Genomic DNA, 57,671 nt, shown 5'->3' on the forward strand with positions numbered 1-57,671 from the left:
AATCAAAAATAATCTCAATCATACACTAATTTTAACAGAAAAAAGTGAAACCATTTTTAAGCCATTTTTGAATACAATAAGCGTATTTTATTTTTAAGGTTAGAATAATGAGTTTGATTATTACGCGCTTCGCCCCGTCGCCCACTGGCTATCTCCACATAGGAGGCTTAAGGACAGCCATTTTCAATTATCTTTTTGCACGAGCCAATCAAGGAAAATTTTTTTTACGCATTGAAGACACGGATTTGAGCCGTAACTCTATAGAAGCGGCTAACGCCATTATAGAAGCTTTCAAATGGGTGGGGCTAGAATACGATGGCGAAATTCTCTACCAATCCAAACGCTTTGAGATTTATAAAGAATACATTCAAAAACTCTTAGACGAAGACAAAGCCTATTATTGCTACATGAGTAAAGATGAGTTGGACGCTTTGAGAGAAGAACAAAAGGCCAGGAAAGAAACCCCACGCTATGACAATCGTTATCGTGATTTTAAAGGCACGCCCCCCAAAGGCATAGAGCCTGTGGTAAGGATTAAAGTCCCCCAAAATGAAATCATTAGTTTTAATGATGGGGTTAAAGGCGAAGTGAAAGTGAACACCAACGAATTAGACGATTTTATTATCGCCAGGAGCGATGGAGTCCCCACTTATAATTTTGTGGTTACCATTGATGACGCTTTAATGGGGATCACTGATGTGATTAGAGGCGATGATCACCTTTCTAACACCCCTAAACAAATCGTTCTCTATAAGGCTTTGAATTTTAAAATCCCTAATTTTTTCCATGTGCCGATGATTTTGAACGAAGAAGGACAAAAATTAAGCAAACGCCATGGGGCCACTAATGTGATGGACTATCAAGAAAGGGGCTATCTTAAGGAAGCTTTAGTGAATTTTTTAGCGCGTTTGGGGTGGAGCTATCAAGATAAAGAGGTTTTTAGCATGCAAGAATTATTGGAATGTTTTGATCCTAAAGATTTAAATTCTTCGCCCAGTTGCTTCAGCTGGCACAAACTTAATTGGCTCAACGCTCATTATTTAAAAAACCAAAGCACACAAGAATTGTTAAAGCTTTTAAAACCTTTTAGTTTTAGCGATCTCTCGCATTTAAACCCCACTCAATTGGATCGCTTGTTGGACGCTCTCAAAGAAAGATCTCAAACCCTAAAAGAATTAGCCCTTAAAATAGATGAGGTTTTAATCGCCCCTATAGAGTATGAAGAAAAGGTTTTGAAAAAACTCAATCAAGCGCTCGTTATGCCCTTGTTAGAAAAGTTTAAATTGGAATTAAATACAACCAATTTCAACGATGAAAACGCGCTAGAAAACGCCATGCACCAAATCATTGAAGAAGAAAAGATTAAAGCGGGTAATTTTATGCAGCCTTTAAGATTGGCCCTTTTGGGTAAGGGGGGCGGGATAGGCCTTAAAGAAGTGCTTTTTATTTTAGGCAAAACAGAGAGCCTCAAAAGAATAGAGAATTTTTTGAAAAACTAAAAGATTGGCTCTCTAAAATGGGGGCATAAAGTTTGCATTTTTTGAAAAATAAGAGGGTTTTAAGAGAAAAATGAAAAAAATATTTCTAAAATTTTTTGTTTTGATTGAAATCAAGCTTAAAAGTTGGGTTCAGACAATCTTTGGGCAAACTAATCGTTTGAGGAATAACCTCATAATGGCAATAATTTTCATCTTCAAAGAGAGGTTTTATCAATAAGCGGTTTGAAAAAAGCCGATTTTCTTGATTATGTTCAATAACGCCATTGTTTAAAAAGAGGAAAGTTTGCGCGAGTTTGGTTATTTCATTGTGGTTATGGCTTACCAATAACACGCTTAAATTTTCACGCTTGATAAAATCAAGCAAACCTTGTTGCACTTCGTTTTTTAAGGCGTTATCTAGGGCGTTTAAAGGCTCATCTAAAAGCAATAGTTTCTTGGCTGCGATTAAAGCTCTTGCTAAAGCGACTCGTTGGGCTTGCCCGCCAGAGAGTTGAGAAGTTTTTTGCTGGCTTAGATTTTCTAAACGCATTAAGCGTAACACTTCGTGGATTTTATTTTTATCTTTAGGGTGGGCAAAGGCGATGTTTTGATACACGTTTAAATGAGGGAATAGGGCGTAATCTTGAAACACAAAGCCGATTTTTCGTTGTTGTGGTTTTAAAAAAATCTTTTTTTGAGTGTCTAGCCACACTGAACGATTGACTTCAATATAGCCACTATCCACCGCTTCAAGCCCCGCTAAAATGCGTAAAATCGTGCTTTTACCCGCTCCCGATTCTCCTAATAAAGCGGCAACTTCTGCTTCTTTAATTTCTAAGTCTATATTCAAATCAAACGCGCCCCTAGATCCTAAAAGGCGTTTTTTAAACCGCGCTTTTATCATAAAAACGAGCTTTGTTTTTTATTCAAAAATAGGGTAACAAATAAGAGGCTAAAACTGATAATCGTGAGCGTTAAGGCGTATTGGTGGGCTTTAGAATAATTGAGCGCTTCAGCTTCGTTAAAAATCGCAATGCTAGCCACTCTTGTTTCCCCTAATATATCACCCCCAAGCATCATCACCACGCCAAATTCGCCTATAGTGTGCGTAAAAGTTGTGATGATAGCCATCAATAAACTGGGTTTGATGTTAGGGAGTAGGACAAAAAAAAGGGTGTAATATTCCCCCTTTCCCAAGCTATAACTGGCTTCTTTGAAAGAAGCGGGCAAGGAAATTAACGCGCTTTTAATAGGGCTTACCATAAAGGGTAAGGAAAAAATCACACTCCCTAAAATAAGCCCTTGGAAACTAAAAACAAGTTTCACATTGAAAACATCTTGTAAAAACGCTCCCAAAAAAGAAGAAGGCGAAAAGATTAAAAGGAGGTAAAATCCTAGCACGCTTGGGGGTAAAACTAAAGGCATATACACAAGCGTTTCTGTTAAACTCGTTAAAAGATTGCGTTTAAGGCTTAAAAAATAGCCCAAAAAAATCCCTATAGGGAGTAAAATAAGGGTGGTAATCAAAGCTAAAGAAAAGCTCAAACGCATGGTAATCAAAAACTCATGATCCATTATTCGCCTTTTTTATGCGTTTCAATCCACAATATAGCCGTATTCTTTAAAGACAGCTCTAGCTTTAGGGCTGAATAAAAAATCTTTAAAAACTTTGGCTAAAGGGTTATTAGCCCCGTTTTTAGTGATAATCAAGGCTTGTTCAATAGGGTTATAAAGGGCTTTATCAATGATCAAATAAGAGAGGTTTTTATCTTTTTTATCCATCAAGGATAACGCTCCAAAGCCTATTTGAGCGTTTTTAGTGGCGATGAATTGATGGGCTTGAGAAATAGAAGCGCCATAAATGATTTTAGATTTAAGACTAGAAGTGAGTTTTAAATTCTCTAAGACTTCCATACTGGCTTTTCCATAGGGGGCTAGTTTAGGATTAGCCATAGCGATATGTTTAATTTTAGGGTCTTTAAGAATTTCTAAAGAATCCATTTTTAGATTTTCGCTCCATAAAACCAACACGCCTTTAGCATAGACTTCTTCTTTAAAAGGGGTTATTTTTTCATCATGAAGCTTTTTAGGTCTAATCATATCTGCTGAAATGAATAAATCAAAAGGGGCGTTTTGAGCGATTTGAGCGTAGAGTTTGCCTGAAGAATTAAAACTAATTTTAATAGCGTCTTTGGAGTGTTCTTTTTGAAATTCTTTAACAAGGGCTTTTAAAGCGCGTGTGAGATTAGCAGCAGCAGCGATTTTTAAATCCTGTGCCAACAGAGCGCTTGAAAAAAATACGATTAAAAAGGCAAACGCTTTGAAAGTATTTTTCATAGAACTCCCTTTGATTAAATGATTGGAATTGGTGATTATACCTATTTGTATCTTAAAAATTTGTATTTTAAAAGTTTGAGGCGGTTTGTTTTGTGGGTGTATCCCACTTATCAGTATTTAACCAAGATTTCCGCTCTAAAACCCTCATCTTTGATAAAAAATTAAATCTTTTAGAAAAATAACCGATTTTAAGGTGTAACTTTAATTCAACAAGAAGGATTTATTATGATTAAAAGAATTGCTTGTATTTTAAGCTTGAGCGCGAGTTTAGCGCTGGCTGGCGAAGTGAATGGGTTTTTCATGGGTGCGGGTTATCAGCAAGGTCGTTATGGCCCTTATAACAGCAATTACTCTGATTGGCGCCATGGCAATGATCTTTATGGTTTGAATTTCAAATTAGGTTTTGTAGGCTTTGCCAATAAATGGTTTGGGGCTAGGGTGTATGGCTTTTTAGATTGGTTTAACACTTCAGGGACTGAACACACCAAAACCAATTTGCTCACCTATGGTGGCGGTGGCGATTTGATTGTCAATCTCATTCCTTTGGATAAATTCGCTCTAGGTCTCATTGGTGGCGTTCAATTAGCCGGAAACACTTGGATGTTCCCTTATGATGTCAATCAAACGAGATTCCAGTTCTTATGGAATTTAGGCGGAAGAATGCGTGTTGGGGATCGCAGTGCGTTTGAAGCAGGCGTGAAATTCCCTATGGTTAATCAAGGCAGCAAAGATGTAGGGCTTATCCGCTACTATTCTTGGTATGTGGATTATGTCTTCACTTTTTAATCCGTTCTTTCATTCGCTCTTCTTCATCAAATCAAACCCTAGCCAACTCTTAAAAGGTTGGGGTTCAAAAATCTTTTTCATAAATAGAAAGTTTGTTTTAGTGCAGTATAATCCTAGCGTTTCAATTTTTATTTTACTCAATAGGGTGTTTGGTGTTGGCGTTTGAATATGGGTTTAGTAAGATTTAAATAATAAATTACTTATATATATTTGATAGATATTATTTTATTTAATAGTGTTATTTGATGGCTCAATTTAATAGGATAGTTTCGCTTTTATTTCTTTAAAACAAATCGATTCTACCGGGGAAAGGTTTTTATGGAAAACAGCACACTTTATATTGTTATTGCTGGCTTATGGCTTGCTGTAGGCTTTGGAATCTTTTTAAAGAAATTAGACATGCCGGTTATCATTGGCTACATTTGCACAGGAACGGTCTTAGCGGCTTTTTTTAAAATTAATGATTTTAATTTGTTGTCTGATATTGGTGAATTTGGCATCGTCTTTTTAATGTTTATGATAGGCATTGAGTTTAATTTTGATAAGCTCAAATCCATCAAACAAGAAGTGCTGGTTTTTGGGCTTTTACAAGTCATTTTATGCGCTTTAATCGCTTTTTTAGTGGGGTATTTTGTTTTGGGTCTTTCACCCATTTTTTCCCTTGTTTTAGGCATGGGGCTTTCGCTCTCTTCAACCGCTATTGTGCTGAAATTCTTTGAAGATTCCAAACAGCTTAGCACGCCCATGGGAAAGAGCGCGGTGGGGATTTTGATTTTCCAAGATATTGCCGCCATTCCCATGCTTTTAATTTTGACAATTCTAGGCAGTAAGGATTCTAATGTCAATTTACTCATTCTTAAAACCCTTATTTCCGCAGGGATTATTTTAGTTCTTTTGTTATTGCCTGGAAAAAAAGGGGCTAATCTCATCTTAGAGCAAGCAAAAGACACGCGCCTGCCTGAAATTTTTATAGGCACGATTTTAGTGATTGTTTGCAGCGCAGCAGGGTTGAGCCATTTTTTTGGGTTTTCTATGTCTTTAGGAGCGTTCATTGTGGGCATGGCGATTTCTAAATCGCGCTATAAAATCAATGTCCAAGAAGAATTTGCGCAATTAAAAAACCTCTTCTTAGCCCTTTTTTTCATTACAATAGGGATGCAAATTAATGTGAATTTCTTTATAGAGAAGTTCTTTGTTGTCATCTTTTTACTCATTTTAGTGATGGGTTTTAAGACGGCTATCATTTATGCACTTTTGCGTTTTTTTAGAGACGCTAAAACTGCCATAAAAACCGCTCTTTCTTTAGCGCAAATCGGGGAGTTTTCTTTTGTTATCTTTTTAAATTCAGGCTCGCACCAGCTCTTTAATTTGCAAGAAAAAAAAGGGATTCTTGGTTTTTTGCACCAAAAAAATATCTTAAATATCGCTCAAAATGACATCCACCAACTCCTTATTCTGATGGTGGTCTTTTCTATGTTAGCAACCCCTTTTATTTTAAAATACCTAGAATCTATCGCTCAATTTATTTTGCACCAAAAGAGCCAAGAAAATGAGCCGGCTAAAAAATAATGGCGCAAAAACCAAATGATAAGTTTGCTTGTGTTGTCAGTGTTATGTTAAAATACAAGCGTATTTTAACTCCAAATTAATATAAAAAGGGGATTTCATGAAAGAGCAAGAATGGGATTTAAGCGCTTTATTTGAAAATAAAGAAAGCGCAGAAGAATTTTTAAAAACCTTACAAACAGAAGCACAAGAATTTGAGAGTGCTTATCAAAATAACCTTAAGAATTTAGACGCTACAAAATTTGCCGACGCTCTTAAACATTACGAAAATTTGTTAGAAAAAATCTCTAGAGCGATGACTTACGCTCAATTGCTTTTTGCTAAGAACACCAAAGAAGCGAAGTTTTATTCGCAATGCGAAATGGCTTGCACGAATATCCAACAGCACCTTTTATTCTTTGAAATTGAATTTAAGAATTTAGACGCCAAAAAACAACTCGCTTTCATTAAAAAATGCAAAAACCATGCTTTTTATTTGAACAATCTCATAGAAAAGAAAAAGCACACCCTAAATTTAGATGAAGAAAAGATCGCTCTAGCCCTTTCACCTGTGGGAGTGGGTGCATTTAGCCGTCTTTTTGATGAGCATTTTTCTTCTTTGAAAATCCCTTTTGAAGAGCAAAATTTAAGCGAAGAAGAAATTTTAGCCCTCTTGCACAACCCCAAACGCAAGATCCGTAAAAAATCTCAAAAAGCTTTCAGTAAAGCGTTAGAAAAATCCCGCCCTTTGCTCACTTACATTTTAAACATGGTGCGTAAGGATTTGCTCATTGAAACTAGGCTGAGAAAATACGATAAAAAAGAGAGTTTCCGCCACATTGACAACCAGATCTCCCAAGAGAGCGTGGATAGCATGATAGAGATTGTGAACGCTAATTTTTCTTTAGTGCATCGTTACTACCATCAAAAAGCGCAAATTTTAGGGCATAAACTCAAAGATTACGACCGCTACGCTCCTTTAAACGATGAGAGTATCACCATGACTTACTCTCAAGCTTTAGAAGAAGTGCTTAAAACCCTTAAAGCCTTTAGCCCAGAATTTCACAAAATCGCTTCTAAAGCGATCAAAGAGGGTTGGGTGGATTCACACCCTAAAGACTTTAAGCAAGGCGGGGCTTTTAGCCATGGCGGGGTGCCTAGTGCTCACCCTTATGTGTTGTTAAACTACACAGGGAATCGCCGAGACGCTTTCACTATCGCTCATGAATTCGGGCATATGATTCACCAAGAATTGTCCAAAAAACAAGGCGTATTGAACATGGATACGCCCTTAACCACCGCAGAAACCGCTTCTGTCTTTTCTGAAATGCTGTTTTTTGAGCATTTGAAAAAGGGTTTAAAATCTGATGAGCTTCTTTTCATGCTGGCAGGCAAGTTAGAGGATATTTTTTCTACGCTTTTTAGGCAAGTGGTGATGACTAATTTTGAAAGAAGAATCCACGAAATGGATGAAGAATTAGACACCAAAGATTTTGATCAAATCTGGTTTGAAGAAAACCAAAGAATGTTTGAAAAGAGCGTGAAACTCACTAAAAACTACCATTTGTGGTGGAGCTATATCCCCCATTTTATCCATTCGCCTTTTTATTGCTACGCTTATAGTTACGGGCAGCTTTTGACTTTAGCGCTTTATGGGCTTTATAAAAAAAGCGACGCTAAAGAATTTGTTAAAACTTACACGGAATTTTTGAGCTTAGGAGGGTCAAAAAGCCCTAAAGAATTAGTGTCTATGTTTGGCTTTGACATTGATAGCAAAGAATTTTGGGAAATTGGCATGCAAGAGGTGCGTCATTTGTTAGAAGAATTTGAAAGGTTGCTCGCATGCAAAGAGAATTAAGGCTTTTAAACAACAAGCATTGCGTTGAATACTTGCAATTTCTGTCCAAAAACCATTTGAGTTTCAACCTTTTGTGCGAAAGAGATGCGATTGATTTTTCCCCCAAGCTCCCTAAAGAAATTCATGAAAAATTCGGCGCGTTAGTGCTGTTTGTTTTAGCCGGATACACCTTAGAAAGCTTGATGATTGATGCACAAAGCGTGCAGTTTGAAGCCGGGTTTGGCCCTAATAACATTGGCAGCGTGGTTCAAGTAAAACTTCCTGGCATCATTCAAATCCTTATCAAAGAAAAAAATGAAAATGCCGTTTTATTCAATCGTTGCGATTCGCTTGAATTGTTTCACAAAGAAGAGCCAATCACACAAGAACCAAAAAAAGACGAGCGAGAGTCTAAAGAATGGTTGGATTCTAAAGAGGCCCTTTTTTCCAATTCCAAAAACCGCACGATTTTAGAAAATCTGCACAAAAGCTAAAGGAATCATTGATGAGCGTTTTGAAATTGCATGTAAAAGTCTTTCGTTTTGAAACCAACAAAGATTACAACCCGGCTTATGAGTCTTATTTTTTAGAATACCAAGAAGATCAATACCTTTTGGATCTTTTAAAACAACTCAAAGGCGTGAGCTATAGTGAAAATATCGCGCTTAAAATCAATCAAATTGCGGTGTTTGAAGACGCTAAAGTGAGCGATTTGGTGGCGTTTTTTTCTAAAGAGTGGGTGCTAGATCCCCTATCCAAACGATACGCTTTAAAAGACTTGATGATTGATGAAAAGGCGGTTTTAAAAAACTATGAAGATTTTTTCAAACAAGTCCCCTACATCACTAAAGGCGAAAAAGAAGAATTAGAAAAGTTTATTCAAATCAATTTTATCAACCCCCAAACCAACCCTAAATATCTGGGCGATGGCTTTTTCTTGTATGTTAAATGGCTGATGAAGCGCTACCCCACAGAGCGCAACCGGTTATTAGAGATGATTTCTCAGCCTGAAAGCGGCGTGATGAATTTTTTAAGCGTGGCGCATTATCTCTATAAAAACGATGACAATATTGACCATGAAATCTATGAATTGCAAGAAATCCTAACCAATTCCAAAATCAAGCCATGGAAAGATTTTTCTAAAAACCTTTTAAGCCTTTTTCAATACAACTCTAACCCCCCTAAAACGCCCAACCCCCCTAAAACTTGCGCGCTATTTAACGCTTATGCGAAGCATTTAAACGCGCAATCGCTTCTCAAAAGCACTAAGCTCTATTTAGAAAAAATGGGGCAAAAAATCATTGATCTGCCTTTTTGTTATGATGGGGGCTATTATGGGAAGATTATCAGCACGCATGATTTCCTCACCGCTTCTGCGTATAATCTGGCTCTAGCCAAAGCCAATGGCGTTTCGCTCATTTTTTGCGAAGAAGATGCGTATTTGAATATCTTGCATGCTAAAGAAGTTTTAGACAACAACCCTGAAATCATCAACTCCGTCAATGAAAAATTAAAAAAATACCAGCTTGTTTATGAAAAAGATATTGAGATAGCCTATCTTAATGAGTGGGTTAATGAGTTTTTGGCATGGGAATTGAAAAGCCCTTTTGACGCATTTTTAGGGGCTGAATTTTCTCGCGTTAAACGAAGCGATCATTTTTTCAATAAAATCCATTTAAAAGCCCCCCATTTTTTAGAATCCTTTCAAAATTACGCCCCCCTTTTAGAAGTCAATGAAACAAGCGGCTTACTCCAGTGTGCGCATTTACGCTATTTAGGGATTGATTTGGGGGCGGATTTTTTAATTACGCATTCTTTAGGGCTTTTTCACGCTTTTGAAAATTTAAGCTTAAAAGCTTCAAAAGTTTATAAAAGAGATAATGACAACACCCCCACTTTATTTTTACCTCAAATCGTGCTAATGGCTATGGGGGAAAAAGACAAAAAAGCTCTAGGGCTTGATATGCATTATCATAAGGTTACTTTCATTTAAGATGAACGCTTTTTTAAAACTCGCACTCGCTTCTTTGATGGGAGGGCTTTGGTATGCTTTCAATGGCGAAGGCTCTGAAATTGTCGCTATAGGGATTTTTGTGTTGATTTTGTTTGTTTTTTTCATCCGCCCTGTGAGTTTCCAAGACCCAGAAAAACGAGAAGAATACATAGAACGGCTTAAAAAAAACCATGAGAGGAAAATGATCTTACAAGACAAGCAAAAAGAAGAGCAAATGCGTCTTTATCAAGCCAAAAAAGAGCGAGAGAGCAGGCAAAAACAAGATCTTAAAGAACAAATGAAAAAATACTCATAAAGGAAAAAAATGGAAATCATTTTATTAATTGTTGCGGCGGTTGTGTTGTTTTATTTTTACAATACCCTCAAAGAATATTTGAAAAACCCCCTAAACCCTAAAACCAAAACCGAAGAATACGACTTGAAACATGACCCTTATTTGTTAGCGCAATCTAGCCCCCTAGACAAATTCAAGCAAACCCAAACGGGCGCGTATATGCGTCTTTTAAGATTTTTAGACATTCAAAAAAACGCTTTGGATAACGCCTTAAGGACGCTTTTTATCCATGAATTAGAGCAGCCCTTAAACAGCGAACAGCAAAATTTAGCTAAAGAGCTTCTCAATGAGCCTGTGGATAAAAAAGAAAATTTTGAATCCTTATGCCAAGAAATCGCTGATCACACGCATGGGGAATACGCCAAACGCCTGAAATTAGTGGAATTTCTTATGTTATTGGCCTATGCTGATGGGATACTAGATATCAAGGAAAAAGAATTGTTTTTAGATGTGGGGGCGTTTTTGCAGATAGACAATCAGGATTTTAACGAGCTTTATGATAATTTTGAACGCTTCAATGCAATAGAAATCCCTATGTCTTTAGAAGAAGCAAAAAGTCTTTTTGAAATCCAAACCCATACCACCAAGCAAGATTTAGAAAAAAAAGCCCTGGATTTAAGCGCCCCCTACTACCATAAAATGAATGACAACAAACGCTACAGCGAACAAGATTTTATCTCGTTGAAAAAAATCGCCCTCGCTTCCCAACTTTTAGAAAATGATTTAAAAGACTCATAAGGGTGTGATGAAAAAGGCTATTGAATGCCCTTTTTAAAAGCCCTAGCATCTTTTGATGCGCCCTTTTTAGAAAAAGAAATTTCAAAGCGTTTTAGGGACAATTTAGTTTTTTTCAAATCCTATCACCTCAATCTGTTTAACGCTCTCAATACGCCTTTTAAAAATTACCAATTGCTTTTTGAAACAAACCATTTCAATCTCTTACACATGCCCACGAACGCTTTAAGCTACCCTAAAAATCAAATGATAGAAACCGCTTTTAACATGGCTTCTAACCCCTTGAATAATCCCAGATGGTCATTAGACAATAACCGCCTCTCTTTACATTATTTAAAAACTCAAAACAACCCCAAACTCCCCATAACCCTTAAAGCCACTCATGCGATCTTAAATTTTTTAAATAACCATCAAACGCCTTGCTCTTTAGAGAAGTTTTTACCCCCTACCATGATTTATGGCGTTTTAGACGGCTTGTTTTTGGCTATTTTACAGGCTCAAAATTACCGCTTCCATTCGCTTTATTTGTTTGAAGAAAATTTAGATTTGTTTAAAATCAGTTGTTATTTTGCGCGTTATGAAGATTTGATTACAAAAGGGGCTAAACTCTTTATTCAAGGGTTTTTTAACCCTAATGAATTGAAAATGGATTTTTTGAAACGCCCTGTTACGCATTCTTTTTTAAAGCTAGAAATCATGCCCTATAAAAGCGCTTTTAATTTGCGCATGCGAGAAAACATTCAAAGCTATTACAAACAAGCTTTAAGGGGTTGGGGGAGTTTTGAAGACGAATTGCTAGGGTTAAAAAACACGCTCAAAAATTTACCCTTATACCAAACCCTAAAAACCAAACCTAAAAAAATTAACGCCCCCATTTGCGTGGTGGGTAATGGGCCAAGCTTGGATTTATTGCTAGATTTTTTAAAAGAAAATGAAGAAAATTGCATCATTTTTTCATGCGGAACCGCTTTAAAGCCTTTAAAAACGCACGGCGTTAAAGTGGATTTTCAAATAGAAGTGGAGCGCATAGACTATCTTAAGGAGGTTTTAGAAAACGCCCCCCTAGAAGACACCCCCTTAATGGGGGCCAACATGCTCAATCCTAACGCTTTTAATTTAGCCAAAGAAGCGTTGATGTTTATGCGTGGAGGGAGCGCTTGCGCGTATATAAGCCCTTTAAGTATAGAATACGCAGCGCCTTTTGTGGGCAATGCCGGGGTGGCTTTAGCGGGTTTGATGAGCGATGAAATCTATTTGTGCGCTTTAGATTGCGCTTATATTAAAGGGTTTAAAAAGCACGCTAAAAATTCCTATTATGGAGATGAAAAAGAAATTGACACCTCATCTTTAATCAGCATAGAGGGTAATTTTAAAGGTTATGAAACCTTTAGCGACTCGCTTTTTTTGCTCTCTAAAGAAAGGATTGAAGAAGCCCTTCATTATTACCAGCCTAAAAAAGTCTATAATTTAAGCTATGGGGCGAAAATCAAGCACGCTGTTAGCCTCAATTACTCTCAAGTGAAATTGAAACAAACCAACAAACAAGACGCTACCGCTCGCATTAAAAGCATGTTTAGCCCTAGAAGCAATCATGCTGATGATTTAAAAAATCTACAAAAAAATCTGATGAGTTTTAAAGAGGATTTTTTAAAATATTTAAACACGCCTTGTAAAACCAAGCAAGAAATATTTGAATGGGTGGATAATTTGAACGGGTTTTGCCAAACAGCCAGCGCTAAAACCCCCACTATAGGCATTTTATTTGAAGGGAGTGTCGCTCATATTTTACAAAGCGTTTTAATCGTTTCATTGCACCTTAAAGAAAATGAGCTGACAAATTTTATCAACCACTCTCAAAACACCTTAAAACAATTCCTTAAAAAAGCTTGTTTGTTATTGCAAAGGCAGCTCAAACAACCATGATTTTTGTTTTTACACTATAATAACAACCTTAAATCAAAGGGGTGTGCATGCCATACAATGAAATCACAAGGGTTCAAGTCCCTGCCTTAATGCATTTAGCCAAGTTGGGCTATAACTTTATTTCTCAAAAAGATAAACCTAACCTAGACACCGCCACCAATATTTTAACCGATAGTTTCACTCAAGCCTTTGAGCGATTAAACCCCAATAAAAACGCAAAAGATGTTCTTGCTGAAATGAAAAAACGCTTGAATTACGATGATTTAGGCAAAAGCTTTTATGAATACTTGCTCAAAAGCGAGCATCAAATCATAGACTTTGATAACCCTAACAACAATCTTTATGAAATGATGGCTGAACTACCCTACAAATCCCTAAGAACGGATATAACCCTTTTTATCAACGGCTTGCCTTTGGTGAATATAGAGGTTAAGCAGCCTTACGCCGAAAAAGGCATTAAAGAAGAAAAAGTTCGCCACATCCAACGCTACAAAAACCCCGAAAACAAAGTTTTTTATAACCTCGCACAAATCTGGCTTTTTAGCGATAACTTGCCCTATGATGAAAAAAACCCCGATCAAGGCGTGTTTTATAGCGCTTCTTATTCGCCCATTTTCCAACGCTTTGTTGAAGCCAATAAGCTAGATATTACCCCCCCCCCCGAAAATGAACAAAACCATCAAAACCATCAAAACCACAGATCGCTTGAAGAAATTCAAAAACGCGTCTTAAACGAATTTAACCTTAAAGACACCGACACCCTAGAAAGCTCTAAAGACGCCACCACAAACCCCTTTTTAACTTCGTTTTGCTCTCACAAAAGGCTTTGCTTTATCCTAAAATACGGTATCAGCTTCTTAAAAGAAAAATCAGAGTTTAAAAAACACGTTTGGCGTTACGCGCAGATGTTTGCGAGCTTGAACGTTTTAAAAGAACTACAAAAGCATTATGAAACGAACCCAAAAGACCCCCTAAAAGGCATCATTTGGCACACGCAAGGCAGCGGTAAAACCGCCTTAACCTACCATTTAACCAAACTCATCAGAGACTTTTTTGACCGCTCCAATTTGAATAAAAAGACTAAATTTTATTTTATTGTGGACAGGTTGGATTTATTAGAACAAGCCAAAAACGAATTTTCAAAAAGAGGCCTTTGTGTGCATGAGGCAGAAAATAAAGAGGATTTGAGCCAAAAATTAAAAAACTCTAGCGTTTTTGAAGGCTCTCAAGGGAATGATGAAATCATCGTTGTGAATATCCAAAAATTCAAAGCCCCCAATGAAGAAAAAGCCCCCAATGAAGACCCTTCTAGCGCTCCTAAAGAAATCGTTTCTAAAACAGAATTACAAGAAGCGACAAAAGATAGCCACGATTTACAAAGGGTGTTTATCATAGATGAAGCCCACAGGAGCTATGACCCTAAAGGTTGCTTTTACGCTAATTTGATAGAATGCGACAAAACAGCAATCAAAATCGCCCTCACAGGCACGCCCCTATTAGAAGACAACGCGCAAGACAAAGCCACTAAAAAAACTTTTGGCAACTACTTGCACACCTATTCTCATGCAGAATCCATTAAAGACAGACACACCCTAAAACTCCAATTAGAAATCATTGAAAAGAGTTATAAAGAAAAACTACAAGCAATCTATCGCCTTTTACAAGAAAGCATCACTATTGAAAATACAGAGGTTAAAAAAGAAACGATTTTTAATCATGAAAGATACATTAAAGAAATGCTCTATTATATCATCAGAGATTTATTGTTTTTCAGGCTTGGGAATAATGATGAAAATTTAAAGGCTATGGTGGTTTGTTTTTCAAGCGCACAAGCCAAGTTAGCTAATTTATTTTTTAATGAAGTCCAAGAAAAAGTCTTACAAGAAAACCCTAACCTAAGAATTTTAAAAAAACTCCAATCCAGCCTGATTTTGCATGACGAACAAGAAGTCAAAGAAAAGATCTATTCTTTCAAACATAAAGATACGGATATAGTCTTTGTATTTAACATGCTTTTAACCGGCTTTGATTTACCCAATCTCAAACGCCTTTATATCCACAGAGAATTAAAAGATCACAATTTGCTCCAAGCCCTAGCCAGAGTGAATCGCTCCTATAACAACATGTCTTTTGGCTACCTTATAGATTTTGTAGGGATTAAAGAAAATTACGACAAAACGACTGATGATTATTTGAAAGAATTAAACCAATTCAATCAAAGCGATTCTAATATTAAAGATAATCTCAAAGACATGTTTGCGGATCGTGAGGTTTTAGAAAAAGACATTAAAAACGCCTATGATGATCTTTTTAATTACCCCATTGATGATGTAGAGGACATGACTAGCGCCATTGTTAGTATCAGCGCAATGAACGAGCTTTTAAAAGTTTCGCGCGCCATTAACACGCTCAAAGAGCGCTACAATTTAATCCGCACTTCTAGTGATGAAAAAATCCTTTCACTAAAAGAAAAAATGGATATTGAAAAGATCAATAAAATCTCTTCAATGCTTCATAAAAAAGCCAAACAACTCCATGCGTTAAAAAATATCAATGAGCCTAAAAACCCCAACGATTTAATCGTTTTAGAAGACCTCATCGCTCTTTTAGACTTTAAAATAGAGTTTAAAGAAAGCAAAGAATTGCGCTTTAAAGAAAAAGAAGAGATTAGCGCTAAATACAAGCAAGCTAAAGAGATGTTAGAAAAAATCCCGGACAAACAAGATAAAGAAATCCAAAAGATTTACAAAGAGCTTTCAAAATTGCTCCAAGAACCCCTAACCAATCATAATTTTGATGGAATTTCTCATTCTTATAGCGTAATCATTTCACAACTCAAACAACACAAAGAGCAAACCACCAACCTATTAAGCAAATACGATAATGATTTGTCTTATGTGATCACGCATAAACGCCTTTATGATCGCCTCATGGAAGAAAACATTTCTAAGGGAATTTTCACGCTTTTAAGCGCGCTCAAAAAAGCTCTTGATGAGCGTATTTCTAAGCGTCAAGAAATCTTAAACGAAGAAACCACCCTAAAAAATGCCATAAAAGTAGAATTAAGGGACGCTTTCAAAGAAAACCCCTCCTTAAAAGATTTACAAAAAGAAAGAGAATTTATCGCTCAAACCCTTTTTAACGAACTCACACAAAACCACCATCAAGGAAATCCACATGCCTAATAACGCTTTATTACAAATCAAACAAGACACTCTCAAACTCATTGATGATTTAAAAGCCATTTGCACGAGTTTTGGTTTAGGGAATGATGGCAACGAATATAAGATCATCACGCAATGCTTTTTGTATAAATTCTTATGCGATAAATTTGAATTCTTTTTTGAACAAGAATACCCCAACCAAACGATACGAGATTACAAAGACTTTAAAAAGGAAGAAAAAGAAGATTTTTTCCTTACCTTAAGCGATAAAAAACTCCCCAAACTCTCTTATGATGAGCTTTTAAACTATCTTTTTGAAAAGCATTTTTACGATAACGATTTACACCTTAAGCTAGATGCTATTTTTAATCGTATTTCTAGCAATAACGCTGTGCTTTTTAACACCAAAAGCACGGATAAAACCACTATCGCTTTATTTGAAAGCATCTCACAATACATTAATGAAGAGTCTAAAAGGGCTAATTTTACAAGATCTTTACTAGACAAACTCAAAAAATTTAATTTCAAACAAGCTTTTTTAAACTTGCAAAACCAACAAGGCTATGATTTCTTCGCCCCCATTTTTGAATACTTACTCAAAGACTACAATAACGCCGGCGGAGGGACATACGCCGAATACTACACCCCTTTAGGCATCGCTAGCATCATCGCTAAGCTTTTAGTGAGTTACCCCACTCAAAGCGTCAAAATCTATGACCCAAGCGCTGGCACAGGAACGCTTTTAATGGCGCTAGCCCACCAAATAGGCACGGATTCTTGCACCCTTTATGCCCAAGACATTTCGCAAAAATCCTTAAGAATGCTCAAACTCAACCTGATTTTAAACGACTTGACCCACTCTTTAAGAAACGCCATTGAGGGAAACACTTTAACCAACCCCTACCATTCTAAAGATTATCATGGGAAAATGGATTACATCGTGAGTAACCCCCCTTTCAAGCTGGATTTTTCCAACGAGCATGCCGAGATTTCGCAAAACAAAAACGATTTTTTCTTAGGCGTGCCTAATATCCCTAAAAACGATAAAAGCAAAATGCCCATTTACACGCTCTTTTTCCAGCATTGCTTGAGCATGCTTAGTCCAAATGGTAAGGGGGCTATCGTCGTGCCAACCGGATTCATTAGCGCTAAAAGCGGGGTAGAAAATAAGATTATCCGGCATTTAGTGGATGAAAAGCTCGTTTATGGGGTGATTTGCATGCCCAGTCAAGTTTTTGCCAACACCGGCACTAATGTGAGCGTCATCTTTTTTCAAAAAACGCCAAGCGAAAAGGAAGTGGTTTTGATTGACGCTTCCAAACTCGGCGAAGAATACACCGAAAACAAAAACAAAAAAACGCGCTTAAGAGGAAGCGATATTCATTTGATTTTAGAAACTTTTAAAAATAAAACCAAAAAAGCGGATTTTTGCGCTCTGGTTTCTTTTGATGAGATTATAGAAAAAAACTATTCTTTAAACCCCGGGCAGTATTTCACCATAGAAGACTCAAGCGAAACAATCAGCCAAGCGGAGTTTGAAAACTTGATGCAACAATACTCAAGCGAACTCACAAGCCTTTTTGATGAAAGCCAGAGCTTGCAACAAGAAATTTTAGAAACTTTAAAAGGGGTTAGGTTTGAGTAAAACTCTACAAGACTACGCAACTTTAATCAACGATACCATACAATCAAATGAAATCAATCACTATATTACTACGGATAACATGTGCCAAAATTTAGGCAGTATTGATACATTTAAAAATATCAATATCCCACAAGGAAAGGTCAGATCATTTCAAAAAGATGATATTTTGTTATCAAATATAAGACTTTATTTTAGAAAAGTTTATAGAGCCAAACAAAAAGGCGGTTGCAGTTCTGATGTCCTAGTGTTTAGGGCTAAACACATTGATAGTGCCACACTTTTTGCGATTTTATCTAGTCAAATTTTTACTGATTATGCGTGTTCGGGTAGTCAAGGTTCTAAAATGCCAAGAGGCAATAAAACACACATGATGAATTTCAAAATCCCTACAATCAATTTTACAATCGCTAAAATTTTTAATAGCATTCAAAATAAAATAGAGAACAACCACAAAATCAATGAGCTTTTACACAAAATCCTAGAGCTTCTTTATGAGCAATACTTCGTGCGTTTTGATTTTTTAGACGAAAACAACAAACCCTACCAAACTAGCGGCGGGAAAATGAAATTTTCTAAAGAATTAAACCGCCTTATCCCCAACGATTTTGAAGTCAAAACGCTAGGAGATAATCCCCTATGCAACACAATCAAAACGGGAGTAATCCCATTTAAACAAAAAGTGTATTATGAAACAAAACATATACAAGAAACTTTATCTTTTAATCAAGGACTTAAAGTTAGCTATAACAAACGCCCTAATAGAGCCAACATGCAACCCGCTATCTATTCAGTATGGTTTGCCAAAATGAAAGACACTAAAAAACACTTATTTTTAAACCAACGCATGCAATCATGGGTAAAAGAAAGTATATTATCAACAGGTTTTTGTGGCTTACAATGTCAAAAACATACTTTTGAATACATAGCTTCCACGATCAAATACTCCCCTTTTGAAACAAGAAAAAATAATCTAGCGACCGGTGCTACACAAAAAGCTATCAACATTGAGGCACTAGACTATATTTTCATTCTTATACCAAATAAAGAGCTACTAGATAATTATTCCAAAATAACTAAACCACTCTATGAAAAAATCTCTAATAATATCATTGAAACCCAAACCCTAACCACGCTCAGGGACTTCTTACTCCCCCTACTCTTAAAACAGCAAGTCAAACCTGAGTAAAAACCAAAAACAAAACCAAAAATAAGCAATACCTAAGCAAACTTATATTAAAATCTTTCTCTTTGATTGCGGAGTATGGCGCAGCCTGATTAGCGCGCACCCTTGGGGTGGGTGAGGTCGTGGGTTTGAATCCCGCTACTCCGACCATGACTTTAAAAAAGCTTCAATGATTATCATTTCATTATATAATCACACCAAACAAACTGATTTTTAAACATGATGATTTAAAGGATTTTTATTGAATCGTTTCTTTAACCGAGAGCTTTCATGGTTAGCTTTTAACACAAGGGTTTTAAACGAAGCCAAAGATGAGAGCTTGCCTTTATTAGAACGCTTGAAATTTTTAGCCATTTATGATACGAATTTAGACGAATTTTACATGATAAGAGTGGCAGGGCTTAAACAACTCTATGAGCATAAAATCGCCTCTAAAGGCATTGATGGTGCAAGCCCTGAAGAACAATTAGAAAAAATCAAGCATTATTTAGCGCATGAAATTGAAGAAAGGGAGTTGGAATTTCAAAAAATCCAAGCCCTACTCTTTAAAAAAGGGCTTTGTATCACCCCTTATAACAAGCTGAATTTAGAGCAAAAAGCCAAAGCTAAAACTTATTTTAAAGAGCAACTTTATGCGTTAGTCTTGCCTTTTAAGTTGGATTCTTCGCACACTTTCCCGCCTTTAGCGAATTTGACTTTCGCGCTTTTTGCCCGCATTAAAGACAAAGAAACCCAAACCATCTCCCATGCGCTCATCAAACTCCCCTCTTTTATCTTCCGTTTTGTAGAGCTAGAAAAAGGCTTGTTTGTGTTGGCTGAAGAAATCGTAGAAGCGCATTTAGAAGAATTGTTTTTAGAGCATGAGATTTTAGATTGCATGGCGTTTAGGGTAACTTGCGATGCGGATATTGCCATCACTGAAGATGAAGCGCATGATTATGCGGATTTGATGAGTAAGAGTTTAAGGAAACGAAATCAAGGCGAAATCGTGCGCTTGCAAACCCAAAAAGGGAGTCAAGAGCTTTTAAAAACCCTTTTAGCGTCTTTAAGGAGTTTTCAAACCCACTCTTACAAAAAACACAAACTCACCGGCATGCATATCTATAAAAGCGCGATCATGCTCAATTTAGGGGATTTGTGGGAATTGGTCAATCATAGCGATTTTAAAGCGCTCAAATCGCCCAATTTCACGCCCAAAATCCACCCTTATTTCAATGAAAACGATCTTTTCAAATCCATAGAAAAACAGGATCTGTTGCTGTTTCATCCGTATGAAAGTTTTGAGCCTGTGATCGATTTAATAGAGCAAGCCGCTAGCGATCCGACCACCCTTTCTATCAAAATGACGCTTTATCGTGTGGGCAAGCATTCCCCCATTGTCAAAGCCTTAATTGAAGCGGCGAGCAAGATTCAAGTGAGCGTTTTAGTGGAATTAAAAGCGCGCTTTGATGAAGAGAGCAATCTGCACTGGGCAAAAGCTTTAGAAAGGGCGGGCGCGTTAGTCGTTTATGGCGTTTTCAAACTCAAAGTGCATGCTAAAATGCTGGTGATCACCAAAAAAACAGACAACCAATTACGCCATTTCACCCATTTAAGCACGGGCAATTACAACCCTTTGAGCGCTAAAATCTATACCGATGTGAGTTTTTTTAGCGCTAAAAATGAAATCGCTAACGACATTATCAAGCTTTTCCATTCCTTGCTGACTAGCAGCGCGACTAATAGTGCATTAGAAACGCTTTTTATGGCGCCCAAACAGATCAAGCCTAAAATCATTGCACTCATTCAAAATGAAATGAACCACAAACAAGAAGGCTATATCATTTTAAAAGCCAACGCCCTAGTGGATAGCGAAATCATTGAATGGCTCTATCAAGCCTCTCAAAAAGGGGTTAAAATTGATCTCATTATTAGAGGGATTTGCTGTTTAAAGCCCCAAGTCAAGGGATTGAGCGAAAATATCAGGGTGTATTCTATTGTGGGGAAATATTTAGAACATGCACGCATTTATTATTTTAAACATGAGAATATCTATTTTTCTAGCGCGGATTTAATGCCTAGAAATTTAGAAAGGCGCGTGGAATTGCTCATCCCGGCCACAAACCCAAAGATCGCTAATAAATTGTTGCATGTTTTAGAAATCCAACTCAAAGACACCTTAAAACGCTATGAGTTAAATTCTAAAGGCCGTTACACTAAAGTTTCAAACCCTAACGATCCTTTAAATTCGCAGGATTATTTTGAAAAACAAGCCCTTAAAACCTTTTAAGGGTTATCGTTCAAATCATAAAAGATAAGGATTTAAATGCTTTATTCGTTATTAAAAAAATATCTTTTTAGCCTGGACGCTGAAGACGCGCATGAAAAAGTTTGTAAAGTTTTAAGAATGCTTTCTAAATCGAGCTTTTTGTGTAGTTTAATCCATTCTCAATGGGGTTATCAAAACCCAAAGCTTGAAAATGAAATTTTAGGCTTAAATTTCCCTAACCCTTTAGGTTTAGCCGCCGGTTTTGATAAAAACGCTTCCATGCTCAGAGCCTTAATCGCTTTTGGGTTTGGCTATTTAGAAGCAGGCACATTGACTAATATTGCTCAAAGTGGGAATGAAAGACCAAGGCTTTTCAGGCACATTGAAGAAGAGTCCTTACAAAATGCGATGGGGTTTAATAATTACGGGGCGATTTTGGGAGCGAGATCGTTTAAGCGCTTCGCCCCTTATAAAACCCCTATTGGTATCAATTTAGGCAAAAACAAACACATAGAGCAAGCGCATGCCCTAGAAGATTACAAGGCGGTTTTAAATCAATGTTTAAACATTGGCGATTATTACACTTTCAACCTTTCTTCGCCCAACACCCCTAATTTAAGGGATTTACAAAACAAGGCGTTTGTGCATGAGCTTTTTTGCATGGCTAAAGAAATGACCCATAAGCCTTTATTTTTAAAAATCGCCCCGGATTTAGAAACAGATGACATGCTAGAAATTGTCAATAGCGCTATTGGAGCAGGAGCGCATGGGATTATTGCGACTAATACGACCATTGATAAAAGCCTGGTGTTCGCTCCTAAAGAAATGGGGGGCTTGAGCGGGAAATGCTTGACTAAAAAAAGCCGTGAAATCTTTAAAGAATTGGCTAAAGCTTTTTTTAATAAAAGCGTTCTTGTTTCTGTGGGGGGGATTAGCGATGCCAAAGAAGCTTATGAAAGGATTAAAATGGGAGCGAGTCTGTTACAAATTTATAGTGCTTTTATTTACAACGGGCCAAATTTATGCCAAAATATTCTTAAAGATTTGGTAAAATTACTCCAAAAAGATGGATTTTTGAGCGTTAAAGAGGCTATAGGAGCGGATTTAAGATGAGATATTTTTCTGTTAAAAGACTTTTAGGGCTTAGTTCTGTCTTGTTAGTCACTTTAGGAGCAAGCATGCACGCACAATCTTACTTACCCAAACATGAGAGCGTTACCTTAAAAAACGGGTTGCAAGTCGTAAGCGTCCCCCTAGAAAATAAAACCGGGGTTATAGAAGTGGATGTGCTTTATAAAGTCGGCTCTAGAAACGAAGTCATGGGCAAGAGCGGGATCGCTCACATGTTAGAGCATTTGAATTTTAAAAGCACCAAAAACCTTAAAGCCGGCGAATTTGATAAGATCGTTAAGCGTTTTGGGGGCGTGAGTAACGCTTCCACGAGCTTTGATATCACGCGCTACTTCATTAGAACCAGTCAGGCTAACTTGGATAAGTCTTTAGAATTGTTCGCTGAAACCATGGGTTCTTTGAATTTAAAAGAAGATGAGTTTTTGCCTGAGCGTCAAGTGGTCGCTGAAGAAAGGCGATGGCGCACTGATAATTCCCCTATCGGCATGCTTTATTTCCGTTTTTTTAACACCGCTTATGTCTATCACCCCTACCATTGGACGCCCATTGGTTTTATGGACGATATTCAAAACTGGACTTTAAAAGACATTAAAAAATTCCATTCGCTCTATTATCAGCCTAAAAACGCTATCGTTTTAGTGGTAGGCGATGTCAATTCCCAAAAGGTTTTTGAATTGAGTAAAAAGCATTTTGAATCCTTAAAAAACCTTGATGAAAAAGCTATCCCCACCCCTTACATGAAAGAGCCTAAACAAGATGGGGCGAGAACGGCGGTGGTGCATAAAGATGGGGTTCATTTAGAATGGGTCGCTCTAGGGTATAAAGTGCCTGCTTTCAAACATAAAGATCAAGTCGCTTTAGACGCTTTGAGTAGGCTTTTAGGTGAAGGTAAAAGCTCGTGGTTGCAAAGCGAATTAGTGGATAAAAAACGCCTGGCTTCTCAAGCTTTCTCGCACAACATGCAATTGCAAGATGAAAGCGTGTTTTTATTCATTGCGGAGGGTAACCCTAATGTCAAAGCCGAAGCCTTACAAAAAGAAATCGTAGCGCTTTTAGAAAAGCTTAAAAAAGGCGAAATCACTCAAGCGGAGTTGGACAAGCTCAAAATCAATCAAAAAGCTGATTTTATTTCTAACTTAGAAAGTTCTAGCGATGTTGTGGGGCTTTTTGCGGACTATTTAGTGCAAAACGATATTCAAGGCTTGACCGATTATCAGCAACAATTTTTGGATTTAAAAGTGAGCGATTTGGTGCGTGTGGCCAATGAATATTTTAAAGACACCCAATCAACCACCGTGTTTTTGAAACCTTAAAAGAGCCTTATCACATGCAATTTCATTCATCTAGCGCGTTAATTACGCCTTTTAAAAAAGATTTGAGCGTTGATGAGGCCGCTTATGAAGCCTTGATCAAGCGCCAAATTTTTCAGGGCATGGACGCATGCGTGCCTGTTGGCACGACAGGAGAATCCGCCACGCTCACCCACAAAGAGCACATGCGTTGCATTGAAATCGCCATAGAGACTTGCAAAAACACTAAAACGCCCTCCAATTCGCGCATGAAAGTGTTAGCCGGCGTGGGCAGTAACGCCACGAGCGAATCGCTTTCTTTAGCAAAGTTCGCTCAAAAAATCGGTGCAGATGCGATTTTATGCGTAAGCCCTTATTATAACCGCCCCACCCAACAAGGCTTGTTTGAACATTATAAAACTATCGCTCAATCGGTAGAAATCCCTGTCATGCTTTATGATGTGCCAAGCCGCACAGGCGTGTCTATTGAAGTTCCAACCGCTCTCAAACTCTTTAGAGAAATCCCTAACATTAAAGCCATTAAAGAAGCGTCTGGCTCTTTGAAAAGGGTAACAGAATTGCATTATTATGAAAAAGATTTTAAAATTTTTAGTGGGGAAGATTCACTCAACCACTCTATCATGTTTTCAGGGGGGTGTGGGGTGGTTTCAGTGACCGGTAATTTAATGCCTAATCTGATTTCACAGATGGTCAATTGCGCGCTCAAACAAAAATACCAACAAGCCCTAGAAATCCAAAATAAGCTTTTTTGTTTGCACCAAGCCCTTTTTGTAGAAACAAATCCCATCCCTATTAAAATGGCTATGCATTTAGCCGGATTGATTGAAAACCCAAGTTACAGACTGCCTTTAGTGGCCCCAAGCAAAGAAACGATTCAACTTTTAGAAAAAACTTTACAACAATATGAGGTAATTGCATGAATGGTTCCAATCACATGAAAAATAAAACCCTAGTGATCAGCGGCGCGACTAGAGGGATTGGCAAAGCGATATTGTATCGCTTCGCTCAAAGCGGCGTGAATATCGCTTTCACTTACAATAAAAATGTTGAAGAAGCCAACAAAATCATAGAAGATGTGGAGCAAAAGTATTCCATCAAAGCCAAAGCCTACCCTCTTAATGTTTTAGAGCCTGAGCAATACACAGAGCTTTTCAAGCAAATTGACGCGGATTTTGACAGAGTGGATTTTTTTATTTCTAACGCTATTATTTATGGGCGCTCTGTCGTGGGGGGATTCGCGCCGTTTATGCGATTAAAACCTAAGGGGTTAAACAACATTTACACAGCCACCGTGTTAGCGTTTGTAATGGGGGCTCAAGAAGCGGCAAAACGCATGCAAAAAATAGGTGGCGGGGCGATCGTGAGCTTAAGCTCTACCGGGAATTTGGTCTATATGCCTAATTACGCCGGGCATGGCAATTCTAAAAACGCCGTAGAAACCATGGTCAAATACGCTGCTGTGGATTTAGGCGAATTTAATATTAGAGTGAATGCGGTTAGTGGCGGGCCTATTGATACGGACGCTTTGAAAGCCTTCCCTGATTATATGGAGATTAAAGAAAAAGTAGAAGAGCAATCGCCCCTAAAACGCATGGGCAATCCTAACGATCTAGCCGGAGCGGCTTATTTTTTATGCGATGAGACCCAAAGCGGTTGGCTTACAGGGCAAACGATCGTTGTAGATGGCGGGACTACTTTTAAATAAAGATTTTTTTTGAAAAACATTATCCACATCCACCAAAACAAAGAGTTGCAATTCATTAAAAAATGCTTGTTGGGCTATTTCTTCGCCCCTTTGTGTGGGGCTATTCTTTTAGTGCTTTTTCTTATGTCAAGCGGGGCAAAATCGTTTCAAATTTCTAACCTCTTCAATAATCAATTGGCTTATATCGTGTTGTTATTGTCTCTTTTTTTGTGCGCGATTGGGTTTATTGCCGGAGCGATTGGTTTTTACAGGCTTTCTAAAATCACGCGCCATCTGAGTTTTTTTGAAAATTTCGCTTTCAGTTTTTTGGCGGTGATTTTATGCGCTCTTTTAAGCTATCTTGTCCCTAACGCCAGTAACGCTCTTTCGCTAATCGGTAATGGCGTTTCTATTTTTTATTTGCACAAACTCTATAGAGAATTGAGCCTTTACACGCAAGAAAGGTTTTTTTTAAGCGGGTTTAGGTTACTGCTTTTTAGTTTCATGCTGGCTCTTTTAGGGATTTTAGCGCAAGCGTTAGTCATCGTTTTTTTAACGATCGCTGTGGTTTTAATGTGTGTGGCGCTTGGGTTTTTAGGGCGCGCGTTTTTGAATTTTTCACAAGTCTTTTTGAAAGCATGAAAGTTTTAAAACTCCTGCCTAATTTTTTGACGATTTTACGCATTGTCTTATCCTTATTTTTATTATTTTTATTGTTAAACACGCGCACTTATTTTAGTTTTTTAACCCCCTTTCACATTAACATGATCTCTTCATTGGTTTTTTTGTTTGCCGCACTCACGGATTTATTGGACGGCTACATCGCTAGAAGCTATAAAGCCAAATCGCGCTTTGGGGAAATCTTTGATCCTTTAGCGGATAAAATCCTTATTTTGAGCGCGTTTTTAGGGTTAGTCCATTTGGATCGGGTGAACGCGTGGATCCCGTTTGTGATTTTAGGGCGTGAATTTTTTATTTCAGGGCTTAGAGTCTTAGCCGCTAATGAAAAAAAGGATATTCCTGTCAATGCGTTAGGCAAGTATAAAACCGTTTCTCAAGTCGTAGCAATTGGCGCTTTATTAGCCAATTTAACTTACTCCTATGCGCTTGTGGCCATAGCGGTTTTTTTAACCCTTTATTCAGGGATAGATTACACGATTAAATATTATAAATCTTAATGTTTTAAAAGAAGTTTTTAGCGTTCTTTAAAAAATACCTTAAAACTCTTAAAAAGCTACCGCTTGATCAAGCTCTTTTACTATTTAATCTTTAAATTTTATTTTCAATATTCAATTAAAATAAATTTTATTTTCAATATTCAATTAAAAAAAATCATTTTATTTTATTTTTGTTATAATTCAAGCTATTTTTATTTTCAATCTAAGGAGGTGTCGCATGGACAATCAAAAGATAACGCATCAAAATACCACGCAAAAACAAGGCGAGCTTAAAAGAGACATGAAAATGCGCCATCTCTTAATGATTGCATTTGGAGGAGCGATTGGCACAGGGCTTTTTGTAGGCACTGGTGGCAATATTGCGAGCGCTGGCCCTTTAGGGACCTTGATCGCTTATGGTTTTGGAGGGCTTGTGGTTTATTGCATCATGCTCTCTTTAGGCGAATTGGCTAGCGTTTATCCCACTACGGGCAGTTTTGGGGATTATGCGGCTAAATTCATAGGCCCTGGCACAGGCTATATGGTTTTTTGGATGTATTGGCTTGGCTGGGTGATCACGGTGGCGTTAGAATACATCGCTATAGGCATGCTCATGCAACGCTGGTTTGTAAATATTCCCATCCATTATTGGGTTATTTTATGCATTGCGTTAGTTTTTTTATTGAACTTTTTTTCGGTTAAAATTTTTGCCGAGGGCGAGTTTTTCTTTAGCTTGATTAAAGTTTTAGCGGTGATAGCTTTTATAGGCATTGGCGTAATTGGGATCATTTATCAAATCTATTCGCATGGGTTTAGTTCTATTTTTGATAATTTCCATTTTGGCGATAAGGGGTTTTTCCCTAATGGGAGCGCAGCGGTTTTTAGCGCGATGCTCGCTGTTATTTTTGCTTTCACTGGCACAGAGGTGATTGGGGTGGCTGTGGGAGAGACTAAAAACGCTAGCGAAGTGATGCCCAAAGCGATTAAAGCGACCTTGTGGCGGATTGTCTTTTTCTTTTTAGGCTCTGTGTTTGTCATTTCTGTTTTTTTGCCCATGAGCGATTCCTCTATCACGCAAAGCCCTTTTGTGAGCGTTTTAGAACGCATCCATTTGCCCTTTATTGGCATGGGTATCCCTTATGTGGCTGATATAATGAACGCTGTTATCATTACAGCGATGTTTTCTACCGCTAATTCAGGGCTTTATGGAGCGAGTCGCATGATTTATGGGCTGTCCAAACAAAAGATGTTTTTTAAGGTTTTTTCCAAACTCAACCGACAAGGCACGCCCACTTATGCGATGCTTTTTTCCCTTTCTTTTTCTCTCATAGGGCTTTTAGTCCAAATTTATGCCAAAGAAAATGTCGTGGAAGCTTTGATTAATGTGATCAGTTTCACGGTGATTATTGTGTGGGTTAGCGTGTCCATTTCGCAATATTCTTTCCGCAAGCAATACTTAAAGGCTGGGCATTCTTTAGAGGATTTGCCTTATAAAGCCCCCTTTCTACCCTTTTTGCAACTCATAGGGATCACTGGGTGTGCCATCGGCGTGATTGGTTCGGCTATGGATAAGAATCAACGCATTGGGATGATTTTAACGATTGTTTTTGCTGTTATTTGTTACATTGGATACTATTTTACACAAAAAGCTAATGAAAATAACAAAAAAGATTTGATATAATCTTTTCTTAATTTTGAAGTTTAGCAAATTTTAAGGAAGTAACCATGATGAAAAAAACCCTTTTTATCTCTTTGGCTTTAGCGTTAAGCTTGAATGCGGGCAATATCCAAATCCAAAGCATGCCCAAAGTGAAAGAGCGAATAAGCGTCCCCTCTAAAGAGAATACGATCTATTCTTACCACGATTCTATTAAGGATTCTATTAAGGCGGTGGTGAATATCTCCACTGAGAAGAAGATTAAAAACAATTTTATAGGTGGCGGTGTGTTTAATGACCCCTTTTTCCAACAATTTTTTGGGGATTTGGGCGGCATGATCCCTAAAGAAAGAATGGAAAGGGCTTTAGGCAGTGGCGTCATCATTTCTAAAGATGGCTATATTGTAACCAATAACCATGTGATTGATGGCGCGGATAAGATTAAAGTGACCATTCCAGGGAGCAATAAAGAATATTCCGCCACCTTAGTAGGCACGGATTCTGAAAGCGATTTAGCCGTGATTCGCATCACTAAAGACAATCTGCCCACGATCAAATTCTCTGATTCTAATGATATTTTAGTGGGCGATTTGGTTTTTGCGATCGGTAACCCTTTTGGCGTGGGTGAAAGCGTTACGCAAGGCATTGTTTCAGCGCTCAATAAAAGCGGGATTGGGATCAACAGCTATGAGAATTTCATTCAAACAGACGCTTCCATTAATCCTGGAAATTCCGGCGGCGCTTTGATTGACAGCCGTGGAGGGTTAGTGGGGATTAATACCGCTATTATCTCTAAAACCGGGGGCAACCATGGCATTGGCTTTGCCATCCCTTCTAACATGGTTAAAGATATTGTAACCCAACTCATCAAAACCGGTAAGATTGAGAGAGGTTACTTGGGTGTGGGCTTGCAAGATTTGAGTGGCGATTTGCAAAATTCTTATGACAATAAAGAAGGGGCGGTGGTCATTAGCGTAGAAAAAGACTCTCCAGCTAAAAAAGCAGGGATTTTGGTGTGGGATTTGATCACTGAAGTCAATGGCAAAAAAGTTAAAAACACGAACGAATTAAGAAATCTAATCGGCTCTATGCTACCCAACCAAAGAGTAACCTTAAAAGTCATTAGAGACAAAAAAGAACGCGCCTTCACTCTCACTCTTGCCGAAAGGAAAAACCCTAACAAAAAAGAAACCATTTCTGCTCAAAACGGCACGCAAGGCCAATTGAACGGGCTTCAAGTGGAAGATTTAACTCAAAAAACCAAAAGGTCTATGCGTTTGAGCGATGATGTTCAAGGGGTTTTAGTCTCTCAAGTGAATGAAAATTCCCCAGCAGAGCAAGCTGGCTTTAGGCAAGGTAACATTATCACAAAAATTGAAGAGATTGAAGTTAAAAGCGTTGCGGATTTTAACCATGCTTTAGAAAAGTATAAAGGCAAACCCAAACGATTCTTAGTTTTAGATTTAAATCAAGGTTATAGGATCATTTTGGTGAAATGATAGAGGTGGGTTGTTAGTCGCATGTCTTTGATTAGAGTGAATGGGGAAGCTTTTAAACTCTCTTTAGAAAGTTTGGAAGAAGACCCTTTTGAAAATAAAGAAACGCTAGAAACGCTTGTTAAGCAAACGAGCGTTGTTTTATTGGCTGCTGGGGAATCGAAACGATTTTCTCAAACCATCAAAAAACAATGGTTGCGCTCTAATCATACCCCCTTATGGCTCAGCGTTTATGAAAGCTTTAAAAAAGCCCTAGACTTTAAAGAAATCCTTTTAGTCGTAAGCGAATTGGATTATATTTATATCCAACGCCATTACCCTGAAATCAAGCTTATAAAAGGCGGGGCATCAAGGCAGGAATCCGTGCGTAACGCTTTAAAAGTAATTGATAGCGCTTACACGCTCACCAGCGATGTGGCTAGGGGTTTAGCCAATATGGAAACGCTTAAAAGCTTGTTTTTAGCCCTCCAACAAACAAGCCATTATTGCATCGCTCCTTACTTGCCTTGCTATGACACAGCGATCTATTATAACGAGGCTTTAGATCGAGAAGCGATCAAACTCATTCAAACCCCGCAATTAAGCCACACTAAAACGCTCCAATCAGCCCTAAATCAAGGGGATTTTAAAGATGAAAGCAGCGCGATTTTACAAGCTTTCCCTAATCGTGTGAGCTATATTGAAGGCAGTAAAAATTTGCACAAGCTCACCACGAGTGATGATTTGAAGCATTTCGCGCTCTTTTTCAACCCGGCAAAGGACACTTTTATAGGCATGGGCTTTGATACGCATGCGTTCATTAAAGATAAGCCTATGGTTTTAGGGGGGGTTGTTTTGGATTGCGAGTTTGGGTTAAAGGCCCATAGCGATGGCGATACTTTGTTGCATGCGGTTATTGATGCGATTTTAGGAGCGATTAAAGGAGGGGATATTGGCGAATGGTTCCCTGATAATGACCCCAAATACAAAAACGCCTCTTCTAAAGAGCTTTTAAAAATCGTGTTGGATTTTTCTCAAAGCATTGGGTTTGAATTGTTTGAAATGGGGGCGACCATCTTTAGCGAAATCCCTAAAATCACTCCTTACAAACCGGCGATTTTAGAGAATTTGAGCCAACTTTTTGGTTTAGAAAAATCTCAAATCAGCTTGAAAGCCACTACAATGGAAAAAATGGGGTTCATTGGCAAACAAGAAGGGCTGTTGGTCCAAGCGCATGTGAGCATGCGTTATAAACAAAAACTTTAAATGTGATAAAAGGAAGAATTGATGAAAATCTTAATCATTGAAGACGATTTAGCGCTAGCTAGGAGTATTTCGCATAATTTGCATGATTTAGGGCATTTTTGCGAGATCATCTCTAGCATTTCAGAAGAAAATAAAGAGCCTTATGATGTGATTTTGGTTTCTTCTAAAGTTTGCACTCAAGGGCGTTGCGAACACTTTGTGCGTTATAATTCCAAGCAAATCATTATCATGATGGCTTCGCATGTCAATGAAGATGGTGTGAATAAGCCCATTCAAGCAGGAGCGAGAGATTATATTCTAAAACCTTTTAAAATGGATGAGTTGTTGCGTAAAATCCAATACCATAAAGCCTACCAAGAAATGACCGCTCGCTTGGGATTTTATGAAAATTACTTAGACTTTATCCATGCGGAATTGCCCTTGCCTAAAGATTTTTCTTACAGGCCGCCCTTTATTATTCACACGCCCTCTCAAGAGCTTGCGAACGCTTATTTATTGCAATACGCTAAAGAAAGGCAAATGGATTTTTCTTTTTTCTCTTTAAAGGATACCACTTGGAAAGAACTATACAAGAATAAAGACAAACTAGAACGCCCTTTTTATATCATGCATTTAGAAGAGCTTAAAAAAGATGAGCAATTGAAATTGTTAGAATTGGCCCGTTCATGCCCTATTGTTTTGTCCTATACCCATAAAGAACCCCTAGAATTTCCTAAAATTGTGAGCATTGAATGCGGCAATAGACCCCTATCTTTGTTTAGCGATAACACGACTTTCCTTTCCATTCAAGAATACGAAAAAGAAGCGATTAGGCATTTTTCTTCTACTTGCACCGATACGGAATTGGCCAACAAGCTTGGCATTAGCCGCAAAAGCCTTTGGGAAAAACGCCGGAAGTATAACTTACCGCGCAAATAACAGAAAATCCTTAAGCCCTGTTTTTTGTGGGGCGTTTGATCATAAAATGCAAGAATGCCAAAAGCATTTTTGCAATCAAAAGAGCTAAAACAAGCGGTGATCTCTTAAAATTTAGCGTATTTAATGAGAATAGAGTTAATTATTATTAAAATAACTTATTATTTGCTATATATTTACTATAATAGTTTAACTTTTAAAAAAGAGAAATTCAACTTAAGGATTAACCATTAGACAAGCGTTTAACAAGGCAAGGTTCGTGCATTCAAAAACCCTTTTACTAGACATTGATTGCGTGATCCCTAATATTGTTAGGCGTTTGCTCTCTAATAAAACGCTCCCTAAAAGATTCGCTGCTTGTAGCTTGCAAGAAGTGGGCATCATCTTTCTTACCACTCAAATTTTATCCATCATGCGCAAAACCCGTTGCTCTAAAACGCTTTTTTTTATCACTAGGGGCAGAGAGAGTTTCCGCTACCAGCTGTGCGATCATTACAAACAAAAACGCCACCAGTTTGATGAAGATTTTAAAGCCCTTCTAAGAACCCTAAAAATCGCTTTAGTGGAAAAATACCCCCTAAAAAAAGGGGCTAAGATCCAGGGCGAACATTGTTTTGAGTATGAAGCCGATGATATTATCTCTTTTTACAAAAAGAAAGACCCCAACAATTATGTGATAGCCAGCATGGATAAGGATATTTTGTATTCCAATAGAGGCTCTCATTTCAATCTCAAAACCAACGCTTTTTTTAATGTGAGTCAAAGAGAGACTCATTTTTTTGCTTATTATCAGTGCGTTGTGGGGGATAAGGGGGATAATATTAAAGGGGTTAAAGGGATTGGCGGCTTCAACTATAAAGATTTTTTAAACGAAGACGCTAAAGAACATGAGCTGTGGGAGCAGATCATTCAAGCGTTCAAAATTAAAGAAGATTTGAGCGATAGCGAAGCTAAAGAAAAGGCTCTTTTAAACATGCGTTTAGTCAATATGCACCAGATGACCCACCATGGCGTGATCAAACTATGGGAGCCTGAGTTCAAAAAAACTTTTTTCCCTAAAAAAACACAAAAATCTGATTTCAAAAGAATTTCTTAAAACATTTTTAAAACAAAAACTTCTTTTAATGTTGATTTTTTAAAAAAGAAATTATTGCTTACTTTTGGCAAACTCTTCACTATTGATTGTAAAATGGTATTTTTTAAAACAAAAACTTTCCGAAAAAGACAAAAGAACTATTTCCAAGGCTTTTTCTCGTGGCTTTAGAATTATAAGCATACACATACCCCCCACCCATATCAAAAGACAAACTCCTATAAGTCCAAACCCTAAAGCTGCTCATTAAAGAATATTCTTGGTAATCCCCAAAAGCCACCATCGCGTCTAAACGCACCCTTTTAGTCTTAAGCCCTAAAAAAACATAGCCTGAAATGCTGGAGTTTGCAAAATAAATCGCTGGCACGCCGGGCGCGTTAATCCCACGGCCATAGAATTTAGTCCTGTCGTTAAAAGTCCATAGATAGCCCTTGTTGTTCCTTGCCGGAACGATATAAAAACCCGTTCCAAAATTAAAAATTTTGTATTTAAAAGTTTGATCGATCAAAAACAAGCCGGCATTTTTAGCGTTGGTAGCACTATCAGTGTTGCCGTATTGATACATGCCATGCACTAGAGTGCGCGAAGTGAAACCCTTAGCTAAAGAAGCGTCATACTCCAACTTACCCCCCACTTGCACTAAAACGTTTTGAGTGGGCAAAGGCAAGCGGGTGTCCGTTAAAATAAAAGGAACCACTTTAAGATTTTCATGCCTGTATTCTGCGCCCAAAACAAACACTTCCCCCCCCACATACAAGCGTTTAGACACAGGATCATAAGACGCTAGAGCGTTTAGGGAAGTAGCGATCCGATTCCCTTGCTCTTTGTTGATTTGATGCCCATTATAGAGCATGCTATCCATAAAAATCCCAAAATAACGCATGGAATTTTGCTTAAAAGCCACAGAAACCCCTTGAATATTGCCCCCTATCCAATCAAAATCCACAAAATCGGTATTGAAACGCCCTAAAGCGATTTTAAAACGCTGGTTAGTGTATTGAAGATACGCATCAGAAACATCGCCAGCGCTCAAATAAGGTTTAACATTGTTAGGGTTACCAAAAAAATTCCCTAGACTGATGTAAAGGTTAGCCAAACGCTGTTTGTTATAAACATTCCAAGCCCCAATCGCTCCAATACCAAAGGACCACCCATTGCTATAAGAAAAATCCACCCCAAGACGCGCTAAAGCCCCCACATAGCTGTGAGAGTTTTTTTGCGCCCCTTGATTATACAATAGCCCCAGATAGCCAAAAGGTTTGACTGCGATTTCTAAAGCTTTCAAAGACAGACCATTTAAAAAAAGGATCCCTAACGCTAAATAATAATATCTTTTCTTATTTTTCTTGTATTGCATTAAAAACTCATCGTGGATTTAAACTCAATATTTTAGTTAAAATTCCTTTTAATTGCGCTGAAACGGGTTTAAAATCTCAATGACCACTAAACATTATCAATAAACTTGATTGACTAACACTAAAGATTTATGATAGTATTCTAATAAAACTATTTTAAAGGTGATTCATGAGCAAGAGTTTATACCAAACTTTAAACGTGAGCGAAAACGCCAGCCAAGATGAAATCAAAAAATCCTACCGCCGTTTAGCCAGACAATACCACCCCGATTTGAACAAGACCAAAGAAGCCGAAGAAAAATTCAAAGAAATCAACGCCGCTTATGAAATTTTAAGCGACGAAGAAAAACGCCGCCAATACGATCAGTTTGGCGATAACATGTTTGGCGGGCAAAATTTCAGCGATTTTGCAAAAAGCCGTAGCGCTAGTGAAGATTTAGACGATATTTTAAGCTCTATTTTTGGGAAAGGAGGCTTTTCGCAAAGATTTTCTCAAAACTCACAAGGCTTTTCTGGCTTTAATTTTTCCAATTTCGCCCCTGAAAATTTAGACATGACCGCCGCTTTAAATGTCTCTGTTTTAGACACCCTTTTAGGCAATAAAAAACAAGTGAGCATCAATAACGAGACTTTTAGCCTTAAAATCCCTATCGGCGTGGAAGAGGGCGAAAAAATCAGGGTTCGCAACAAGGGGAAAACAGGGCGAACGACTAGGGGCGATTTGCTCTTGCAGATCCATATTGAAGAAGATGAAATTTATAGGCGCGAGAAAGACGATATTATCCAAATCTTTGATTTACCCTTAAAAACGGCTCTTTTTGGAGGGAAGGTTGAAATCGCCACTTGGCATAAAACCTTAACCCTAACCATTCCCCCCAACACCAAAGCGATGCAAAAATTCCGCATCAAAGACAAAGGGATTAAAAACAGAAAAACTTCGCATGTGGGGGATTTGTATTTGCAAGCTCGTTTGATCTTGCCTAAAGTTGAAACGCTTTCTAATGAGTTGAAAGCGTTATTAGAAAAAGAATTGTAAGGAGGAATCGTGTGTGATTATGATGAACCGCTTTATTTGATCAGCGTTGTGGCTAAAATCTTAGGCGTGCACCCTCAAACCTTGCGCCAATACGAAAAAGAGGGTTTGATAGAGCCTAGCAGGACTGATGGGAAAATGCGCTTGTATTCCCAACGAGACATGGACAAAATCAAAACGATTTTACGCCTTACAAGGGATATGGGGGTTAATCTAGCGGGCGTGGATATTATCTTGCGTTTAAAAGAAAAGCTTGATGAATTAGACAACCTCAATAAAGAATTGCAAGACGCTCTGCAAAAACACTCTAAAAACCACAAAACCCCAACGAAAAATTTAAACACCCCTACGAATTTTTATGAACTGATTTTATTTAAAAAATGAGCCTGACTGCGCTTTTAAACCCCACAAGCCTAGAAGATTTTTTAGGCCAAGAGCATTTAGTAGGGAAAGACGCCCCCTTATTTAAAGCCCTACAATCCAAACACTTCCCCCATGCCTTTTTCTATGGCCCTCCTGGCGTGGGTAAAACAAGCCTGGCTCAAATCATCGCTTGCATGCTAGAGCGCCCCATTCTTTTGTTTAATGCGACGGATTTCAAATTAGAGGATTTACGCCTTAAGCTTAAAAATTACCAAAACACCCTTTTAAAACCCGTTGTTTTTATTGATGAAACCCACAGATTGAATAAAACCCAACAAGAATTTTTACTCCCCATTATGGAAAAAGATCACGCTTTGATCTTAGGGGCTAGCACGCAAGATCCTAATTACAGCCTAAGCCATGCGATCCGCTCAAGAAGTTTTATTTTTGAATTGACCCCCCTAAAAAAGAGCGATTTAGACAAGCTTTGTGCTAAAGCTTTAACATTACTCAAAAAACAAATAGAGCCTGACGCTAAAACCTATCTTTTAAACAACAGCGCTGGCGATGCTAGAGCGTTATTAAACCTTTTAGATTTGAGCGCTAAAATAGAAGATCCTATCACTTTAAAAACCCTACAATCCTTACGGCCTCATAGCCTAAATGACGGATCTTATAGCGATGATACGCATTATAACCTCACTAGTGCCTTAATCAAATCTTTAAGAGGGAGCGATGAAAACGCTTCCATCTATTATCTGGCGCGCTTGATTGCTGGCGGGGAAAACCCGGAATTTATCGCCAGAAGGCTGGTGATTTTTGCGAGCGAAGATATTGGTAACGCTAACCCAAACGCCCTTAATTTAGCCTCTTCTTGCTTGTTTTCAGTCAAACAAATCGGCTACCCTGAAGCGCGCATCATTTTAAGCCAATGCGTGATTTATCTGGCTTGTTCGCCCAAGTCTAACACGGCTTATAGAGCGATCAATCAGGCTTTGGATTGCGTTCAAAAAGGCTTACTCTACCCTATTCCTAAACACCTGTTGCCTCATTCTAAAGACTACCTTTACCCGCATGATTATAACGGCTATGTCAAACAAGATTATTTAGAAAAACCCCTAAATCTGGTTTCTTCTCAAGGCATAGGGTTTGAAAAAACCCTTTTAGAATGGCTTGATAAAATAAGAAATTGATCTTATAAGTTACATTAAAATGCGACAATGGTAATAAAAAATCAATATTTTTTGATTAAATTAAAATAATAATGAGTTTTATCTATGTTTCATCGCATTATTATTGTATAATAATATTCTAGTTATAAAAATCATTTTACGGATAAGGGAAATATCAGCATGAAAAGATTAGAAACTTTAGAATCCATTTTAGAACGCTTGAGGATGTCTATCAAAAAAAACGGACTCAAAAATTCAAAGCAAAGAGAAGAAGTGGTGAGCGTTTTGTATCGCAGCGGCACACACCTAAGCCCTGAAGAAATCACGCATTCTATCCGCCAAAAGGACAAAAACACCAGCATTTCTTCAGTCTATCGCATTTTGAATTTCTTAGAAAAAGAAAATTTTATTTGTATTTTGGAGACTTCAAAAAGCGGTCGGCGCTATGAAATTGCGGCTAAAGAACACCATGATCACATCATTTGTTTGCATTGCGGCAAGATCATTGAATTTGCAGACCCTGAAATTGAAAACCGCCAGAATGAAGTCGTTAAAAAATATCAAGCCAAGCTGATTAGCCATGACATGAAAATGTTTGTGTGGTGTAAAGAATGCCAAGAGAGTGAATGTTAAAAGATTTTAAAGAAGAAGCTTAGATAGGGCTATCTTTAATGGTTTTAAGGACTTCGTCCAGGTTAAAACGCTTGAGTTTTAGATTTTTGATTTCTTCATCGCTCAAGCGTTTCCAAGTGAAAGTCTTGCCCACATACCCCCATTTATCATAGCTTGAAGTGAATTCTAAATCCCCGTTTGAATTTTGAGTAACCCTTACATAGTAAGTCTTGCCGTCATAAAAATTATACGCTTTACCGCCTTTATAAGATCGTTTTCCAACCTTAATCAAATCGCTTAAAAACACCACGCCTTTATCGCTGCGATTCCTTAGTTTTGGGTTAGGATTAAACTTGTCTTTTCTGGCTTTAGAGCCATCCGCATCAGAAATACCATAGGCATAGAACTTCCCATTATGCTCAAAAAACTCCACAAAAGAACTTTTCATGTATAAAAATTCTTGAGTTTGATAAATTCCAGGCAACTCTACAGCCCCTAAAAAACAACAAAAAACTATAACAAGACTCACCAATTTCATAATTTTAATTTAATCAACCCTTTGGGCGCTTTAACGACCGCTTTAAAAATCGGCTCTTCCCTATATTTTTCAAAAGACTCTCCATAGAATCTCAACGCATGCGCATCGCTTTCAAAAAAAATAGCCAGCATGCCCGCATCTAAACGCAAAAAAGAAGCCTCTTTGACCGGCTCATAAACGATCAAGTCTCTTTTTTCATCATAAGGGGTTTTAATGGTGGCTTGATTGATACCCACCGCTTTAGCCCCCTCAACGCCTTTGACAATCAGCTGGAAATCCACATATTGTTGGTGGCTTTCAAAAAAGCCTTTCTCGCTTTCTTTGGCATGCTCTAAACAATAGCTCTGCTCTATGCTAAAAATGCCATGCCCTAAAGGCACTTGAAATTCTGTATTAGTAGCGAGATTTAAAACCCTTTGATTCGCTTTACTACCCTTTTGCATGACCTCTTTTAAATACGCATGCAAAATTTCTAATTCTTGCGTTTTTTTAAACAAATGCCCAAGCGAGCTTAATTCCCCAAAAATAGCCATATTCCTTCCTTTTTTACTCTAAAATGGTTTAATTTTTCAGTTGCTCTAAGCGTTCCTTTTTAGTGCCAATATCCGTGATCTGAATGCCAAAATTCCCATCCACGATCACCACTTCGCCCTTAGCGATCACCTTGTCATCTACAAGAATTTCTAAAGGGTCATTCACCAATTGATCCAACTCTACCACGCTCCCTATATCCATAGAGACCACATCTTTTAAAATCATCTTTTTTTGCCCGATGCGCACCTTAACATTCAATTTCACGTCTAAAAGCATGCTGATATTGCGGATTTCTATGTTTTCTAAAGACGCATCATGGGTTTTAACCTCTTCAGCAGCGCCCTGTGTCGTTTCTTCTTTTTCTTCTTTGTGCGTTTTTTCAAATTGGCGTTCAAAAGCCGCCGTAGTCAATAAAATGATTTGGCTTTCTTTGATGGCTTCCATTTTAAAAGAAAACACCATCGCTTTAGTATAATCTTCTTTTTTAGGAATCTCTTTAGCGATTTCAGCGTTCGTGGTAGTGAAATTGAGTTTGGGGAGCAATTCTTGAGACTTCAAGCTCGTAGCGATCGCGCCAAAAATATTAGAAGCCATTTCCTTAAAAGCGTCTAAATCGTCATTATCCATTTCTTCCTTACTCGCCCCCTCACCTCCTAACATCAAATCGCTTAAAGCGGTAACTAAATCTACCGGAGCCAGTAATTCAATAGGGCTCTCTTCTTTTTCAATCGCACTAATCTTAACCCTTGCATAAGGCGTGCTGATTAATTTCAAAAAAGATTCGTCGCTACTAGAAATTTCTTTTTCTAATCCCACGCTCGGAGCCTTACCCACTAACCCTTCTAAAGTAGAGACAACCTCTTGAATAAAAATCTTAATAAAGTCTTGCATTTCTCACTCTTCTTCTATCTTCATAATATCGCCCACTTTGCCTCTGCGCTGTTCTTCTAGCATTTCTAAAATTTCTTTAGTGCGTTCTTTTTCGCTATAGATCACTTCTTTAATTTGAATGGTTTTCCTATACCCTTGAAACCCCACGCTCGCTAAATAACGCTTTTTTTTATGCACATACACGCTCACTTCATCATTAGCGATCTTGTTCAACCGGATAGTATCCCCCACATCTAAATCCAACATTTCTTTCAAACTCAATTCCACCGCGCCCAAAAACACGATCATATCCACGCTCACCCCGCTCAATAGCGCTTGCAATTCCTTATTACGGCTCTTTTTAGAGTTCGTTTCTGAAAGCATCAAATCCCTACTCCCCATTTTAGAAAGAATGCTCTCAATGGAAATCACCGGGTAACAAATATTCATCATCCCACGGCTATGCCCAATGATAATCTCTAAAACCACCATGATAGAAATTTCATTTTGAGCGACGATTTGGACCACATTCGCGCTGGATTCTTTAGCGTCAATGGTAGGATACATCTCCACCACGGGCGACCACACTTCTTTTAAAATTTGCATCACCTGGCGTAAAATCGTATCCAATAAATTCAATTCAATATCGCTAAACTCCCTGTTTTGATCATACGCGCTCCCCTTACCCCCTAATAGTCTGTCAATCATGGGGAAAGCGATGCTAGGATTAATCTCTAAAACCCCCGTTCCTCCCATAGGCTTCATGGAAAAGACATTAAAACTTGTAGGGCTAGGCAAACTCATCAAAAATTCGCCATAAGTCATTTGATCCACGCTGTGGAGCTGAATCTCTACAATAGAACGCATGATAGAAGAGACTTGACTGGAAAGATTCCTAGCCATTTTATCATGGATACTCCTAAAAGAGCGCAGTTGCTCCTTACTCACACGATTAGGGCGTTTGAAATCATAGAGGGTTACGCTGCGCTGCGGGATAATATCTTTTTTTTGGACATTTTGAATATCCACATTCTCATCAACGACTTCTAAAAGCGCATCAATTTCTTCTTGGCTTAAAATATCAGCCATGATCCACTCCTAAGGATTTACGCACCTTTTTAATCACTTCTTTAATGATTTGAGAAATGCGCGATTCAGTAATGCCTAAAATCTCTTTGATCTCGCTCAAATTCAACTCTTCAAAGTAATAAAGCTGGATAAGGATTTGCTCTCGTTCGCTCATTTGATTCAACGCTTTTTGGACATGCTCTAACAACTCTTCTGCTTCAATCTTTTTAGTGATTTCATCTTGCTCAATCGCATTGAATTGCTCATCTATTGGCACTAACGCATAAATATCTGAAGCCGTTTTGGCTTCTCTAATCTTTTCAATATTTTCGCCTAAAGTTTGCGCTAAATATGCATCGCTAGGCTCTTTCCCATGCTCATTAAGGTGTTTGGTGATTTCAATATCAATACTTTTAATCAGCTTTCTGTTGGAGCGAGAAATCACATCTAAAGAGCGCAAATAATCTAGCATCGCCCCATTGACACGAGTTTTAGCATACCCCCAAAAAGAATCGTTTAACGTGCTCTCATAACGCCTGGCTAATTTAATCAATTCTTCAGTGCCAATAGAAACCAGATCGTTAAAATCAATAGAGCTGGGCAAGCGCTCTTTTAAACGAAACGCCATCGCGCGCACGGCCGGTAAATACTGGATAGCGAGATCGTCTTTGTGGTGGTGTTGTTGCTTATCATAGGCGTTCAAAACCTTTTCTATATTTTTTTCGCTGGTTTCAGTTTTTTGAATTCCTTTGGGCATTCTATTTTCCATCATCAAAATCATAACTTCTAATGTATTCTAAAATACTAGCCACTTCTTTTTCTCTGTTCTTAAACTCATGGTTGAAACGAAGCAAGCTCTCTTCAGTGTCTTTTTTGTCAAAAAGACAAATATCTAAATCCGTGCAAGCGATAAAAATAGACGCAAATAACAACGCGATCAAGTATCCCCCAAGCGTGGATAACACCGTCCATAATAAAATGCTCTCTGGCTCATTGAATTTCAACACCGAAAACACTAACCCTAAAAAAAACCCTACCACAACAGAAAAATGGATAAAATTTTGAACTCTCATCAGCCTACCCCAAATACTTCAAAAGCCTTTTAAAAAAGCTTTTCAAACCTTCTTTTGGTATTTCTAAAGTACCGGTTTCTAATTTAGAAACCAAAAGACCCGCTATCTGATCAATGGATTGCGAAAACAAATCGTTAGGGGCTATTTTTCTCAAAATTTTGCGCTCCCTCACATAGCGTTTCAATAAGGAGCTGTTTTCAATCGCTCCCAAGTAATGCAATTCTAATGAAGCGATATTGTTTTTAGCCACCTTAAACAGCCTTTCATAAGTCGCCCTGCCCTCTTTAGGTTGGGCTACCATGTTAGCGATAAGAAACAATTCATCTTTATTTTTGGAGTTGATTTTAATGCATGCATACGCATCCGTAATCGCTGAAGGATCGGGTGTGGTAACAATCACCACGCAATCGCTCGCATTCAAAAACGCTTGCGTAGTAGCTCCAATCCCAGCGCCTGTATCAATCACAATATAATCTAAAGAGCTTAAAACCCCCTCTTCATCCACGAATTGATCTAAAGCTTCCGCGCCGCTAATGTATTTTAAAATTTCTTCGCCGCTATCCCCGGGAATTAAGCAAAGCCCGGGTTCAATCTCACAAATGATTTCTTGCAATTTGGCTTCACCCTTTAAGGCATGCAAGATATTTTTATGGGTTTTCACCCCAAAAATCACATCTAAATTCGCTAAACCAATATCCGCATCAAACACCCCTACCTTATAACCTTTCTTATATAAAGAATAAGCTAAATTAGCGCTAATGTTGGATTTCCCCACGCCCCCCTTACCGCTTGTGATGGCGATGAATTTGGTATTCCCTTTATTGTCAAAAAAACTTTTAGGGTTTTTAAGATTCATCAAATTATCTAAGCGGCTCGCTTGATTGTTCATGCTTGTTCCTTATTAGGGTTACTAAAGCCATCTAGCATGCAATCCACTAAATACTCATTAGTAGCCACTTTCAAATCCATAGGCACTTCTTGGCCGACAGAAAGATAGCTGATAGGCTTTTGGCTTTCATGCACTAAAGAAAACAAATTCCCTAACCCCCTACTCTCATCTAATTTCGTAAAGATTAAAGTGTCAATCCCTAACACCCCAAAAGAATCATAAATATCTTTCATGTCTTCATACTTAGTGGTAACCGAAAGCACTAAGGACACATCAATATTATAACCCCCATCTATAAATTCCTTCAAACCGGCAATTTTTTCTTTATCGTATTGCGAATGCCCTGTCGTATCCACTAAAATAAAATCGCAGTATTCCAAAGCTTCAATTTCTTTAGCAAAATCCTTAGCGTCAATCACCGCTTCTATACTCATTTTCATTTTATTAGCATACCAACTCAATTGCTCCAAAGCCCCAATGCGATAATTGTCTAAAGTGATAATGCCCACCTTGTATTTTTTCGCTAGCATTCTAGAATAGCGCGCGGCTAATTTGGCTAGAGTCGTCGTTTTCCCCACGCCTGTTGGCCCTACAAGCATTAAGATGCGTTTTTGCCTTAAATTCAAATCTTCAGGGCGGCACAAAATCATTTTACGCAACACTTCTCTAAAATAACGCTTGATCGTTACGGAATTTTCCCTCATGCGTAAAGGCATCAATTCCAGGCTCAATTGCATGATTTCATCTAAATGACTGGATTTCATCCCGCTTTGTTTGGCCAGTTTGTAAATTTCTGCAAATTCTTGAGGGATATTGACAGAATTGGGGTTTTTCTCATCCCAAAACATGTTTTGAATGAGTTTCAAGCTGTCTCTGATTTTACTTAGTTGCAGATTGATATCTTTAATTTCTTCTTCTTGTTTGACTTCTCTTTTTTCTCTTTCTTTTTTATGGTTGGCTTCATCTTTTAAGGCTTGCAATAAAGCGTCCTGCTTATTAGCCTCTAAAGGCGCATCCTCTAACGGGGCGTCTTTTTCTAAAAGGGTCTTATTTTTTGAAAAACTATAGTTGCGCTGATTAGATGAAACCCCGGCGAGTTTGCGCATTTCTTCTACAGTGCTTGAAAGCTGCATGACCACGTCTTCTTCATTCAATTCTTCATCATACAAACTTTCTGGAATAAGGGGGGCTTTAGGGGGCTTATTTTCGTTTTCTTCTTCAACCGCCACAACGATTTCATAAAGCCCAGAAGAAGTGAGCGTTTTTTTACGGATTTCTTGGGTTTTAAACACCAGCGTATCCACCCCATGGTGGCTTTGAGCGATCTTTAAAGCTTCAGCGGCCGTCTCCCCACTATAGGTATAGAATTTCACCACTCCCCTTTTTTAAAAAGGATTTGTTGTAAAGTCAAAGGCACTAACACCGAATCCCTTTCACTCCATTTAGGGTGAGGTAAAGTCAAATCATTCTGCCTTAAAATGACTTGGTTGAAAGCGATAATATCAATATCCAAAGTTCTTGGAGCGTCTTTAAAATCGCGCTTCCTTTGGCGCCCAAAACGCCTTTCTATATAAAAAACCAGAGCAAAAAAATGGCGCAAACTTAAAGATGTTTTAAGGATAATCGTAGCGTTATAAAAGTTGGGTTGATTAGTGTAACCAAAAGGAGGATTGATATAAATGGGCGAAGAAAAAATTTTCCCGATCTTACTATGATTTTTAAAATATAAAAAACAATTTTTTAATATTTTTAAAGGATTTTTAAGATTAGATCCCAACCCTAAAACCACCCTGTTAGAAAAATCAAGCCTTTTTTTAAAAAGGCTAGGGAAAAAGCGGTTAGTAAGGATCTCTCGCATCACAAAAGCTCAGCCCTAGAATTTTTGATCACCACTAAATCTTCAATGCGCACCCCAAAAAATCCAGGGATATAAATCCCAGGCTCTACAGAAAACACCATGCCCTCTTCTAAAATGGTTCCACTGCGCGATGAAATATAAGGAAGCTCATGGATGTCTAAGCCAATGCCATGCCCGGTGCTGTGAGTGAAATACTGCCCATAACCATAATCGCTAATCACTCCCCTAGCCAAGCTGTCCGCTTCTTTACCGGTCATGCCCGCTCTAATGCCTGAAATAGCCTTTTCTTGCGCTTCTTTCACAATATCATAAATCTTTTGACGCTCTTTATCCTTGAAACTCTGCTCCCTTTTGAACACAAAGTCTTTAGGGTCAAAAAAAGCCGTGCGAGTCCTATCAGAGCAATAGCGTTCGTATTTGATCCCCATATCCAAAAGAATGCTATGATCCGCTTTTAAAAAATCCTTCGCGCTAGGCAAGGCATGGGGTTTGCTCGCGTTCGCATTCAAGGCTAAAATAGGCTCAAAACTCAGATCATAAACCCCCTCTTTAGTCAAAAAGTCTTTAACCTTATGCTGCAAATACCGCTCGCTCAAGGATTCTTTTTCATCAAAAATCTTTTTCACATACTCGGCAAAATTTTCAAAAGCTTCAACATTCAAAGCTTGAGATTTTTTGAGGAGTTGAATCTCATGCTCATTTTTAATGATGCGTTTTTTGCGGTGGTAACTAGGCACGCCCTCTAAACTCACTTTAGCGCCAATCGCTGAATCCAAACGCTTATAGGTTTGCAAATTCACTTGATTAGGATCAAAAAAGAGCTTTTTAACAGAGCTTTTAATAATCAAATCAATCGCGCTTTGCGCTAAATCGCTAGACTCTACCACTTCCGCTAAAACGCCATTTTTAGGCTGAACGCTTTCTCTAGCTTCTTGAGTGTAGCGAGAATCAGTGATAAAAAACGAGCGATCGTCTAATTGCAAAAACAAAGCGTTATCGCAACTATAAGCGCACTCAAAAAACATCGCATTTTCATCAAGCGTGAAATGCGATTCTCTCTCTAATTCTCTCATTGATAACCCCCTTTTATTTTTGATTGTTAATGGGGTTATTAGGGTTGTTTTTTTGGGCTTCTTGGAACGCTTTCATTTCGGCTAAAATATTGACCATCGCCATTAAAGCCATGTTGTAGCCAAGCGGGCCAAATCCCATGATCACGCCTCCACAAGCCGCTCCAGTGTAAGAATTTTTCCTGAATTCCTCTCTGGCTTGAATGTTAGTGAGATGCACTTCAATAACAGGTTTGCCCGCTAGCATGATCGCATCTGCAATCGCAATAGAAGTGTGCGAAAACGCTCCAGGGTTAATGATAATCCCTTCATAATCGCTGCCCACGCTCTCTTGGATTTTATCAATGATTTCGCCCTCAAAATTGGTTTGAAAAAACTCTAATTCCACATCTAAATTGCCTTGCTTCACGAAAGTTTGCATGATTTCATGGATTTGGTCTAAGGTTACCATGCCATAAAGTCTTGGGTCTCTGTGTCCTAACATGTTTAAATTAGGCCCTTGAATCACTAAAATTTTCATTAATTTATTTCTCCTTGTTGAATATGGAATGAGACCACATTATAGCATAAGTTTTTATCTTACCCCTTAAATCCCCCTAAGAACGCATTGTCAAGAAACTACCGCTTGACTAATATCAAACTCTTTGATGCTAAAAAGCGCTTTTATCTTTTTTACAAAAACAGCCATCATGACCATTCCTACAAAAAAACTTCCCGTAATGAAGAAATCAAAGGGGTCAAACCCAATGCCAAAAATGAGATAAAAAGCGAGTGTCGTTAATATAAAGAGCGATATTAAAGAATTTTGTTTTATCCCGCTCCAAAAAATCTTTACAATAACTAATAAAAAAAAGAGCCAGATCAAAAAGCCTATGATCCCCCTAGTGGCTAAAACATGAATGATTTGATTGTCGTATCTTTCATAACAAAGAATCAAATCTTTGGCTCTATAAGACTTTGATAAGGATAAAATCTCTTCTAACCTCTGGCATTTCTCGCTAGCGGCCATACCAAAAAAGGGCCTTAAACGCAAAACCGTTAGGGCTTCTTTCCAGCGCTCCAAACGCCACCCGATGCTGCTATCAGCGTCCTTTTTAGCGTAGCGTTTTAAATCTTCTTCAAAGGTTTGGTTTTGAACCCTAGATTGCTCTATTGCCCCCCTTTTTTCTAAAGCGTTACTCCCCACATACAAAGCACTCAAAATAAGACTCACAACCACCATATAACCCAATGGTTTGAGCGATTTTTTGGCGTATAAAATAAAGCAAGAAAGGATTAAAAAAGTAATAACAAAAGCGATTGTCGCGCTCCTTGTAGCGCTTAAAATAACGACTAAGAACCCCACGAAAACAGAAAGGGTGAAAAAATTTTTCTCTTTTTGATTTTGCGAATAAAGTGCATAAATATAACAGCCTAAAATGGACACGCTCACTAAAACCACATACTCTTTAACTGTGCTAAACCCTTGCGCTCTGGGCATGTTAAAATAAATTTTTTGCACCAATGAAAGCAAGCCGTTGATGAAATTTGCAACAGCCATGCTGTAAAAAAGGATTTTTTGATTCAATTTGATTCTTAAACGGCTCGCAAAAAGCAAGCATAACGCCCCGCAAGCGTAAGTTAAGGACATGTTTAGAGCGAATAAATTGTAGCGGAAAGTTTGGCTATCATACATGTTAAACATGTTAGGGAAGATGCTTAAAAACACGCCTAAAAAAGCCAGAGTGAGCCATTTAAAAGGCATTGTTTTTAGATGATGGACTCTAAAGGTCTCTTTCAAAGACGCTTGGAAATAACACCTAAAAAACAAAAAAACCATTAAAACAATCAATAAGACTTGAGTTAAAGGCTTTTTAAACGAAGTGAGAAAAAAAAGGGCAAAAATTAAAGTGAAAATAGAGTCCGCACTAAAAAAGGCCTTCAAACGCTCTTTCAACACAAACTCGCCATACCCTAAAACCGATAAAATTATCTGTCTTTAATGCCTAACTTTTCAATCAAAACCACATAACGCGCATGGTTAGTGCGTTTGATGTATTTCAACAAGTTGCGTCTTTGAGCGACTAATTTTAAAAGCCCTAAACGACTGGAATGATCTTTGGGGTTAGCCTTTAAATGCTCGGTTAAAAGCCTGATCCTTTCATTCAACAACGCCACTTGCACTTCACAAGAACCCATATCGTTTTCCTTAGTGGCAAACGCCTTAATGATTTCTTGTTTTTTTTCCAGATTCAAAGCCATAACGACCTCCTAATTGGTAATTTAATAAAGATCGCATTATAGCGTAAAATAAGCTTTTTTGTGTCATACTTTTAAACTTTATATTATAATTAAGAGACAAACACACCTACCAAAATTAAGGCATCGATTTTAGATTATGGCAAACAAACGCTCCAAATTAGCTTTTAAAAAGACTTTCCCTGTCTTTAAACGCTTTTTGCAATCCAAAGACTTAGCCCTTGTGATCTTTGTGATCGCTATTTTAGCGATCATTATCGTGCCGTTACCGCCTTTTGTGTTGGATTTTTTACTCACGATTTCTATCGCGCTATCGGTGTTGATTATTTTAATTGGGCTTTATATTGACAAGCCGACTGATTTTAGCGCTTTCCCCACTTTATTGCTCATTGTAACCTTATACCGCTTGGCTTTAAATGTCGCCACCACTAGAATGATTTTAACGCAAGGCTATAAAGGGCCTAGCGCGGTGAGCGATATTATCACGGCGTTTGGGGAATTTAGCGTGAGCGGGAATTATGTGATTGGGGCGATTATCTTTAGTATTTTAGTGCTAGTGAATTTATTGGTGGTTACTAATGGCTCTACTAGGGTTACTGAAGTTAGGGCACGATTCGCTCTAGACGCTATGCCAGGAAAGCAAATGGCGATTGATGCGGATTTAAACTCAGGGCTTATTGATGATAAGGAAGCCAAAAAACGGCGCGCCGCTCTAAGCCAAGAAGCGGATTTTTATGGCGCGATGGATGGCGCGTCTAAATTCGTCAAAGGCGATGCGATCGCTTCTATTATCATCACGCTTATTAATATCATTGGAGGGTTTTTAGTGGGCGTGTTCCAAAGGGATATGAGTTTGAGCTTTAGCGCTAGCACTTTCACTATCCTAACCATTGGCGATGGGCTTGTAGGGCAAATCCCTGCTTTAATTATTGCGACAGCGACCGGTATCGTCGCCACTCGCACCACGCAAAACGAAGAAGAAGATTTTGCTTCTAAACTCATCACACAGCTCACCAATAAAAGCAAAACTTTAGTGATTGTGGGGGCGATTTTATTGCTTTTTGCCACCATTCCTGGACTCCCTACCTTTTCTTTAGCGTTTGTAGGGACACTCTTTTTATTCATCGCATGGCTGATTAGCAGGGAGGGAAAAGACGGATTACTCACTAAATTAGAAAATTATTTGAGTCAAAAATTCGGCTTGGATTTGAGCGAAAAACCCCACAGCTCCAAAATCAAACCCCACACCCCCACCACAAGGACTAAAACCCAAGAAGAGCTTAAAAGAGAAGAAGAGCAAGCCATTGATGAAGTGTTAAAAATTGAATTTTTAGAATTGGCTTTAGGCTATCAGCTCATCAGCTTAGCGGACATGAAACAAGGGGGCGATTTGTTAGAAAGGATTAGGGGTATTAGAAAAAAGATAGCGAGCGATTATGGTTTTTTGATGCCTCAAATCCGGATCAGGGATAATTTACAGCTCCCCCCAACGCATTATGAAATCAAGCTTAAGGGCATTGTGATTGGTGAGGGCATGGTGATGCCAGATAAGTTTTTAGCCATGAATACCGGCTTTGTGAATAAAGAAATTGAAGGCATTCCTACTAAAGAGCCGGCTTTTGGAATGGACGCTTTATGGATTGAAACTAAAAACAAAGAAGAAGCCATTATTCAAGGCTATACCATTATTGATCCAAGCACCGTTATTGCGACACACACCAGTGAATTAGTGAAAAAATACGCTGAAGATTTTATCACTAAAGATGAAGTGAAATCCCTTTTAGAGCGCTTGGCTAAAGACTATCCTACGATTGTAGAAGAGAGTAAAAAAATCCCCACCGGTGCGATCCGCTCAGTCTTGCAAGCCTTGTTGCATGAAAAAATCCCCATTAAAGACATGCTCACTATTTTAGAAACGATTACCGATATTGCCCCATTGGTTCAAAACGATGTGAATATCTTAACCGAACAAGTGAGGGCGAGACTTTCTAGGGTGATCACTAACGCTTTTAAATCTGAGGACGGTCGTTTGAAATTTTTAACCTTTTCTACCGATAGCGAACAATTTTTGCTTAATAAATTGCGAGAAAATGGCACTTCTAAGAGCCTGCTACTCAATGTGAGCGAATTGCAAAAACTCATTGAAGCGGTCTCTGAAGAGGCCATGAAAGTCTTGCAAAAAGGGATCGCTCCGGTGATTTTGATCGTAGAGCCTAATTTAAGAAAAGCCCTTTCCAATCAAATGGAGCAGGCCAGGATTGATGTGGTCGTGCTAAGCCATGCGGAATTAGATCCTAACTCCAATTTTGAAGCCTTAGGCACGATCCATATTAACTTTTAATGGATAAATAATTAATAAAAAAGGAGAATAATGCAAGTTTACCACCTTTCACACATTGATTTAGACGGCTATGCATGCCAGCTTGTTTCAAAACAATTTTTTAAAAATATCCAATGCTATAACGCTAATTACGGGCGTGAAGTCTCAGCGAGAATTTATGAGATTTTAAACGCGATCGCTCAGTCTAAAGAGAGTGAATTCCTTATTTTGATTAGCGATTTGAATTTGAATTTAAATGAAGCAGAGTATTTGCAAGATAAAATCCAAGAACACCGCTTGCAAAATAAAAACATTCAAATCCAGCTTTTGGATCACCACATCAGCGGTAAGGAAGTGGCTGAGAGTTTCCATTGGTATTTTTTAGACACGAACCGTTGCGCGACTAAAATCGTGTATGAATTTTTGAAAAAGCATTACGCTCTTTTAGAGCCAAAAAACACAACATGGCTAGAGCCTTTGGTGGAAATGGTCAATTCTGTGGATATTTGGGACACGCAAGGTTATGGCTTTGAATTAGGCAAGGTGTGCATGCGCATGATCACTCAAAGCTCTGAATTGAATCGTTTCATGTTTGATGATGAGAACCGCGATTATAAATTAAAGCTTTTAGAAGAAGTTAAAAACTATTTGTTTTTAGAAAATGCCCCTGTAGCCTACGATAACGATTTGTTCAGGCTTAAAAAAATCGCTCTGGGGGGCGACCCTGATACAGAAACGATGGACAATATCTCTTCAAACGCACAAACGCATTTGCTCTCTTTAAAAAAGCATGATTGCAGCGTTTATTACCAGGATAAAAAAGGGTTTTTAAGTTATTCTATGGGGGGTATTAGCGTGTTGGCTAACCTTTTTTTAACGCAAAATCCGGATTTTGATTTTTATATGGATGTGAACGCTAAAGGGAATGTGAGCTTAAGGGCGAATGGGAATTGCGATGTGTGCGAACTCAGTCAAATGTGTTTTAATGGGGGCGGGCATAGGAATGCAAGCGGAGGCAAGATTGATGGCTTTAGGGAGAGTTTCAATTATAGGGATATTAAAGAACAAATTGAAGAAATCTTTAATAACGCTTAAAAATAAGCTGTTTGCAAAAAGCTAACAAAAGCTAAAAAGAGTTTAAAAACTCTTTTTGGAAAGTTTAAAAATTTTCATTCTATCATTTTGTATAAACTCATTTCTTTAAGGATAGAAGATATTTTAAAATAATTCTCCCCCTATCAAACCTCCAACTAAATCCCCCTAACCCCCAAAAACCGCTTTTTTAAAAAACTATCGCTTGCTTAAAATCAAGCTCTCTTAATAATTTGGTTGTAAAAAATGCTTTTTTAGTATTTTTAGGTTTTTTAAATTATCATCACGCCAACGCAAATAATCATTTTAAGTTATCTCTCTATTTTATTGTTTTTTGTTGCGGGTATTTGGAGCATGTTAGGGTTTGGGGTATAGTGAGCGGCTATCTTAAAAAGGAAATAACCAACCATGAAACTACTATTAGCAATCATAGTTTTAATGGTTCTCACAACGCCACTATACTAAAATTTTAGTGCAAGCTAGGGTTTAGCTAGCGTTTTCTTTGTGTATTTTTCTTGTATCCCATAAAAATCCCACAAAAATAAGACTTTTTCAATATCCAATGAAAACGGAGCCAAAGTTTGTATTTTGATAAATATTTAAATCCATGAATTGATACGAATTTATTTGAGTGTTTTTTTTAACCAAAACACCCTACTAATCGCAGATAAAATGATTATGCCCTCTAGCTAAACACCAACATGATATGAGTGCCTCTACTATCGTTATTAAAATATTTGATTTTACCCGCTCCACACCCTCATTCTAATCTATTTTTTAGCAAACCACGGAATTTACTCTTCACACGCCGGTTTTGGGTAGCAAAAACGATAGCCTCTGCGCCTCACGGTTTCAACCGTGGAAATCCCCAAGGGTTTATCCATTTTTTGGCGGATTTGATTGATAGCCACTTCAATGACATTAGGGGTAACCATTTCAGGCTCTTCCCAAATAGCGTCTAAAAGCTGTTCTTTGGAAACGATTTGATCCCTATGTCTAGCAAGATGGGTAAGCACTTCAAAAGGCTTGCCCTTAACTTCAACTTCACGCCCCTTGTAAATAATCTTTTCTTCATCAGGGCTAATGGTCAAATCCCCAATTTCAATCACATTAGAACCCCAAAACCTCAAACGAGCCTCAATCCTTGCGACTAAAGCCTTAATGCTGCGGTAAGGCTTAGCGATATAATCGTCCGCACCCTGCTCAAACGCATGGACTTCTTCTTCGCTTGTAGGGTTATCAGAAGAAACTAAAACAACAATAGAAGAATGCTTTTCCTTGATTCTAGAAACAAAACTTAAAGCGTTTTTATCGCTAACCATAATCAAGTCATAGTTCCTAATATCCATAAGATATTCCCCATCCTCTAAACTCTCTGTTACATCAGCCATAAAGCCTTTAACATTTAAGCCCTTTTCAATTTCTCCACCCAAAACAGAATTTTTTTCAATCAGTAGAACGCGCATGGTGTATGACTCCTGCATTTAAGAGTAATTCAAACACTGATTATATCATAATTTTAAATTAGTTTAAGAAAATATTAATAAAAGTTATCGCTTGATTAAAATCAAGCCCTTAGTTATTGGTTATAAAAAATGCCTTTGAGCGTTTTTATGGATAATTTTTAAAATCATTTGCTAAAAATCACCATTTTATTGTATAATTACAAATCCAACCATTCCTTATGGTCTGGTTGGCACCGCTAAGATTGAAGGGTCACCTCCCCCTCCTTTCCCTTTGTCTTGGCGGTTGTTTTTTAACTCCTTGTTTTTAACCGCTTGATTACGATTTTAAGATTTTGTTTAACTAAGCTTGATTTTTAGGTAAAAGCCTAAGGTATGCGATCTCGCTAGGGGCTAAAAACCTTAAAGGAATCCCCCAATACCCTGCCCCACTGCTCACATAGATTTGAGTGGTGGGGCTGTGCTTGTATAAACCATGTAAATAGGTTTGCGCCAACTTGACTAAAAGGCTAAAGGGAAAGATTTGCCCTGCATGGGTATGCCCTGAAAGCACTAAATCCACAGAGTGGCTTTCTTTGAGGCTTCTAATTTGCTTAGGTTGGTGGGCCAAAAGGATCGTGGGCTTACTACTATCACGCTTTTTTAAAGCTTTGTTAATATCAGGGGCAAAATTTTGACGCTTCCTTGCGAAATAATCATACACACCGCACAAATTGATCCCCCCTAAATGCACGCACTCATTCCCTAAAATCGTCAAATTAAGCGTGTCAAGAAACGATAAAATCGGCTCTATGCCATGATAATACTCATGGTTTCCTGGCACATAAAAAGTGCCATGCGTGCTTTTAAGGTTGTTTAAGGGCAGTAAAAAAGATTTGACTTTTTCAATGCTTTCATCCACTAAATCCCCCCCAATCAGCACCATATCCACTTCTTTTTGATTGACTTCTTCTACAATGTAATCAACAAAATCTTTTTGCAACAAACTCCCCACATGCATGTCTGTGAGTAAAATAATCTTTAATTCTTTATCCAGCTTATCCAAATAAATAGGGGTTTCTTTGATTTTAGGGCGGGCCAACCCTTCATAAAACCCGCGCCAAAAATACCCTAATAACGCTAGATAAAACCCCAATTTTAAAAAGTTTTTTAAACTTTTACGCCTTGAGTACAAAAAATCTATTTTTTCTACAGAGTGAGAAAACCCGTAAAAACTTAAAGAAAGGATAAAAATAATAAAAGATACAAACGAACACGCCGAAGTCAAAACAAACAAATGGCTAGGCATGTTATTTCTATAAAAAGCAAAAGCCACCTCGCCTATGCTCAAAAGGATAAAAAACCCCAAATAAGCGTATTGAGAGATTTTTTTTAAGGTTAAAAACGATTTTAACATCCTAAAAGAACTATAATTTAAAAGACACAAAACCAATAAAAACGCTATGGAGATCAGCATACCACCCTTTTTGTAGTCATAATGTTCTACTATATTAGCATATTAACGCTAATGCTCCCTTTAGGTTTCATCGTGCTATTTCCTTTTTTATCAGTCTCAATCCACACAGAAAGAGAAAAGTATCCCTCCCTTTAAAAAGAGTGTGAGTTTGGATACAATAATAAAAAATGCGCTTAAAGCCATAGAAAGGAGATATAATGCAATTAGACGAAGATTTAGAATTCGCTAAAAAAGTCTTTAACCCTAACAGAGCGTTTGCCAAGCAAGCCAGGATTAAAAACATGTGCGAATATAAAGATTTAGTGCATGAAGCCAATGAAGATTATGAACATTTTTGGGGCGAGTTAGCCACGCAAAAACTCACATGGTTTAAACCTTTTGATAAGGTTTTAAACAGCGATAACGCCCCTTTTTTCAAATGGTTTGAAAACGGCAAAATCAATGTTTCTTACAATTGCATAGACAGGCATTTAAAAGACAAAAAAAATAAAGTGGCGATCATTTTTGAAGGGGAAATGGGGGATTATAATGTCATCACTTACAGAAAACTCCACTCTGAAGTCAATAAAACAGCCAACCTTTTAAAAAACGAATTCAATGTCAAAAAAGGCGATAGGGTCATTATCTATATGCCCATGATTGTAGAAAGCGTTTATATGATGCTCGCATGCGCTAGGATTGGAGCGATCCATAGCATCGTTTTTGCTGGGTTTAGCCCTGAAGCCTTAAGGGATAGGATCAACGACACTCAAGCTAAATTAGTTATCACAGCGGACGGGACTTTTAGAAAAGGCAAACCTTACATGCTCAAGCCAGCCCTTGACAAGGCTCTAGAAAATAACGCCTGCCCTAGCGTGGAAAAAGCGCTCATTGTGATACGAAACGCCAAAGAGATTGACTATGTGAGAGGGCGCGATTTTGTCTATAATGAAATGGTCAATTACCAATCCGATAAATGCGAACCTGAAATGATGGACTCTGAAGATCCTTTATTCTTGCTCTATACAAGCGGATCAACCGGAAAGCCTAAAGGCGTTCAACACAGCAGTGCAGGGTATTTGCTATGGGCACAAATGACGATGGAGTGGGTTTTTGATATTAGAGATAACGATAATTTTTGGTGCACCGCTGATATTGGTTGGATCACAGGGCACACTTATGTGGTTTATGGACCTTTAGCTTGTGGGGCGACAACTTTGATACTAGAAGGCACGATGTCTTATCCGGATTATGGGAGATGGTGGAGGATGATAGAAGAATACCGCGTGGATAAATTCTACACTTCCCCCACCGCTATAAGAATGCTGCATGCCAAAGGCGAAAACGAACCCTTAAAGTATAATTTAGAGTCACTCAAAGTTTTAGGAACGGTAGGAGAGCCCATTAACCCTACGGCATGGAAATGGTTTTATGAAAAAATCGGTAACTCAAAATGCAGTATCGTGGATACTTGGTGGCAAACAGAAACAGGCGGGCATATCATCAGCCCTTTACCGGGAGCTACGCCTATAAGGGCCAGTTGTGCAACTTTACCTTTGCCTGGAATCCATGCAGAAGTTTTAAACGAAGACGGCATCAAAACAAAGCCCGGAGAGCAAGGGTTTTTATGCATCACTAAGCCATGGCCTTCTATGGTAAGAAACATTTGGGGCGATGAAAAACGATACATTGATAGCTATTTTTCTCAGATCAAGTTGAATGGGGAATATGTCTATCTCTCTGGAGATGGCGCTATCGTGGATGAAAACGGATACATCACTATTATTGGGCGCACAGATGATATTGTGAATGTGAGTGGGCATAGGATCGGCACGGCTGAAGTGGAGAGCGCTATTTCTAAACATGAAATGGTGGTTGAATGCGCGGTAGTGGGTATCCCTGATACGATTAAAGGAGAGGGCTTGTTTGCGTTTGTAGTGCTGTGCGATGGGGCTAAATGCAATCTTGGCGAGAGTTTAGAATTGTTAAAAGAAATGAATCATATCTTATCCGTTGAAATTGGAAAGATCGCTAAATTAGACAATGTCATGTATGTGCCAGGTTTGCCTAAAACCAGGAGCGGGAAAATCATGAGAAGGCTTTTGAAATCCATCGCCAAAAAAGAGCCTATCACTCAAGATTTAAGCACGCTAGAAGATGTGAATGTGGTCAAAGAAATAATGAGTATCGCTCAAATGGAGGAGTAAAATCTAAAAAATGCTTTTTAGCGTTTTTTAGCCAAATAATAAGAGCCCAATTTCAATCAAGCGGTAATTTCTCATAAAGTGTAGGAAACGCTACCGCTTCGCATTATTTCACCACTCAAAAAGCGTTTTAACTTTCTTTAAATCTTTATACTCCACGCTTTTGATAGCGTGATCCTCTAATTCAAAATCCGCGCTCAAATCGTTAGCGTCTTTAAGGACAGCTTGAAAGCTTTCTTTATTGATGAGTTTGACTTCCACTTTTTCGCCTAAAGAAAGCTTGAAGTGTTTAGGGGTTTTAAGCGTTCTTTCTAACCCCATGGAGCTCACTTCCAAAATATAAGCGTCTTGAATAAAATCGCACACATCTAATAAGGGCGAAATGATCTCGCTCACTTGTTGGCAAATATCCAAGCTAACCGCCCCATTAGGGTTTTTAAGGCTCACCCTTAAAACATGCTGCTCGTTTTCTTTAACCAAACTCACATCATAAAGCAAGTATCCCAAGCTTTCAATCACGCCCTCTATTTTCTCTTCTATTTTTTTAGTCATTATCTTTCCCTTTAGCGATTTCATTGAATAAAGCGTCTAGGCGGAGCTGCTTTTCTAAGCTATCATCTAAAACAAAACTGAGTTTTGGGCATTTAAACCACCCGCTCGCTTGCAAAACAAACTGCCTGATCAACCCCTCAGCTTTTTTTAATTTGGAAAGGATTTTATGATCTGATGAAAGCACAAACACATAAGCGTGGTGCTTCCCTTTAGAGCATTCCACCTTAGTAACGCTTAAAGAATTCAACTCGCCATCATTCAAGCTCGCTAAAGCCTCTTGCAATAATTCTAAAAGATTGGATTCTAAGCGTTCTTTATGAGCGTTCATTAGAGGGTTCTTTTTTTATGGATTTCTTTATAGGTTTCAAACACATCGCCCACTTTAATCTCATTATAATTTTCCAGCATGATCCCGCACTCATAGCCCTTAGAAACTTCTTTCACATCGTCTTTAAAGCGTTTCAAAGAAAGGATTTCGCCGGTATGAATCACCACGCCATCTCTAATCAAACGCACCTTAATGCCACGAGCGATCACCCCATCGCTCACCACACACCCAGCTATCGTGCCTACTTTAGGGATATTAAAGGTTTCCCTCACTTCCGCTTGCCCGGTATGCTCTTCTTCAATAATAGGGCTCATCAAGCCTAACAACAACGATCGCATTTCTTCAATCAAGGCATAAATCACCGTGTAAGTTTTGATGCTCACATTGTATTCTTTAGCCTTATTTTTCACATTACCGGTAGGGCGGATATTAAAGCCTAAAATCACGGCATGCTCACTGCTAGAGACTAGGCTCAAATCATTCTCAGTAATACCCCCCACCCCTGAATGGATCACTTGAATCGCCACTTCTTCGTTATTAAGCTCTAACAAGCTGTTTTTAATGGCTTCTAAGCTTCCTTGCGTATCCGCTTTAATGACTACAGGAATGTTTTTCAATTCCTTATTAGCGACCATTTCTGAAAGCTCATCAAAAGACACTTTAGTGCTTTTACTCAACGCTTTTTGG

The 57,671-nt window shown here is 38.2% G+C and carries 54 protein-coding genes and 1 tRNA gene (1 of these 55 running past the window's edge); 33 read left to right on the top strand and 22 right to left on the bottom strand.

The features are described 5' to 3' along the window. Positions 1-107 precede the first annotated feature (107 nt). Positions 108-1,499 carry a glutamate--tRNA ligase gene (gene gltX, locus QU01_RS00005; RefSeq protein WP_033761232.1) on the top strand — a complete coding sequence of 464 codons (1,392 nt, stop codon included), beginning with the start codon at positions 108-110 and terminating at the stop codon, positions 1,497-1,499. Between the two features lie 85 nt (positions 1,500-1,584). Here gltX and QU01_RS00010 read toward each other — a convergent pair whose 3' ends face one another. From QU01_RS00010 to modA, 3 genes are read right to left on the bottom strand one after another with little or no spacing between them, the layout of a single operon-like run. Next, the gene (locus QU01_RS00010; RefSeq protein ID WP_033761234.1) at positions 1,585-2,382 is read right to left on the bottom strand and encodes an ATP-binding cassette domain-containing protein; all 798 of its coding nucleotides are present in this window, start codon (positions 2,380-2,382) and stop codon (positions 1,585-1,587) included. Beyond that, on the bottom strand, positions 2,379-3,053 hold the full coding sequence (gene modB / locus QU01_RS00015; RefSeq protein ID WP_033761235.1) for a molybdate ABC transporter permease subunit: 675 nt from the start codon (positions 3,051-3,053) through the stop codon (positions 2,379-2,381). The genes QU01_RS00010 and modB overlap by 4 nt, the downstream gene beginning before the upstream one ends. Positions 3,054-3,074: 21 nt before the next feature. Further along, on the bottom strand, positions 3,075-3,815 hold the full coding sequence (gene modA, locus QU01_RS00020) for a molybdate ABC transporter substrate-binding protein (protein WP_033761238.1): 741 nt from the start codon (positions 3,813-3,815) through the stop codon (positions 3,075-3,077). Positions 3,816-4,040: 225 nt separating this feature from the next. On the opposite strand from modA, the gene QU01_RS00025 reads away from it, so the two are divergent. The 25 genes from QU01_RS00025 to QU01_RS00140 all read left to right on the top strand — a co-directional run bounded on the left by QU01_RS00025 (position 4,041) and on the right by QU01_RS00140 (position 32,920). Continuing rightward, on the top strand, positions 4,041-4,601 hold the full coding sequence (locus tag QU01_RS00025) for an outer membrane beta-barrel protein (RefSeq protein ID WP_000595776.1): 561 nt from the start codon (positions 4,041-4,043) through the stop codon (positions 4,599-4,601). Continuing rightward, positions 4,585-4,767 carry a hypothetical protein gene (locus QU01_RS08330; protein WP_080248287.1) on the top strand — a complete coding sequence of 61 codons (183 nt, stop codon included), beginning with the start codon at positions 4,585-4,587 and terminating at the stop codon, positions 4,765-4,767. The genes QU01_RS00025 and QU01_RS08330 overlap by 17 nt, the downstream gene beginning before the upstream one ends. Before the next feature lie 152 nt (positions 4,768-4,919). After that, the gene (locus QU01_RS00030) at positions 4,920-6,170 is read left to right on the top strand and encodes a cation:proton antiporter (protein ID WP_033761239.1); all 1,251 of its coding nucleotides are present in this window, start codon (positions 4,920-4,922) and stop codon (positions 6,168-6,170) included. 97 nt (positions 6,171-6,267) lie between these two features. Further along, positions 6,268-8,004 carry a M3 family oligoendopeptidase gene (locus tag QU01_RS00035; protein WP_033761240.1) on the top strand — a complete coding sequence of 579 codons (1,737 nt, stop codon included), beginning with the start codon at positions 6,268-6,270 and terminating at the stop codon, positions 8,002-8,004. Then, positions 7,989-8,477, top strand: coding sequence for a hypothetical protein (locus QU01_RS00040; protein WP_033761242.1), 489 nt, complete (start codon positions 7,989-7,991; stop codon positions 8,475-8,477). Before QU01_RS00035 ends, QU01_RS00040 begins: the two co-directional genes overlap by 16 nt. Positions 8,478-8,488: 11 nt before the next feature. Next, complete coding sequence (locus QU01_RS00045; protein ID WP_033761243.1) at positions 8,489-9,976, top strand: DUF5644 domain-containing protein; 1,488 nt, start codon at positions 8,489-8,491, stop codon at positions 9,974-9,976. A 1-nt stretch (position 9,977) separates the two neighbouring features. After that, positions 9,978-10,292: a hypothetical protein gene (locus QU01_RS00050; RefSeq protein ID WP_001861281.1), complete on the top strand. Its 315-nt coding sequence runs from the start codon at positions 9,978-9,980 to the stop codon at positions 10,290-10,292. Between the two features lie 9 nt (positions 10,293-10,301). Further along, positions 10,302-11,069 (top strand): TerB family tellurite resistance protein, encoded by a 768-nt coding sequence (locus tag QU01_RS00055; protein WP_033761244.1) that lies wholly within the window; start codon positions 10,302-10,304, stop codon positions 11,067-11,069. Positions 11,070-11,093: 24 nt separating this feature from the next. Continuing rightward, a complete protein-coding gene (locus tag QU01_RS00060) occupies positions 11,094-12,989 on the top strand; it encodes a motility associated factor glycosyltransferase family protein (RefSeq protein WP_033761246.1) in 1,896 nt (631 codons plus the stop codon). A 47-nt stretch (positions 12,990-13,036) separates the two neighbouring features. Further along, positions 13,037-16,174, top strand: a complete 3,138-nt coding sequence (locus tag QU01_RS00065) for a type I restriction endonuclease (protein ID WP_033761247.1) — start codon at positions 13,037-13,039, stop codon at positions 16,172-16,174. Next, positions 16,167-17,798, top strand: a complete 1,632-nt coding sequence (locus QU01_RS00070) for an N-6 DNA methylase (protein ID WP_033761248.1) — start codon at positions 16,167-16,169, stop codon at positions 17,796-17,798. The genes QU01_RS00065 and QU01_RS00070 overlap by 8 nt, the downstream gene beginning before the upstream one ends. After that, positions 17,791-18,984, top strand: a complete 1,194-nt coding sequence (locus tag QU01_RS00075; RefSeq protein WP_033761249.1) for a restriction endonuclease subunit S domain-containing protein — start codon at positions 17,791-17,793, stop codon at positions 18,982-18,984. The genes QU01_RS00070 and QU01_RS00075 overlap by 8 nt, the downstream gene beginning before the upstream one ends. Positions 18,985-19,053: 69 nt before the next feature. Next, positions 19,054-19,131 (top strand) — tRNA-Pro (locus QU01_RS00080). A 91-nt stretch (positions 19,132-19,222) separates the two neighbouring features. After that, complete coding sequence (locus QU01_RS00085; RefSeq protein ID WP_033761250.1) at positions 19,223-21,250, top strand: RNA degradosome polyphosphate kinase; 2,028 nt, start codon at positions 19,223-19,225, stop codon at positions 21,248-21,250. Positions 21,251-21,286: 36 nt separating this feature from the next. Then, entirely contained in the window at positions 21,287-22,342 is a 1,056-nt protein-coding gene (locus QU01_RS00090; RefSeq protein ID WP_033761251.1) for a quinone-dependent dihydroorotate dehydrogenase, read from the top strand. Continuing rightward, positions 22,339-23,673: a zinc protease PqqE gene (gene pqqE / locus QU01_RS00095; RefSeq protein ID WP_033761253.1), complete on the top strand. Its 1,335-nt coding sequence runs from the start codon at positions 22,339-22,341 to the stop codon at positions 23,671-23,673. The genes QU01_RS00090 and pqqE overlap by 4 nt, the downstream gene beginning before the upstream one ends. A gap of 14 nt (positions 23,674-23,687) precedes the next feature. Next, positions 23,688-24,590, top strand: a complete 903-nt coding sequence (gene dapA / locus QU01_RS00100; RefSeq protein WP_033761255.1) for a 4-hydroxy-tetrahydrodipicolinate synthase — start codon at positions 23,688-23,690, stop codon at positions 24,588-24,590. Then, positions 24,587-25,375, top strand: a complete 789-nt coding sequence (locus QU01_RS00105; protein WP_015644031.1) for an enoyl-ACP reductase — start codon at positions 24,587-24,589, stop codon at positions 25,373-25,375. Before dapA ends, QU01_RS00105 begins: the two co-directional genes overlap by 4 nt. 9 nt (positions 25,376-25,384) lie before the next feature. Continuing rightward, on the top strand, positions 25,385-25,996 hold the full coding sequence (locus QU01_RS00110) for a hypothetical protein (protein ID WP_033761261.1): 612 nt from the start codon (positions 25,385-25,387) through the stop codon (positions 25,994-25,996). Next, a complete protein-coding gene (pgsA, locus tag QU01_RS00115; protein ID WP_017180680.1) occupies positions 25,993-26,532 on the top strand; it encodes a CDP-diacylglycerol--glycerol-3-phosphate 3-phosphatidyltransferase in 540 nt (179 codons plus the stop codon). Before QU01_RS00110 ends, pgsA begins: the two co-directional genes overlap by 4 nt. Before the next feature lie 217 nt (positions 26,533-26,749). Beyond that, positions 26,750-28,192 (top strand): amino acid permease, encoded by a 1,443-nt coding sequence (locus QU01_RS00120; protein ID WP_033761265.1) that lies wholly within the window; start codon positions 26,750-26,752, stop codon positions 28,190-28,192. A gap of 44 nt (positions 28,193-28,236) precedes the next feature. Further along, entirely contained in the window at positions 28,237-29,667 is a 1,431-nt protein-coding gene (locus tag QU01_RS00125) for a Do family serine endopeptidase (RefSeq protein WP_033761268.1), read from the top strand. A gap of 21 nt (positions 29,668-29,688) precedes the next feature. Then, positions 29,689-30,909 carry a bifunctional 2-C-methyl-D-erythritol 4-phosphate cytidylyltransferase/2-C-methyl-D-erythritol 2,4-cyclodiphosphate synthase gene (locus QU01_RS00130; RefSeq protein ID WP_033761270.1) on the top strand — a complete coding sequence of 407 codons (1,221 nt, stop codon included), beginning with the start codon at positions 29,689-29,691 and terminating at the stop codon, positions 30,907-30,909. Between the two features lie 21 nt (positions 30,910-30,930). After that, positions 30,931-31,827, top strand: a complete 897-nt coding sequence (locus tag QU01_RS00135; RefSeq protein WP_000697567.1) for an OriC activity response regulator — start codon at positions 30,931-30,933, stop codon at positions 31,825-31,827. Positions 31,828-32,083: 256 nt separating this feature from the next. Then, positions 32,084-32,920 carry a 5'-3' exonuclease gene (locus tag QU01_RS00140; RefSeq protein WP_080248289.1) on the top strand — a complete coding sequence of 279 codons (837 nt, stop codon included), beginning with the start codon at positions 32,084-32,086 and terminating at the stop codon, positions 32,918-32,920. A gap of 103 nt (positions 32,921-33,023) precedes the next feature. Here the strand turns inward: QU01_RS00140 and QU01_RS00145 are convergent, their stop codons facing one another. Continuing rightward, on the bottom strand, positions 33,024-34,274 hold the full coding sequence (locus tag QU01_RS00145) for a hypothetical protein (RefSeq protein WP_033761271.1): 1,251 nt from the start codon (positions 34,272-34,274) through the stop codon (positions 33,024-33,026). A gap of 167 nt (positions 34,275-34,441) precedes the next feature. Between QU01_RS00145 and QU01_RS00150 the strand changes: the two genes are divergently transcribed. From QU01_RS00150 to fur, 4 genes are all read left to right on the top strand, one after another. Continuing rightward, entirely contained in the window at positions 34,442-35,308 is an 867-nt protein-coding gene (locus tag QU01_RS00150; protein ID WP_033761274.1) for a DnaJ family protein, read from the top strand. Positions 35,309-35,317: 9 nt separating this feature from the next. Further along, entirely contained in the window at positions 35,318-35,689 is a 372-nt protein-coding gene (locus QU01_RS00155) for a heat shock protein transcriptional repressor HspR (RefSeq protein WP_000332996.1), read from the top strand. Further along, the gene (locus QU01_RS00160) at positions 35,686-36,861 is read left to right on the top strand and encodes a replication-associated recombination protein A (protein WP_033761277.1); all 1,176 of its coding nucleotides are present in this window, start codon (positions 35,686-35,688) and stop codon (positions 36,859-36,861) included. The genes QU01_RS00155 and QU01_RS00160 overlap by 4 nt, the downstream gene beginning before the upstream one ends. A gap of 159 nt (positions 36,862-37,020) precedes the next feature. Further along, positions 37,021-37,473, top strand: coding sequence for a ferric iron uptake transcriptional regulator (gene fur / locus QU01_RS00165; protein WP_033761278.1), 453 nt, complete (start codon positions 37,021-37,023; stop codon positions 37,471-37,473). Positions 37,474-37,492: 19 nt separating this feature from the next. Here fur and QU01_RS00170 read toward each other — a convergent pair whose 3' ends face one another. The 13 genes from QU01_RS00170 to rpsO form a co-directional block, all read right to left on the bottom strand. Then, on the bottom strand, positions 37,493-37,990 hold the full coding sequence (locus QU01_RS00170) for a DUF2147 domain-containing protein (protein WP_000780279.1): 498 nt from the start codon (positions 37,988-37,990) through the stop codon (positions 37,493-37,495). After that, positions 37,987-38,523, bottom strand: coding sequence for a YhcH/YjgK/YiaL family protein (locus QU01_RS00175; protein WP_033761281.1), 537 nt, complete (start codon positions 38,521-38,523; stop codon positions 37,987-37,989). The genes QU01_RS00170 and QU01_RS00175 overlap by 4 nt, the downstream gene beginning before the upstream one ends. Positions 38,524-38,551: 28 nt before the next feature. Then, positions 38,552-39,415: a flagellar motor switch protein FliY gene (fliY, locus tag QU01_RS00180; protein WP_033761284.1), complete on the bottom strand. Its 864-nt coding sequence runs from the start codon at positions 39,413-39,415 to the stop codon at positions 38,552-38,554. 3 nt (positions 39,416-39,418) lie between these two features. Continuing rightward, a complete protein-coding gene (fliM, locus tag QU01_RS00185) occupies positions 39,419-40,483 on the bottom strand; it encodes a flagellar motor switch protein FliM (RefSeq protein WP_000763595.1) in 1,065 nt (354 codons plus the stop codon). Further along, the gene (locus QU01_RS00190) at positions 40,476-41,243 is read right to left on the bottom strand and encodes an RNA polymerase sigma factor FliA (RefSeq protein WP_033761286.1); all 768 of its coding nucleotides are present in this window, start codon (positions 41,241-41,243) and stop codon (positions 40,476-40,478) included. The genes fliM and QU01_RS00190 overlap by 8 nt, the downstream gene beginning before the upstream one ends. Beyond that, positions 41,221-41,535, bottom strand: coding sequence for a hypothetical protein (locus QU01_RS00195; RefSeq protein WP_033761287.1), 315 nt, complete (start codon positions 41,533-41,535; stop codon positions 41,221-41,223). Before QU01_RS00195 ends, QU01_RS00190 begins: the two co-directional genes overlap by 23 nt. A gap of 4 nt (positions 41,536-41,539) precedes the next feature. Continuing rightward, entirely contained in the window at positions 41,540-42,424 is an 885-nt protein-coding gene (gene ylxH, locus QU01_RS00200) for a flagellum site-determining protein YlxH (RefSeq protein ID WP_033761288.1), read from the bottom strand. Then, positions 42,421-43,797, bottom strand: a complete 1,377-nt coding sequence (gene flhF, locus QU01_RS00205) for a flagellar biosynthesis protein FlhF (RefSeq protein ID WP_033761289.1) — start codon at positions 43,795-43,797, stop codon at positions 42,421-42,423. Before flhF ends, ylxH begins: the two co-directional genes overlap by 4 nt. Further along, on the bottom strand, positions 43,794-44,282 hold the full coding sequence (gene folK / locus QU01_RS00210; protein WP_001885540.1) for a 2-amino-4-hydroxy-6-hydroxymethyldihydropteridine diphosphokinase: 489 nt from the start codon (positions 44,280-44,282) through the stop codon (positions 43,794-43,796). Before folK ends, flhF begins: the two co-directional genes overlap by 4 nt. After that, positions 44,282-45,355, bottom strand: a complete 1,074-nt coding sequence (locus QU01_RS00215) for an aminopeptidase (protein WP_033761291.1) — start codon at positions 45,353-45,355, stop codon at positions 44,282-44,284. Before QU01_RS00215 ends, folK begins: the two co-directional genes overlap by 1 nt. A gap of 13 nt (positions 45,356-45,368) precedes the next feature. Continuing rightward, positions 45,369-45,872 (bottom strand): type II 3-dehydroquinate dehydratase, encoded by a 504-nt coding sequence (aroQ, locus tag QU01_RS00220; protein ID WP_000699284.1) that lies wholly within the window; start codon positions 45,870-45,872, stop codon positions 45,369-45,371. Positions 45,873-45,962: 90 nt separating this feature from the next. Then, on the bottom strand, positions 45,963-47,291 hold the full coding sequence (locus tag QU01_RS00225; RefSeq protein WP_033761292.1) for an O-antigen ligase family protein: 1,329 nt from the start codon (positions 47,289-47,291) through the stop codon (positions 45,963-45,965). 29 nt (positions 47,292-47,320) lie between these two features. Further along, positions 47,321-47,593 (bottom strand): 30S ribosomal protein S15, encoded by a 273-nt coding sequence (rpsO, locus tag QU01_RS00230; protein ID WP_033761293.1) that lies wholly within the window; start codon positions 47,591-47,593, stop codon positions 47,321-47,323. Between the two features lie 136 nt (positions 47,594-47,729). Here rpsO and flhA point away from each other — a divergent pair, with 136 nt between their 5' ends. Together flhA and QU01_RS00240 are read left to right on the top strand one after the other, a co-directional pair. Then, the gene (gene flhA / locus QU01_RS00235) at positions 47,730-49,931 is read left to right on the top strand and encodes a flagellar biosynthesis protein FlhA (RefSeq protein ID WP_033761294.1); all 2,202 of its coding nucleotides are present in this window, start codon (positions 47,730-47,732) and stop codon (positions 49,929-49,931) included. Positions 49,932-49,961: 30 nt separating this feature from the next. Further along, positions 49,962-51,005 carry a 3',5'-cyclic-nucleotide phosphodiesterase gene (locus QU01_RS00240; RefSeq protein ID WP_033761295.1) on the top strand — a complete coding sequence of 348 codons (1,044 nt, stop codon included), beginning with the start codon at positions 49,962-49,964 and terminating at the stop codon, positions 51,003-51,005. A 791-nt stretch (positions 51,006-51,796) separates the two neighbouring features. On the opposite strand, the gene hsrA is transcribed toward QU01_RS00240, so the two are convergent. Together hsrA and QU01_RS00250 are read right to left on the bottom strand one after the other, a co-directional pair. Continuing rightward, the gene (hsrA, locus tag QU01_RS00245; protein ID WP_033761297.1) at positions 51,797-52,468 is read right to left on the bottom strand and encodes a response regulator-like transcription factor HsrA; all 672 of its coding nucleotides are present in this window, start codon (positions 52,466-52,468) and stop codon (positions 51,797-51,799) included. Between the two features lie 340 nt (positions 52,469-52,808). Further along, positions 52,809-53,921 carry a metallophosphoesterase gene (locus tag QU01_RS00250; protein ID WP_033761299.1) on the bottom strand — a complete coding sequence of 371 codons (1,113 nt, stop codon included), beginning with the start codon at positions 53,919-53,921 and terminating at the stop codon, positions 52,809-52,811. A gap of 197 nt (positions 53,922-54,118) precedes the next feature. Between QU01_RS00250 and acs the strand changes: the two genes are divergently transcribed. Beyond that, a complete protein-coding gene (gene acs / locus QU01_RS00255; RefSeq protein WP_033761301.1) occupies positions 54,119-56,107 on the top strand; it encodes an acetate--CoA ligase in 1,989 nt (662 codons plus the stop codon). 108 nt (positions 56,108-56,215) lie between these two features. Here the strand turns inward: acs and QU01_RS00260 are convergent, their stop codons facing one another. The 3 genes in view from QU01_RS00260 to infB are tightly spaced (each overlapping or abutting the next) and all read right to left on the bottom strand, a layout consistent with a single transcriptional unit that may run on beyond the window. Next, entirely contained in the window at positions 56,216-56,656 is a 441-nt protein-coding gene (locus QU01_RS00260) for a ribosome maturation factor RimP (RefSeq protein ID WP_033761302.1), read from the bottom strand. Continuing rightward, positions 56,649-56,984 carry a 30S ribosome-binding factor RbfA gene (gene rbfA / locus QU01_RS00265; protein ID WP_033761304.1) on the bottom strand — a complete coding sequence of 112 codons (336 nt, stop codon included), beginning with the start codon at positions 56,982-56,984 and terminating at the stop codon, positions 56,649-56,651. Before rbfA ends, QU01_RS00260 begins: the two co-directional genes overlap by 8 nt. Continuing rightward, positions 56,984-57,671 carry the 3' end of a translation initiation factor IF-2 gene (infB, locus tag QU01_RS00270; protein ID WP_033761306.1) on the bottom strand. It continues 2,168 nt past the right edge of the window, so 688 of the gene's 2,856 nt are visible here — the last part of the coding sequence; its start codon lies off the right edge, out of view; it ends in the stop codon at positions 56,984-56,986. The genes rbfA and infB overlap by 1 nt, the downstream gene beginning before the upstream one ends.

This window comes from Helicobacter pylori SA221C (assembly GCF_000476855.1).
In the GTDB taxonomy this organism is placed as follows: Bacteria; Campylobacterota; Campylobacteria; order Campylobacterales; family Helicobacteraceae; genus Helicobacter; species Helicobacter pylori_DK.

Bases quoted from the DNA above. Each gene is read 5' to 3' on its own strand.
- gltX (WP_033761232.1), top strand. From the start codon at position 108: ATGAGTTTGATTATTACGCGCTTCGCCCCGTCGCCCACTGGCTATCTC.
- QU01_RS00010 (WP_033761234.1), bottom strand. From the start codon at position 2,382: ATGATAAAAGCGCGGTTTAAAAAACGCCTTTTAGGATCTAGGGGCGCG.
- modB (WP_033761235.1), bottom strand. From the start codon at position 3,053: ATGGATCATGAGTTTTTGATTACCATGCGTTTGAGCTTTTCTTTAGCT.
- modA (WP_033761238.1), bottom strand. From the start codon at position 3,815: ATGAAAAATACTTTCAAAGCGTTTGCCTTTTTAATCGTATTTTTTTCA.
- QU01_RS00025 (WP_000595776.1), top strand. From the start codon at position 4,041: ATGATTAAAAGAATTGCTTGTATTTTAAGCTTGAGCGCGAGTTTAGCG.
- QU01_RS08330 (WP_080248287.1), top strand. From the start codon at position 4,585: ATGTCTTCACTTTTTAATCCGTTCTTTCATTCGCTCTTCTTCATCAAA.
- QU01_RS00030 (WP_033761239.1), top strand. From the start codon at position 4,920: ATGGAAAACAGCACACTTTATATTGTTATTGCTGGCTTATGGCTTGCT.
- QU01_RS00035 (WP_033761240.1), top strand. From the start codon at position 6,268: ATGAAAGAGCAAGAATGGGATTTAAGCGCTTTATTTGAAAATAAAGAA.
- QU01_RS00040 (WP_033761242.1), top strand. From the start codon at position 7,989: ATGCAAAGAGAATTAAGGCTTTTAAACAACAAGCATTGCGTTGAATAC.
- QU01_RS00045 (WP_033761243.1), top strand. From the start codon at position 8,489: ATGAGCGTTTTGAAATTGCATGTAAAAGTCTTTCGTTTTGAAACCAAC.
- QU01_RS00050 (WP_001861281.1), top strand. From the start codon at position 9,978: ATGAACGCTTTTTTAAAACTCGCACTCGCTTCTTTGATGGGAGGGCTT.
- QU01_RS00055 (WP_033761244.1), top strand. From the start codon at position 10,302: ATGGAAATCATTTTATTAATTGTTGCGGCGGTTGTGTTGTTTTATTTT.
- QU01_RS00060 (WP_033761246.1), top strand. From the start codon at position 11,094: ATGCCCTTTTTAAAAGCCCTAGCATCTTTTGATGCGCCCTTTTTAGAA.
- QU01_RS00065 (WP_033761247.1), top strand. From the start codon at position 13,037: ATGCCATACAATGAAATCACAAGGGTTCAAGTCCCTGCCTTAATGCAT.
- QU01_RS00070 (WP_033761248.1), top strand. From the start codon at position 16,167: ATGCCTAATAACGCTTTATTACAAATCAAACAAGACACTCTCAAACTC.
- QU01_RS00090 (WP_033761251.1), top strand. From the start codon at position 21,287: ATGCTTTATTCGTTATTAAAAAAATATCTTTTTAGCCTGGACGCTGAA.
- pqqE (WP_033761253.1), top strand. From the start codon at position 22,339: ATGAGATATTTTTCTGTTAAAAGACTTTTAGGGCTTAGTTCTGTCTTG.
- dapA (WP_033761255.1), top strand. From the start codon at position 23,688: ATGCAATTTCATTCATCTAGCGCGTTAATTACGCCTTTTAAAAAAGAT.
- QU01_RS00105 (WP_015644031.1), top strand. From the start codon at position 24,587: ATGAATGGTTCCAATCACATGAAAAATAAAACCCTAGTGATCAGCGGC.
- pgsA (WP_017180680.1), top strand. From the start codon at position 25,993: ATGAAAGTTTTAAAACTCCTGCCTAATTTTTTGACGATTTTACGCATT.
- QU01_RS00120 (WP_033761265.1), top strand. From the start codon at position 26,750: ATGGACAATCAAAAGATAACGCATCAAAATACCACGCAAAAACAAGGC.
- QU01_RS00125 (WP_033761268.1), top strand. From the start codon at position 28,237: ATGATGAAAAAAACCCTTTTTATCTCTTTGGCTTTAGCGTTAAGCTTG.
- QU01_RS00130 (WP_033761270.1), top strand. From the start codon at position 29,689: ATGTCTTTGATTAGAGTGAATGGGGAAGCTTTTAAACTCTCTTTAGAA.
- QU01_RS00135 (WP_000697567.1), top strand. From the start codon at position 30,931: ATGAAAATCTTAATCATTGAAGACGATTTAGCGCTAGCTAGGAGTATT.
- QU01_RS00145 (WP_033761271.1), bottom strand. From the start codon at position 34,274: ATGCAATACAAGAAAAATAAGAAAAGATATTATTATTTAGCGTTAGGG.
- QU01_RS00150 (WP_033761274.1), top strand. From the start codon at position 34,442: ATGAGCAAGAGTTTATACCAAACTTTAAACGTGAGCGAAAACGCCAGC.
- QU01_RS00160 (WP_033761277.1), top strand. From the start codon at position 35,686: ATGAGCCTGACTGCGCTTTTAAACCCCACAAGCCTAGAAGATTTTTTA.
- fur (WP_033761278.1), top strand. From the start codon at position 37,021: ATGAAAAGATTAGAAACTTTAGAATCCATTTTAGAACGCTTGAGGATG.
- QU01_RS00170 (WP_000780279.1), bottom strand. From the start codon at position 37,990: ATGAAATTGGTGAGTCTTGTTATAGTTTTTTGTTGTTTTTTAGGGGCT.
- QU01_RS00175 (WP_033761281.1), bottom strand. From the start codon at position 38,523: ATGGCTATTTTTGGGGAATTAAGCTCGCTTGGGCATTTGTTTAAAAAA.
- fliY (WP_033761284.1), bottom strand. From the start codon at position 39,415: ATGCAAGACTTTATTAAGATTTTTATTCAAGAGGTTGTCTCTACTTTA.
- fliM (WP_000763595.1), bottom strand. From the start codon at position 40,483: ATGGCTGATATTTTAAGCCAAGAAGAAATTGATGCGCTTTTAGAAGTC.
- QU01_RS00190 (WP_033761286.1), bottom strand. From the start codon at position 41,243: ATGATTTTGATGATGGAAAATAGAATGCCCAAAGGAATTCAAAAAACT.
- QU01_RS00195 (WP_033761287.1), bottom strand. From the start codon at position 41,535: ATGAGAGTTCAAAATTTTATCCATTTTTCTGTTGTGGTAGGGTTTTTT.
- ylxH (WP_033761288.1), bottom strand. From the start codon at position 42,424: ATGAACAATCAAGCGAGCCGCTTAGATAATTTGATGAATCTTAAAAAC.
- folK (WP_001885540.1), bottom strand. From the start codon at position 44,282: ATGCGAGAGATCCTTACTAACCGCTTTTTCCCTAGCCTTTTTAAAAAA.
- QU01_RS00215 (WP_033761291.1), bottom strand. From the start codon at position 45,355: ATGAGAGAATTAGAGAGAGAATCGCATTTCACGCTTGATGAAAATGCG.
- aroQ (WP_000699284.1), bottom strand. From the start codon at position 45,872: ATGAAAATTTTAGTGATTCAAGGGCCTAATTTAAACATGTTAGGACAC.
- rpsO (WP_033761293.1), bottom strand. From the start codon at position 47,593: ATGGCTTTGAATCTGGAAAAAAAACAAGAAATCATTAAGGCGTTTGCC.
- flhA (WP_033761294.1), top strand. From the start codon at position 47,730: ATGGCAAACAAACGCTCCAAATTAGCTTTTAAAAAGACTTTCCCTGTC.
- QU01_RS00240 (WP_033761295.1), top strand. From the start codon at position 49,962: ATGCAAGTTTACCACCTTTCACACATTGATTTAGACGGCTATGCATGC.
- hsrA (WP_033761297.1), bottom strand. From the start codon at position 52,468: ATGCGCGTTCTACTGATTGAAAAAAATTCTGTTTTGGGTGGAGAAATT.
- QU01_RS00250 (WP_033761299.1), bottom strand. From the start codon at position 53,921: ATGCTGATCTCCATAGCGTTTTTATTGGTTTTGTGTCTTTTAAATTAT.
- acs (WP_033761301.1), top strand. From the start codon at position 54,119: ATGCAATTAGACGAAGATTTAGAATTCGCTAAAAAAGTCTTTAACCCT.
- QU01_RS00260 (WP_033761302.1), bottom strand. From the start codon at position 56,656: ATGACTAAAAAAATAGAAGAGAAAATAGAGGGCGTGATTGAAAGCTTG.
- rbfA (WP_033761304.1), bottom strand. From the start codon at position 56,984: ATGAACGCTCATAAAGAACGCTTAGAATCCAATCTTTTAGAATTATTG.